The 57,671-nt window shown below is 43.7% G+C and carries 38 protein-coding genes, 2 tRNA genes and 1 other RNA gene (1 of these 41 running past the window's edge); 4 read left to right on the forward strand and 37 right to left on the reverse strand.

The annotated features are described in order from the left end of the window. From HXT44_RS05545 to HXT44_RS05585, 9 genes are all read right to left on the reverse strand, one after another. Positions 1 to 1,301, reverse strand: partial view of a PIF1 family DEAD/DEAH box helicase gene (locus HXT44_RS05545; RefSeq protein ID WP_064621396.1) — the 5' portion only. It extends 157 nt beyond the left edge of the window; the window shows 1,301 of its 1,458 coding nt (coding positions 1–1,301); its start codon is at positions 1,299 to 1,301; its stop codon lies off the left edge, out of view. Positions 1,302 to 1,358: 57 nt separating this feature from the next. Further along, positions 1,359 to 2,066 (reverse strand): oligoribonuclease, encoded by a 708-nt coding sequence (orn, locus tag HXT44_RS05550; RefSeq protein WP_004107431.1) that lies wholly within the window; start codon positions 2,064 to 2,066, stop codon positions 1,359 to 1,361. 194 nt (positions 2,067 to 2,260) lie between these two features. Beyond that, positions 2,261 to 3,805, reverse strand: a complete 1,545-nt coding sequence (guaB, locus tag HXT44_RS05555; protein WP_064621403.1) for an IMP dehydrogenase — start codon at positions 3,803 to 3,805, stop codon at positions 2,261 to 2,263. Positions 3,806 to 4,041: 236 nt separating this feature from the next. Next, the gene (locus tag HXT44_RS05560) at positions 4,042 to 5,145 is read right to left on the reverse strand and encodes an MraY family glycosyltransferase (protein WP_004108465.1); all 1,104 of its coding nucleotides are present in this window, start codon (positions 5,143 to 5,145) and stop codon (positions 4,042 to 4,044) included. Positions 5,146 to 5,272: 127 nt separating this feature from the next. After that, complete coding sequence (locus tag HXT44_RS05565) at positions 5,273 to 5,944, reverse strand: L-threonylcarbamoyladenylate synthase (RefSeq protein WP_174182530.1); 672 nt, start codon at positions 5,942 to 5,944, stop codon at positions 5,273 to 5,275. A gap of 80 nt (positions 5,945 to 6,024) precedes the next feature. Continuing rightward, entirely contained in the window at positions 6,025 to 6,939 is a 915-nt protein-coding gene (prmC, locus tag HXT44_RS05570) for a peptide chain release factor N(5)-glutamine methyltransferase (protein WP_102703200.1), read from the reverse strand. A gap of 39 nt (positions 6,940 to 6,978) precedes the next feature. Beyond that, positions 6,979 to 8,076, reverse strand: a complete 1,098-nt coding sequence (gene prfA, locus HXT44_RS05575; protein WP_012914392.1) for a peptide chain release factor 1 — start codon at positions 8,074 to 8,076, stop codon at positions 6,979 to 6,981. A 146-nt stretch (positions 8,077 to 8,222) separates the two neighbouring features. Next, positions 8,223 to 8,435 (reverse strand): 50S ribosomal protein L31, encoded by a 213-nt coding sequence (gene rpmE / locus HXT44_RS05580; RefSeq protein ID WP_004118797.1) that lies wholly within the window; start codon positions 8,433 to 8,435, stop codon positions 8,223 to 8,225. 157 nt (positions 8,436 to 8,592) lie between these two features. Continuing rightward, entirely contained in the window at positions 8,593 to 17,391 is an 8,799-nt protein-coding gene (locus HXT44_RS05585; RefSeq protein WP_421782769.1) for an InlB B-repeat-containing protein, read from the reverse strand. A 384-nt stretch (positions 17,392 to 17,775) separates the two neighbouring features. Between HXT44_RS05585 and ssrA the strand changes: the two genes are divergently transcribed. Further along, positions 17,776 to 18,172, forward strand: a transfer-messenger RNA (tmRNA) gene (gene ssrA, locus HXT44_RS05590). Positions 18,173 to 18,240: 68 nt separating this feature from the next. On the opposite strand, the gene miaA is transcribed toward ssrA, so the two are convergent. Next, positions 18,241 to 19,254 carry a tRNA (adenosine(37)-N6)-dimethylallyltransferase MiaA gene (gene miaA / locus HXT44_RS05595; RefSeq protein ID WP_064621564.1) on the reverse strand — a complete coding sequence of 338 codons (1,014 nt, stop codon included), beginning with the start codon at positions 19,252 to 19,254 and terminating at the stop codon, positions 18,241 to 18,243. Between the two features lie 142 nt (positions 19,255 to 19,396). On the opposite strand from miaA, the gene HXT44_RS05600 reads away from it, so the two are divergent. Both HXT44_RS05600 and HXT44_RS05605 read left to right on the forward strand, forming a co-directional pair. After that, positions 19,397 to 20,206, forward strand: coding sequence for a GTP pyrophosphokinase (locus HXT44_RS05600; protein WP_004108491.1), 810 nt, complete (start codon positions 19,397 to 19,399; stop codon positions 20,204 to 20,206). Between the two features lie 184 nt (positions 20,207 to 20,390). Further along, a complete protein-coding gene (locus tag HXT44_RS05605; RefSeq protein ID WP_004108493.1) occupies positions 20,391 to 21,137 on the forward strand; it encodes a Bax inhibitor-1/YccA family protein in 747 nt (248 codons plus the stop codon). Between the two features lie 713 nt (positions 21,138 to 21,850). Here the strand turns inward: HXT44_RS05605 and tuf are convergent. The 23 genes from tuf to HXT44_RS05720 all read right to left on the reverse strand — a co-directional run bounded on the left by tuf (position 21,851) and on the right by HXT44_RS05720 (position 51,960). Continuing rightward, positions 21,851 to 23,050, reverse strand: coding sequence for an elongation factor Tu (gene tuf, locus HXT44_RS05610; protein ID WP_004118785.1), 1,200 nt, complete (start codon positions 23,048 to 23,050; stop codon positions 21,851 to 21,853). Positions 23,051 to 23,218: 168 nt separating this feature from the next. Beyond that, positions 23,219 to 25,348 carry an elongation factor G gene (gene fusA / locus HXT44_RS05615; RefSeq protein WP_004107409.1) on the reverse strand — a complete coding sequence of 710 codons (2,130 nt, stop codon included), beginning with the start codon at positions 25,346 to 25,348 and terminating at the stop codon, positions 23,219 to 23,221. 42 nt (positions 25,349 to 25,390) lie between these two features. Further along, on the reverse strand, positions 25,391 to 25,861 hold the full coding sequence (gene rpsG, locus HXT44_RS05620; protein WP_012914396.1) for a 30S ribosomal protein S7: 471 nt from the start codon (positions 25,859 to 25,861) through the stop codon (positions 25,391 to 25,393). Between the two features lie 3 nt (positions 25,862 to 25,864). Then, positions 25,865 to 26,236, reverse strand: a complete 372-nt coding sequence (gene rpsL, locus HXT44_RS05625) for a 30S ribosomal protein S12 (protein ID WP_003813881.1) — start codon at positions 26,234 to 26,236, stop codon at positions 25,865 to 25,867. 267 nt (positions 26,237 to 26,503) lie between these two features. Further along, the gene (locus HXT44_RS05630) at positions 26,504 to 27,742 is read right to left on the reverse strand and encodes a cell division protein FtsQ/DivIB (RefSeq protein ID WP_076003022.1); all 1,239 of its coding nucleotides are present in this window, start codon (positions 27,740 to 27,742) and stop codon (positions 26,504 to 26,506) included. Positions 27,743 to 27,794: 52 nt separating this feature from the next. Then, positions 27,795 to 29,357: a UDP-N-acetylmuramate--L-alanine ligase gene (murC, locus tag HXT44_RS05635; protein ID WP_288231239.1), complete on the reverse strand. Its 1,563-nt coding sequence runs from the start codon at positions 29,355 to 29,357 to the stop codon at positions 27,795 to 27,797. Then, entirely contained in the window at positions 29,357 to 30,556 is a 1,200-nt protein-coding gene (locus HXT44_RS05640) for a UDP-N-acetylglucosamine--N-acetylmuramyl-(pentapeptide) pyrophosphoryl-undecaprenol N-acetylglucosamine transferase (protein WP_288231240.1), read from the reverse strand. Before HXT44_RS05640 ends, murC begins: the two co-directional genes overlap by 1 nt. A 50-nt stretch (positions 30,557 to 30,606) precedes the next feature. After that, complete coding sequence (locus HXT44_RS05645) at positions 30,607 to 31,818, reverse strand: peptidoglycan glycosyltransferase FtsW (RefSeq protein WP_421783219.1); 1,212 nt, start codon at positions 31,816 to 31,818, stop codon at positions 30,607 to 30,609. A gap of 469 nt (positions 31,819 to 32,287) precedes the next feature. After that, the gene (gene murD, locus HXT44_RS05650) at positions 32,288 to 33,889 is read right to left on the reverse strand and encodes a UDP-N-acetylmuramoyl-L-alanine--D-glutamate ligase (protein WP_288231243.1); all 1,602 of its coding nucleotides are present in this window, start codon (positions 33,887 to 33,889) and stop codon (positions 32,288 to 32,290) included. A 24-nt stretch (positions 33,890 to 33,913) separates the two neighbouring features. Further along, complete coding sequence (gene mraY, locus HXT44_RS05655) at positions 33,914 to 35,017, reverse strand: phospho-N-acetylmuramoyl-pentapeptide-transferase (protein ID WP_004108513.1); 1,104 nt, start codon at positions 35,015 to 35,017, stop codon at positions 33,914 to 33,916. 78 nt (positions 35,018 to 35,095) lie between these two features. Further along, on the reverse strand, positions 35,096 to 36,685 hold the full coding sequence (locus HXT44_RS05660; protein WP_033888465.1) for a UDP-N-acetylmuramoyl-tripeptide--D-alanyl-D-alanine ligase: 1,590 nt from the start codon (positions 36,683 to 36,685) through the stop codon (positions 35,096 to 35,098). 91 nt (positions 36,686 to 36,776) lie between these two features. Continuing rightward, a complete protein-coding gene (locus HXT44_RS05665) occupies positions 36,777 to 37,802 on the reverse strand; it encodes a hypothetical protein (RefSeq protein ID WP_004108517.1) in 1,026 nt (341 codons plus the stop codon). A gap of 42 nt (positions 37,803 to 37,844) precedes the next feature. Next, positions 37,845 to 39,686 carry a peptidoglycan D,D-transpeptidase FtsI family protein gene (locus tag HXT44_RS05670; RefSeq protein WP_004108519.1) on the reverse strand — a complete coding sequence of 614 codons (1,842 nt, stop codon included), beginning with the start codon at positions 39,684 to 39,686 and terminating at the stop codon, positions 37,845 to 37,847. After that, complete coding sequence (locus tag HXT44_RS05675; RefSeq protein ID WP_004108521.1) at positions 39,686 to 40,327, reverse strand: hypothetical protein; 642 nt, start codon at positions 40,325 to 40,327, stop codon at positions 39,686 to 39,688. The genes HXT44_RS05670 and HXT44_RS05675 overlap by 1 nt, the downstream gene beginning before the upstream one ends. Position 40,328: 1 nt before the next feature. Further along, complete coding sequence (rsmH, locus tag HXT44_RS05680; protein ID WP_033888517.1) at positions 40,329 to 41,354, reverse strand: 16S rRNA (cytosine(1402)-N(4))-methyltransferase RsmH; 1,026 nt, start codon at positions 41,352 to 41,354, stop codon at positions 40,329 to 40,331. A gap of 11 nt (positions 41,355 to 41,365) precedes the next feature. Continuing rightward, positions 41,366 to 42,178, reverse strand: a complete 813-nt coding sequence (gene mraZ / locus HXT44_RS05685) for a division/cell wall cluster transcriptional repressor MraZ (protein ID WP_004108525.1) — start codon at positions 42,176 to 42,178, stop codon at positions 41,366 to 41,368. A 546-nt stretch (positions 42,179 to 42,724) separates the two neighbouring features. Next, a complete protein-coding gene (glnA, locus tag HXT44_RS05690) occupies positions 42,725 to 44,062 on the reverse strand; it encodes a type I glutamate--ammonia ligase (RefSeq protein WP_004107357.1) in 1,338 nt (445 codons plus the stop codon). A 198-nt stretch (positions 44,063 to 44,260) separates the two neighbouring features. Further along, positions 44,261 to 44,983, reverse strand: coding sequence for a hypothetical protein (locus HXT44_RS05695; RefSeq protein WP_004108527.1), 723 nt, complete (start codon positions 44,981 to 44,983; stop codon positions 44,261 to 44,263). Positions 44,984 to 45,065: 82 nt separating this feature from the next. Further along, entirely contained in the window at positions 45,066 to 48,632 is a 3,567-nt protein-coding gene (gene dnaE / locus HXT44_RS05700) for a DNA polymerase III subunit alpha (protein WP_012914404.1), read from the reverse strand. 46 nt (positions 48,633 to 48,678) lie between these two features. Beyond that, positions 48,679 to 49,617, reverse strand: coding sequence for an RluA family pseudouridine synthase (locus HXT44_RS05705; RefSeq protein WP_410309292.1), 939 nt, complete (start codon positions 49,615 to 49,617; stop codon positions 48,679 to 48,681). Next, a complete protein-coding gene (locus HXT44_RS05710; RefSeq protein ID WP_033888518.1) occupies positions 49,610 to 50,104 on the reverse strand; it encodes a signal peptidase II in 495 nt (164 codons plus the stop codon). Before HXT44_RS05710 ends, HXT44_RS05705 begins: the two co-directional genes overlap by 8 nt. A 96-nt stretch (positions 50,105 to 50,200) precedes the next feature. After that, complete coding sequence (locus HXT44_RS05715) at positions 50,201 to 51,529, reverse strand: DivIVA domain-containing protein (RefSeq protein ID WP_012914407.1); 1,329 nt, start codon at positions 51,527 to 51,529, stop codon at positions 50,201 to 50,203. Between the two features lie 152 nt (positions 51,530 to 51,681). Then, complete coding sequence (locus tag HXT44_RS05720) at positions 51,682 to 51,960, reverse strand: YggT family protein (protein WP_012914408.1); 279 nt, start codon at positions 51,958 to 51,960, stop codon at positions 51,682 to 51,684. Between the two features lie 173 nt (positions 51,961 to 52,133). On the opposite strand from HXT44_RS05720, the gene galE reads away from it, so the two are divergent. Further along, on the forward strand, positions 52,134 to 53,144 hold the full coding sequence (gene galE, locus HXT44_RS05725) for a UDP-glucose 4-epimerase GalE (protein ID WP_004108540.1): 1,011 nt from the start codon (positions 52,134 to 52,136) through the stop codon (positions 53,142 to 53,144). A 48-nt stretch (positions 53,145 to 53,192) separates the two neighbouring features. Here galE and HXT44_RS05730 read toward each other — a convergent pair. From HXT44_RS05730 to HXT44_RS05745, 4 genes are all read right to left on the reverse strand, one after another. Then, positions 53,193 to 53,265, reverse strand: a tRNA-Phe gene (locus tag HXT44_RS05730). A gap of 43 nt (positions 53,266 to 53,308) precedes the next feature. Further along, positions 53,309 to 53,382: transfer RNA gene (locus HXT44_RS05735), tRNA-Asp, on the reverse strand. A gap of 102 nt (positions 53,383 to 53,484) precedes the next feature. Then, positions 53,485 to 55,536, reverse strand: coding sequence for an ABC transporter ATP-binding protein (locus tag HXT44_RS05740; protein ID WP_004108541.1), 2,052 nt, complete (start codon positions 55,534 to 55,536; stop codon positions 53,485 to 53,487). 2 nt (positions 55,537 to 55,538) lie between these two features. Beyond that, complete coding sequence (locus HXT44_RS05745) at positions 55,539 to 57,389, reverse strand: ABC transporter ATP-binding protein (protein ID WP_004108543.1); 1,851 nt, start codon at positions 57,387 to 57,389, stop codon at positions 55,539 to 55,541. Positions 57,390 to 57,671: the final 282 nt, after the last annotated feature.

Raw genomic sequence — 57,671 nt, forward strand, 5'->3', positions numbered from 1 at the left:
GCCTCACGCAAAGATCCGTCTAGCAGTACAGCATCCGCCGAAACACTAAACGCGCGATCGTTAATACCTTCCAAATAAAGACCGCCCAGATTTTCCACGCGAGAAAGCGCAACATATCCCATTCCGGGAGCGAAAGTTCTACGCAAATCCATTACCGCACTATCGAGAGTCATACCTTGCGACTTATGAATCGTAATTCCCCACGCGCAACGAAGAGGCACTTGATTTACGCTAGCAAGTACAGTCTCACCGTCCGTCATTTCCCACGCTGCAGGCTTAAGAGTTACAATATTGCCGTTTTCAAACTCAACAATCGGCCATCCGCCCTTAGATTCAGGCGCAAAACGCAACACACGCCCAACAGAGCCGTTTACATACTGCTTTTCCTGATCGTTTCGCAACGCCATCACAGCAGCCCCAGCCTTTAAAACTAAACGCTCCGGAGCAAGCATATTCTTTTTTAAGCGATCAACAAGATTTTTAGGCCCGGCTTCTGTTGCAACGAATTCGTGAGGCTCAGAATCAATTTCCGCAAGCTGCATATTATTTAAGCCATCTGCTTGCGAGTTCGTTGGGAAAAGATGTACTGCAACTTCGTCATCTTGCGGATACTCACCAAGGCGGCTAGCAAGCACTTGCTTATCGTCGTCACTCACGAGACCGCTACGAATATCCGTCAAAACTTCTAGCAACTTGCCGTCATCCTGACGATGTTGCTCAGTTAAATAGCACACAACAGGTTTCAAAGCGTCCCATGCAAACGATTCCGTAATATAGCCTTCCGGATTTTTTCCAGCTGCAGTATACTTTTCGCGCGACGAAATAAACTCCGAGCTCGGCTCGAACACGTCACGATTTCGCATAGAAGTGCTAACAGGCGGCAATTGGAAGAAGTCGCCCGAAATAACTACTTGAAGCCCGCCGAAAGGAGCGGGATTTTTGCGCACCTTCCGGCAAACTTCATCAACCATGTCAAAAAGCCACGCGTGAATCATGGAAACTTCGTCCAACACGAGCACGTCCGTGGCTTTTATGCGCTTTCCTCGCCTAGCTCTAATTGTTTTAAGAAGCGTATCCGTAAGCGCGTTTGAAACTCCAACTCCACTCCACGAGTGAATGGTTTGACCGTTTAAGTGCGTTGCCGCAATACCGGTAGAGGCAGTTACAGCAACGCTTAAACCGTTCTTTCGCATTGCGCGAATAGCTTCGTTTAATACGTAGGTTTTACCTGCACCCGGAGCGCCGGTAATGAACGCGCTCGCGCCAGCGTTGATTATGGTTAAGGCTTCGGATTGCTTCATTGGCAGTACCTTTTATTGCGTTTAGTAGTCGCGCTTTATTTAATAGTAGCGTTGTGTTTAGTAGTCGCGCTTTTCTGCGGAATTTACGTCTTCTAGCGCCTCTCCGCGACGCTCATAGTCACGAAGCAAGCTCGTGCTTTCAATGTGTTGCGCACCGGCTTTTGCTTGAGACTCGCTTGGGCCTGGAGCTGGAACGAACATCATATCGCGGTAGTAACGAAGCTCATCAATCGACTCAATAATATCCGCGAGCGCGCGGTGACCGCCGTGTTTTGCCGGCTTATTGCGGTAAACGTCCGGGTAAAGCCTGCGCGAAATTTCCTTCAACGTACTTACGTCGATTACACGATAGTGCAGATTTGCCATTAAATCTGGCATGTAACGGTCGAGGAACTTTTTGTCGGAACCAACGGAGTTTCCAGCAAGATGAGCTTTTCCGCGAGCCGGCAGGAAGCGCTTTACGTATTCAACTACCTGCTTTTGCGCTTCTTCCAAAGGCAAACCGTTTTTATTCCACTCGTCAACAAGTCCAGAAGAAGTGTGCATATTGCGCACAAAATCGTTCATATGAGCCACAGCGGCGTCGCTTGGCTTAATCACTAAATCAATTCCGTCGTCCAAAACTTTCAGATTAAAATCAGTTGGAACTACAGATACTTCGCATAATTCGTCATGGAAAATATCGAGTCCAGTCATCTCGCAATCAATCCAAATTAAGCGCGACTCTTCCGGCGTAAACGTAAGATCTTCCTTAGCTTCAGCCATTTTCGTTCCTTTCCTAATATTTTTTCGAACCCATCAGCCTACATCTTCGTACCGACGAGACGCGTATTAAAAACGACGAAAAGCAGGCAAGTTGTAGATAACTTGCTTAACTTTTCGTCGTTTAATGCAAAATTACTTGCGATTTATACGCGACTTATACGCGATTTAATCGCGCAACTTACGCACCACGCGACTTAGTTGTGGAAACCGCTGTAGTTTGGTGCTTCTGCAGTCATCACAATATCGTGAGGATGAGATTCGCGAAGGCCAGCATCAGTAATGCGAATAAAGCGGCCGCGCTCTTGCATTTCCTTAATATTGTGCGCACCAACGTAGAACATTGACTGGTGTAAGCCGCCGAGAAGCTGGTAAAGCACAGCGTTAAGCGGACCGCGATATGGAACTTCGCCTTCAACGCCTTCTGGAACCACCTTGTCGGAGCTGGTAACGTCTGCCTGGAAGTAACGATCCTTCGAATAAGACTTCTTACCGCGAGGAGCCATTGCACCAAGCGAGCCCATGCCGCGGTAAAGTTTGTACTGCTTGCCGTGAAGAAGAACCTTCTCGCCTGGAGCTTCCTCACATCCAGCCAAAGTGCCGCCGAGCATAACAGTGTCCGCGCCTGCAACCAAAGCCTTAGCAATATCGCCGGAATAGTGAATACCACCGTCTGCAATGCATGGAATTCCAGCAGCCTTGCAAGCCTGAGCCGCATCGTAAACTGCGGTAAGCTGAGGCACGCCAACGCCTGCAACAACACGCGTAGTGCAAATAGAGCCTGGACCAACGCCAACCTTTACAGCGTCAACGCCAGCGTCAATCATAGCCTGTGCGCCTTGGCGAGTTGCAATATTTCCGCCAATAATTTGCACGCCGTCGAAAGCCTTATCTGCCTTAATGCGACGAATCATGTCGAGAGCCAAGCGAGCCTCGCCGTTTGCGGTATCGACCACAAGCACGTCAACTCCAGCTTCCATAAGAGCGCACGCACGCTGCCAAGCATCACCCAAGAAGCCAATGCCAGCAGCAACGCGCAAGCGACCCTGATCATCCTTAGTAGCATCCGGATACTGTTCAGTCTTCACAAAGTCCTTAACAGTAATCAAGCCTGTAAGCTTACCTTCAGCATCAACCAAAGGCAACTTTTCAATCTTGTTATCCGCAAGCAAGCGGTGAGCATCTTCCTTAGAAATATTTGAAGGACCGGTGACGAGATTTTCGCGCGTCATCACGTCCTTAACTTTCAAGCAATCGTAGTCTTCGGAAGCAATGAAACGCATATCGCGGTTGGTAATAATACCAACTAAACGATTTTCGCTATCCACTACCGGAAGACCAGAAATATGGAAACGCCCGCACAATTTATCTAAATCGGCGAGCGTAGCATCTGGGTGAACAGTAAGCGGGTCGGTAATCATACCGGATTCACTGCGTTTAACAATATCAACCTGCGCAGCTTGATCATCAATAGAAAGATTGCGGTGAAGTACTCCAATGCCACCGTTACGCGCCATGGCAATAGCCATATCGGACTCGGTAACAGTATCCATAGCTGCCGAAATAGTCGGCACTTTCATGGTAATTTCGCGAGTCAGACGAGTGGAAGTATCCACTTCGGACGGAATAACATCAGTTTCGTTTGGAAGCAAAAGGACATCGTCATAAGCGAGACCGAGCTTCTCGAAAATTGGTGGAACAGGAGCATACACGGATTCCGTGTTCATATCAGTTGTAGCCATAGGGTTACTATACGTTTTTGCTATGACGTTTGCCGAAACGCACCCTCCAAACGCGGGCGCGACGACATGCTTGAGCGCAGCACAGCGCGCGCGAAAGCAATTCGGAGCGGAAACTCGCTCAAGTTGGAAGTCCAGTGGACTTCCAACGCGAGTTTCGTAGCGAGCGCTTATAGCGCGAGCGTACTCGCACGTTTTGAGCGCCACGCCACATTAAGAAAAACAAAATTAAGCAGTTGTTACGAATTGCGAAGTTCGGGCAGGCGACAACGCAAGTACGGCATCATTGTGAGCACAGTAAGTAGCGCAGCAGCAAGAATCATTCCAACAAGCACATACACAGCTTTAAAGAACAAAATCATAATAGAGCCAAACGCAATTAGTGCAGCCCATCCCCACAAAATCAGCACAGCACCCTGCACAGAATGCCCAATGCGCAGCATGCGATGATGCAAGTGCATGCGATCCGGATGCATTGGCGACTGCCCTTTAGCAACACGCCTAAAAATAGCCAAGCACATGTCAAGAACCGGCAAAAACAGCACAAGAATCGGCAACAAAATCGGCATAAATACAGGCAAATAAATACTCGTATGAACGGCGGAAGGATCCAAATGGCCGGTCATAATAATCGACGCGCAAGTAATTAAGTAGCCGATTAACATGGAGCCTGAGTCACCCATAAAAAGTTTTGCTGGATGCCAATTGTGCATAATAAATCCAACGCACATACCTACCATTGCAACGTCAATAAGAGTTGCCATTGAAGCGTAGGATGGCGACGTGCGCGCAAGCATGTACGAGTATGTTGCGAAGGCAATGCCGCCGATTGCAACGATTCCAGAAGCCAGTCCGTCCAGCCCATCTACAAAATTTACTGCATTAATTGAAGCAACGATTAGTATTGCAGTTATTGCGATTGACACGCTTGGAGATGCCGTTACGAGCGATCCTAGTGGCAAAGTTACGATTTGCAACCCTCCCCACGCTACAAAAACAGCTATAAGCAGCTGACCGGCAAGCTTTAGCATCCAATCTAGATCCCAAATGTCGTCGCATACCCCAAGCAGGCATATCATAACGGCTCCGGCAAGCACCACCCACGGCTGGTGAGTTCCAGCAAAAAGCCCGGAAATAAAGGGCATTGAGCTTGCGAAAGCCATGGCAACCGCGAAACCAAAAAGCATACCTACACCACCCATACGTGGCGTTGGAATAGTATGCACATCGCGCGCGCGAACTTTGCCAACAGCACCCATACGGATTGCAAGGTGACGAACAAGCGGCATAATAAGCCACGTAGCACCGCCTGCAATTGCTGCAATAAACAGGTATACCCTCATGAATGCGTCCTTTGCTATGCGATTACTTCGTTGGTTTTAGCAGCGTTTGCTAAATTTTCGCTTGCTTATTTTGATTGTAGCGATTTGTTAGTACCAGAAATTTAGTACCAGAAATAAGTTAATAAACTTACTCACTTAACGCATTACGAATTTCACTCTCCGAAATCACGCCTTCGCGCAAAATCACAATACCGTCTTTATCGCTTGAATCCGCGCCAACTACCGTGCTTGCCACGTGCGAGCGAGTCGGGCCTGCGTTCAAATACAGCGGAATTTCGTTGCCGAAAGCTGCAAATGCTTCTTCTACACTGTCTGCACTTTCGTTACCGCTGCGATTCGCGCTAGAAGCAGCCAGTGGACCGGTGACTCGCAAAATTTGCATTAATTCAGGGCAATCCGGCACGCGCACGCCTTGAGTTGCTTGAGTTTTCGCATCGTTTTGAGCATCAGTTTCATTCGTTTTGCACAGCGTTGCAAGATTTGAAGCAACTGAATCCTTCTTCGCACGCGCAATCGGAGAATATCCGCCCGGAAGGAACTTTTTGCCTAGAATATCCAGCGGAGAAGGCAAATAAAGCCCAAGTTTTTCTAAATCTCCCACTCCACTCATTAAAATTTGCAGCGCCTTTGTGCGCGGTCTGCGCTTAAGCTCGTAAATTTTTGCAACAGCAGCTTCATTGAATGGATCGCAAGCAACGCCGTACACGGTGTCAGTCGGCACTACAATCACGCCGCCTTCGTTAATAATTTGCGCTGCCGTTTGCAGGGATTCTTCGTTGATATTGCAAATTTTGCTCATTTTTGCCTCTTTTATTGCTTATTTTGCTTATTTTGCTTATTTTATTCTGTTTGAGTCAAGTTTTATTTTTGATTAAAATTTTACTTTTCCGCAAAAGTGTACCGCGGTCTGCCAGTTAAGTCGTTTCCAACGCGCGCACGCGAAAAACCTACGCTTTCCGCATACTTTTTAAGCGCATCCCCTTGCGAAATATCGTGCTCCATAACCATCGCTCCCCCAGACTTAAGCAGCGCAAAAGCCGCACGCATAATCTGCTCCGGAATAAGCAAGCCGTCCGCAGAACCGCCATAAAGCGCAAGCGGAGGATCATACTCTCGCACTTCAACCTGTTCTGGCACTTGACTTTCCGGCACGTAAGGCGGATTCGTTATTACTAAATCTACTTTGCCACAAATTGCGTGAAGTTCCGGCGTGCAATCCGAAATATGCGATTTGGTTGCGTCTGCAAGCACGGCATGATAGCGACTGAAAATCTGAATATTTTCCCACTTTTTTGCAGCTTCTTCGAAATTTTTTTGCAAATATTGGAAAGCTTCAGGAGATTTTTCTACAGCCCATACTTGCGCGTCTGCAACTTCCGCCGCAATCGACAATCCAATTGCGCCCGATCCGGCGCATAAATCGACTACCGTCGGCTTGCTAATACCAGACTCTCTAAGCCAATCCAATCCAGCTTCAACAACAATTTCCGTTTCCGGCCGCGGCACAAAAACGCCCTTACCAACTTGCAAATCCAAGTAGCGAAAAGGCGCGCGACCAACAATATGCTGCAACGGCTCACGAGAAGCACGCCTAGATACAAAATCGCTATATTTACTAGCATAATCTTGCGAAAAATCGGTTAAATCGCCAAGTATTAGCGCCTTGTTCAGCTCAGCTAAGCTTACGCCGCAAGCATGAGCCAGCAGCAAGCGTGCATCATATTCTGCTGACTCCACGCCTGCAGAATCAAGCTTTTTAACAGCATCGCGCAAAACTCGCAAAAGTTCTTGCATTTTAAGAATTGCTTGGTTATTTCAGTAATTTTACTTGACTTACTTGGCTTGCGCTAAGCGGTCAGCTTCATCCGCCTGAATATCACTGTCGATAACAGGCTGCAAATCGCCGTCAAGAACCTGATCAAGATTGTAAGCCTTGTAATTCGTGCGATGATCCACAATACGATTTTCTGGGAAATTGTACGTGCGGATTCGCTCAGAGCGGTCGAGCGAACGCACCTGTGAGTGGCGCATATCCGCCGCTTCTGCTGCCTCCTGCTCGTGCTTCATAGCGAGCAAACGAGACTTTAACACGCGAAGGGCTGCCGCACGGTTTTGAATCTGCGACTTTTCGTCTTGCATGCTAACAACAATTCCGGTTGGAATATGTGTCATGCGAACCGCAGAATAAGTAGTGTTCACGGACTGCCCACCAGGGCCGGAGCTCATGAAAATGTCGATCTTCAAATCTTTTGGATCGATTTCGATTTCGTCGTCATCTTCGTCTGCTTCTGGGAACACGATTACGCCAGCTGCGGAAGTTTGAATACGTCCCTGCGATTCCGTAACTGGGATTCGCTGCACGCGATGCACTCCGCCCTCATACTTCATGCTTGCCCACACGCCATCTTCTGGAGCAGGCGTACCTTTTGCTCGAATCGCAAGCTGCACGTCTTTTACGCCGCCAAGTTCCGTTGAATTTTCGCTTTGGATTACGGTAGTCCATCCGCGCTTTTCCGCGTAACGCATGTACATACGCAATAAATCGCCAGCAAACAAAGCCGCTTCTTCGCCGCCTGTGCCAGCTTTAATTTCCATAATCATATCGCGCGCATCATCCGGATCCCTAGGAATTAATGCAGTGCGAAGCTTTTCTTTTGCTGCTGGAATCTGCTCTTCTAAGCGCTTAGCTTCTTCAGCAAAATCTGGGTCGTCGCTTGCCATTTCGTTTGCGGCTTCAAAGTCGTCGCAAAGCTGTTTGTAATTTAGGTAAGCGTTTACGATTGATCCAAGTTCTGCGTGCCTACGACCGAGCTTACGAATAGCATCCGGATTTGACGCAACTTCCGGGCTTCCCATACGACTTTCAATATCGCGATACTCTTCTAACGCGGTAACTGCTGCCGGGAATTGTTCCTCTACTGACTCAGCCATCATATTCCTTTGTAGTCACGCTTAACGCGGATTGTAAATCAAAAATTTAAATGTCAAATGTAGAACACTAAACACACATGTTTAGCACATAAAACGCCAGCCCCGATTCCGCGAGTTACACGAAAGCAGGGCTGGCGTCACAAAAGCTACTTAGTCTTCTTACCGTAGCGCTTCTCGAAGCGAGCCACGCGACCGCCGGTGTCGAGAATCTTCTGCTTGCCGGTATAGAATGGGTGGCACTTTGAGCACACGTCAACCGTCATGTGATCGCCATCAGCGGTAGAACGAGTTACGAAAGTGCTTCCGCAAGAGCAGGTAACCTGCACTGCGTGATAGTCGGGATGAATACCCTGCTTCATAATGTCTCCTATGGAATTCGGGCGACCCGGGTCGCAAAGCCCCAATAGCTAAGCGTGAACCGGAACCTTCGTAATTCTAGTCACCACCCTCGACGCGCTTATAATCCGCATAAAAATGGAGCGCATGAAAAATTCAAACGCTCCAAATTTAAATAAATTATTTATTATTGCGACGCTTGCGATGGTGTTTGCCAGTCTTTACAACCGCGAGACCAATTGCTGCGATTGCTGCCGACAAAATACCAGCGGATGCAGAAGAAACCGTATTGCTACCAGTTTTAGCTAATTCCGGCCTTGCTTCAGCAGTTTCTTTTACATCCTTTTCTTGCTTCTTTTCATTCTCAATAGTTACGTCATATGAAGTATAAGAATCAAGAGAAGGAATAGCTTGTTCAGGCGTTGGAGCAGGTTTGCTCTCAGAAATCACATCAATTTCAACAGTAATTTCCGCTTCGCGACCATACTTGTCGGTAGTAGTAAACGTTAGCTCAACTTTCGGCTTGCCGTCAACAATCTTAGGCGTGCCAGAAATCTTGCATTCAGTACCAGCGCAATTTGCGTTAATGCCGTTTACAGAAGTTAAGCCTTGAGCAACTAACTCGTTAATAGTTACTTTCTTGCCGTCTACTGTAACCGTTGTGTTATTAACATCTCCTTCAGTCATGTTTTGCAATCTGAAGTTCGTTAAAACACCCTCGCGAGCAGAACCACTAAACTTAAACTTCATAGGAGCCATCTTCTCGAAGTTTGCAGTAATAATGGTTTCGCTTTCTGGGAATACCATTGCAATATCGGCGTCAGTAATACCAGAGTGCACAAGTAAATTCTTCAAAGCTTCAATAGTTGAGTGTTGTGAATTACGAATTATTTTTGCCGTATATGACTTTCCTAATGTTTCAGCAACAATAGCCAATCTATTACGACTTGCTTCATAACTCATATTCTCGTTATTTATAGCTTCAGCAAGAATATTCTTTATAGCCGCAAATGTAGAATTCTTAGATTTGCGGATTACATTAGCTGTAAACGACATGCCATAGCGTTCAGCAATCTTAGCTAATGTTTCACGCTCAATATCAGTTGATTTGTGGTTATCAGCACTGTTATAGATGGTATCAATATGTTTAGAGTAAGATACTTCATCCCAATTCTTGAATATGTAACCTTTGTTAGCAAGAACGTCTGGAATATAATTCTTTATTTCAGACATTCTATCTTTACGCACCCAGTATGTATGCATTGGTGACTGCATAGTTCCGCCATTGCCAGCTACATACGTTACCTTTGTGTAGTTTTCTAAAATGAACTTTCCTGCTTGACTGCCAGCTGAAGGCAAATCTCGCTCTGCAATCACATTCGGAAGCACTTGAATAGGTACATTTTCATAACGTACTATCTTTGCACCCTTCTTATTTGGATCAGATGTTTCAACCTTCACTCTAACGGTAGTAATTCCAGGCTTCGCAATTCGAACAGAATTTGCACCGGAAGAATAAACTACACCAGCACCGTGCATGCCCGCAATCTCTAGGTTATTAGGATCAACACCAGACACAAGCTCATCAGGAGCAGGAACTTCATCTCCAACACTCTTAACAAACTGAGATACATTCACAGGCATATCAGCAATCTGATTTGCAACATATACGCGAATTTGTCTATTCTTATTTGTGTCAGTTGACGGAACAGGCTTGTTGCCTGCATCATAAACTTCCCACTTGCTAAAGCCCTTAAGCTGTTGCTTTAACTCATTAGTTTTATTATTAACGTCATTTTCATATGTAGTACTATCGGACTTAAAGTAGATAACTTTCGGTTTGTATGAGCCATCATCCCACTTCCTTCCGAAAGCTGGTAAGAACACATACGGCACGTAGTTATCTGGAATTTTCTCATTACTCTTCGCGTCGATGATGTTCATCACCTTTTCATACACTGCTTGGTATGTAGTATTTTCAGAGTACTTTAATTTACGAATCTCATCATTCGATAACAACTTTTCATCATTCGCGTTTTGCACATCAACGCTAGTTGCAGATGCTGGTTCACTTACCATCAAAGTAGTGACAGGAATTTCAGGTTGATTTGCTAATCCTCTTCTTGCACTCGAACGAGCATTAGAATTATCATTATCAACAAAATTCTCAAGCTTCCTCCAGCCTTTGAACACGTAATGGTATCCACCAGCGTCATAATTCTTGCCAACAGCTTGCGGAGCTTTTACGCCCGTAACATCGTCTTTAAGAACGTAGTACAGCTTAGTAGTATCTTTATCAAGGCTGCCCTGATCTTTATGATCAACTTGATTGGCATTTATAAAGTTGACCTTAACATACTTATCCTTATTGAGAACAAGATCACGCTCTGCAGCAACACCAGTAAGAGGATTAGTATCGCCAGGCTGATGTGAAGGCTGAGTACTATCTGGTTTCGGTAGGCTCTTATCGTACATCAACTGATAAAGCACCTTTAAGCGTCCTACAAGTCTATAAGTCTTGTAATCTGCTGCATCCTTATACTTAACTGTAACTTTCAAAGGAACAGTGTACAAAGCAGGCTTCTTAAGCATCTTCTGCTTTAACTTATTTTGTTCAGCTTCAGTTGGCAAATCATATTCGACTTTTATGTCTTCTATGCCATTATTCACAGCAGCATCTGCTTTGAGCTGAGACATATTAGTTATAAAATCGGTTAACTTTGGAAGCGTGTCAGGCTTATCTTGCACAGCGACCAAGTAATCAGTCTGCACTGTTGGCTCTGTCCAAGGGGTTTGATCTGCCACGAACTCTTGGAATGGTTTATCAACTTTCCAATTCGAAACATCATCTATAGGCGTTACTTCTTCTTTGCCATTAATCATGCTGCTTCGATTCCAAGTTCCCTTAGCATTGGTTAGGTTCTCTTGAAGCCTTGTCAACGCACTAGTCTGGTCGCTAGCACTGTAAGGAATTTGCGAAAGATCAGTACCCTTCTTTACGTAGAACACCTTAGGGCCGTCTGTGCCGTCCTTCCACTTTCGTCCTGGAGCAGGCTTGAAGATTGCAACTACAGAATCTTCTGGAACTGTTCCATTGTCGGACGAGCTGGAGAAGTAGTCGATTCGCTTGTAAATAGCGTGGTAAGTTACGCCGTCTTGCAAATTTACTTTCTTGTAGCGGTCGCTTGAATTTATGTCAAACGTCTGCTCTTGTTTTGGATTTTCAGCAGTCGGCTTTACAACATTAGTCGCCCAACCCTTAAACACGTAGTGGTAATGCTGGTTGCTGTCATCATTGCCGAAAGCTTGCGGCACGCGGATTCTAACTTCCTTACCCTTATAAACGTACGCAGTAAGCGTAGTTTTTTCACCAGCAGGATGATTGGCATTATCTCCATCGTGACCAATAATAGTGCCTTCATCATTCTTGCCGGTGAAAGTAATCGGCGCATACTCGTCAATATGCGCTTTGCCGTAGTCAGTAGCTTTAAACTTATCCCACTCGCTTGCGTACACCAAATCCGGCAGCACGCGGTACAGCACTTCAGCTTCAGCAATGTTATTGCCAAGATGCACTTGCACTTTAATCTTGTGTAATCCTGGAGTGTTGTCAAACTTTTCGCCAGGCGCAAAGCTGAACGTAGCACCATCTGGATAATCACTAGCATTCGTTATAAGCTTCTTAGCATCATCACTACTTCCAGTACTAATATTCTTAAGTGGCGTAAGCACTTGCGGAGCTGCGGCAATAGGAGCCTTTAGCTTGAAGTGAGCAGTGTAAATTACCTCAGGATTGTTCTGCTCTTCGGAACGAATCGGCAAGCGATTCACACCATCGGAATACTGAAGCGTATGCGAGCCAACTTCAGACGAACCGACTTTTGAAGTCCAACCAACAAACTCAAATCCAGGCTTTGCTTTCACTGTTGGAAGTGGCATTTGATAAGCTTTTGTGCCCTTAATTGCGTCGTACACAAGAACAGAGCCGTCAGCTACATTGTTGTTCTGCCAGTCAACAACGCTGCCCATAGAGTCTTGACCATCAGCCACTTTGAACACGTAGCGCGTGTAGTGATCTGGGCGAGCTTGCTTATCGTCATTGCGTTTAAGCACGCGAACGTCTTTATATTTGAAGATGAATGTATCTTCTCTAGTCTGCTTACCTTCGCTATCAGTAGTATAAGTAATATTCTGCTGTGTACTTTCCGGCATAAAGCCTTCAATCGGCTTGTAGAATACTACGTCGTACTTTCTGTTTACAGAGCTGACTTCGCTTTCTGGAAGAAGCTCCTTACCGTTTTGATCAATATACTTTACCTTATACTTGCGCGTATTGTACGTTTGGTAAATAAACTCGCCAGTATTCTGCTTCTCATCACTCGAGGCTTCAAAGCTCGTGAACTGCTTATCTGGGAAGTGCGTTTCGTCGCTGTAGACTGCTTCCGCATTGTAGCGCAAATGCTCGCGCAAGCCGGAAACCGTTTGAGTAGAAACGTGATCCACCATCGCGGCTTTTTCTGCGTCTGAAAGACCCTCTGTCTTATAGTCAGCAAACGTTACGCCTGGCTTTAAGAATATGTGCTTAAAAGTACCGTTGTAGCGAGTATCCTTAACCCACACTGCATCAAGCTTTATATCTTCTACTACTTTATTGCCAAAAGCGTACGGCAAAGTCGTGCCGTTCTTTTTAATCTCCCAGCCGTAGAAGTCGTAGCCTTTGCGCGTTGGGGTGCTTATCTTCTTTTCGTCAATAACATGGTAGCGAGGGAACTTCTTTTCCGTAACTACGTCGGAGCCACTTATTTCATTGCCGTTGTCGTCGGTTTTCGGCATATGGTAGTCAAACGTTACAGTGTGCTGAATATCAGTTGGAAGACCCCACGCAGCGTAAAGCTTAATGCCGTTGACTGGCATTGTAATATCTTTGTTTTCGCCATTTATAAACTGAGTACCAGCCTGATCAACAGCCCAGCCTTTAAACACATAGTCTTCTGGCAAATCAGCAGGGCGAACGATGGAGTAAGTCTTGTTATTAAGCGTGAAAGTGTACTTGCCGTCGAACTGCTTAGACGTATTACCGGCATCGTCTTTAGTTACAGAAGCATCATAAGATGTATCGTTTCCGTATAGCTCTTTGTCTTCGCCCGTCAAATCTTTTTTGCCGCGCTTAGTCAAACTATACTCGAACGGCAGGCTCTCTTTAGCAGAGCCATTGCCGTCCTTTATAGCCTTGCCATCCGCATTATAAAACTGCACATCGTACGACTTGCGGTTGTACCTAAATTCAAGTAGTTTGTTAGTTTCAAATTCAGTTGCATCACCAGAATAATCTTCTTGTTCATCTACTGGAACGCCCCTATACTTTCGAAATGCTAAATGATACTTTTTAGCAAAAGCATTCTTCTCATCATCACTTAAATCATCCCAATTCCCATGACCATGAGATTCGTTATACCACTCTTCCCGATTATCTTCAAAGTCGAATGGATCTAACGAATCACCAACATTTTTCTTATCATAACCATCAGCAGGATTAAAACCTGCAATAGATGGAGCTGTATATAAATAACCCGAATTGTCAGTATCATCTTTGCTATATGAATCAGTTGAAAGCTCATAATCATTGTCGCCTATATCATCGCCACCGTTTTTAGCAGACGCAATACTTTGCTTCCTAATAATCACCTGTATAGGCGCACTTTTACTACTGATATCAGCAGTAAGCAGACGCTGATTATCTTTTAGCTCGTATTGCTGTGCACTAGGATTCGAAGGGTCATCACTAATTTTAGGCGCTTGATTATTACCTTGTACACGGAATTTAGGATCAGCAAATTCTTTTATAGTAAAACGATACGGAGGAGTGTCACGATAATTCACTTCACCTGCATATCCAAGCTGCCATCCTAAAGAGCCTATATTTTCTTCATTAAAATCTAATTCATTTATATCAGGCCAAATATCAGTAAGCTTTTGACCGTAACGAACTTTTACGCGGTAGCCCTTATGGTCAATTTTGTTGCCATCGTTATCTTCATTTTCGCTATCATACTTCGTTGAGCAATTGCCACCATCAGCATAGCAATAAATAGTTGTTTTGCCGCTTTCGTCTTTTCTTTTTATAGCAGCATTGTTACCCCTATCTACGCCAGTAGGCTTAGCAAAAATAAGCTCGTAAGTCTTGCGGTCGTAAACTAAGTTAAGAGTGTTGTTTAAGTCGTTCGCGCAAAGCTGCGATTTACTACGTTTGCCTAAATCTGGGTGACCCGGCACAAAATCATGTTGCTCAGTGTTAAGCTTTTTAGTAAGCTCCTTATTCACATGGAAGTAGCGTGTGAATATATCCTTGCCTTTGTTTGAAGCGTCACCAGGATTCGCGGTATCATACCCGTCTAAGCTTGTTACAGGCGTATCGTTCATCCAGTTGAACTTTGAAATTAAGCCGTCTTTGTAACTCTTATCCTTCGTGCCCTGCAACTCTTCTTTCGTTAAGCCAAGCTCTGGGTTTTCTACATAATTATCTTCGTTTTTACCATTAAGCTTACTAGTATCATTAGCAACGCCGGCATCATTCATCTTATTAAGCGCAACGTCACTCTCTGTCTTCACGTTCTTGCGCTCAACAAGACCAACAAAGTCGTAGTTTGCAAGCGAATCCGGATGCTCTTTGTCAACCAAATCCGCTTTTTGCACCCACACGTTCACGCGGTAGCTAGTAGTATTGTTCGCTTCCCAATTAGCGCGGAATTGCACATTGTGATCCGGCATCTTGTAGTCATCAAGAGAAACAATAGTATTCTCAGCATAAAGCGGATCACTCTCTTTGCTAGGATCTACTAAAGACCATCCTTTAAAAGTGTAACCTCGCCTAGTTGGTTTCGTAACTTGTGGCACATCTTGCTGGTAATACACTTTTTGAGCAGTAACATCCGTGCCGCCAGCAGAATCGTAAGTAACTTCATACGCCTTACGGTAGTAGCGAAGGTTCAAAACTAGCTTATCTTTTTCATCTTCAGAATCCGAAAGCGGCGAGCTAATAAGATTATGCTCCGGCTCGTAGCCTGGAATGTACAGAGCTACAGCACTCACATCTGAACCAACAGTGCCAGTAACTTCAGTGACGTGGATACGTTCTTTTTTGCCATCTTTGTAAGTTACTTCAATAGTCTTGCCAACGCCAAGATTTGGAGCATCGTGAAACTCATCCTTATGATCGAGATCCTGCACCAAGTGACGCACATAGTACTTAGCTGTTTTAGGAGCGTAGTTGATATTCAACTCGCCGTAGTACTGAATACCGTCGTCCGAACCTGACTGCGTAGACGATGGATTCTGCGAAGATTGAGCACTGTTGTTGCTTTCAACAGCCTGCCTTTTCTTTACAGCGTAATCAGTAATCAGCTTCTTGCTTAAACGCAAGTAACGCTTAGCATCCGCATCCGTACCGTCGTCAATAACAAACTTGTCTTCGCTGTTTTTAATGTAGTACTGGTAATCACCGGAGTGGTATACGGACGGACGGTATCCAGCAGCCTTTGGAAGCTCAATGTATTCCCACTTGCCATCTTTGCCTAGATTATCGAAGTCTTCTTGATCAATTGTAAGCTCATACGGCTGCACAAGCTGCTTATTCGCAGCACCACCAATCGTATAGCGAATTTTCAAATTGTAAGTGGCTTTTGGCTTTTTGTCGGTTTGTACCTGTTCGTTGGCTTGCTCTGTGTTTTCAGCAGTTGGATGCTGCTCATTCGGCTTAATTACCTGGCTGTTTGGATCAGTTGCTGCGTTATTAGTTGTTGTGCCAGCGTTCGATGTAGAAGCAGGTGAAGGATGCTCATTGTTCGAAGCAGGCGTAGTGCTTTTCTCTTCGCCTGAGACGTTTGCATTTGCACCTTGTGCAGTTGTATTTTCTGTACTTGGGTTCGCTGTAGTTCCAGCACCAGCGTTAGACGCTGTACCTGTTGAAGGTGCAGGAGCAGACGGTGCAGTCGTATTATCTACAGTGTTCGCAGTCGGAGCTGCAGACGCATTATTTGCAGACGGTGCAGTCGAGGTTGCAGGCGCACTTGTTGTAGTAGTTACACTATTCCCGTCGGAAGCACCATCGCCGCTCTCAACAGACCTACGAACACGCCCCTTTGGCGCATTTGCATTACTTAATGCAGGAGCATTTTCTGCGTGAGTGCTTGAAGATTGTGCGCTTGTATTCTGCTCGTTTGCAGGCTTTGCGCTTTCAGTATTTACAGGCTGCGTATTTGCTGGTTGTGCAGGCTGCTTATTTTCACCTGGCTTAACCTCAGCAGGCTTAACGTCACCAGCATTTTCTTCCGGTTGCTTTGCTTCCGGTTGCTTTGTTTCTGCAGGTTGCTTTGCATCTTGTTTTGCAGTTGACGTTGATTCTGGCTTTGCAGTCGGCTTCAAAGTTGGAGTCGACTCTGGCTTTACTGCTGGATGAACTGGCTGCACTGGCGCAGGCGCACTTACTGCATAAGAATGTCCGAAATTAACCTGTTCTGAAGAACTACCTAACTGCGAGTCAATTCCATCACGCTGTTGCACTTCGTGTTGTTGCGATTCGCGCTGCTTTGCTTCACTCTTATTTATTTCACGCTGCTCAATCTCACGCTGTTGTGCTTCACGCAACTTTTGCATTTGTGCATCATGGCGCGCAAGCTCTACAAACTTTTGAATTTGTGCACCCTTATTGAGTACGCCAGCACCCCACCGCTGCATATTCAATTCATCTACATCAGGCTTACCTTTGCCCATTTTTTGCGTCGTATTAGACGCATCGATAATATCTTTTTGAGTAGGCTGAAGCGCGGAAGCCACAACAGATGGAAGCATCATTGCCAAAGTTGAAGCAACAGCAACTCCAGCAACTCCCTTACGCAAAGCACGAGAACGCTTCACTGCATGAGCCTTACGAAGTGTTCTTCTTGGTGCCATATCACCATATAAATCTTTACGCTCTGCCATTATTTCTCCTCACTCCAACCATTTTCAAGTAAATCGCGCATACTTATAAATCTTCATATATATTATATATGAATACAGTATACGGGCATAAAATAAACATTTGTTATAATCTTTTATTCGTTACAAATCAACTACAACTCATATTTACACTTGGCAAATAAAATCACCTAACTAATAATATACTAATCAATACCCCCCCCCAAAAAAAAAATCATCCGAACGACTATGCCGTTAGGAATAAGCTCAGTGAGGGCGCCCATATCATCATGCGTTAGGCGAACTGCTATTCCGTGAGAAATAAGCACTCAAGCAATTCGTCGCATTAAAATATGATACAATATAAAAACGTGTGCTCTAGTGCAACGATTGTTTGAAAAATCAAAAGGGGTCGATCGGTTTCGACGGCGATCTGTTCGCCGCGGGGAAGCGTGCCGAGAATGCGGAAGTCCACTCGTAAACGTCCTTTCGCAAAAGAATAAGTGCTAAATCTAATCGCACTGAGTTCGCTCTCGCTGCCTGAGCTTCGCGCCAGGATTAACCAGTGAGCAGCTGCTCCGTTCACCCACTCACGTCTTCGGAGTGGTGCTGAACGTCATGAGAAGACTTGCTTGAATTGCCGAGCTGCAGGGCAATTCAGGGACTTTGACTGTAGATATGCTCGCCATGAATTGTCTGCTATAACATGGGGGCAGAAAAACTGCCGTGCGGCCAGCAGACTACGCACGTAGAAGACCGAGGGTACGGTCACCGGACCGGGGTTCAATTCCCCGCGACTCCACAAACGCAATAACGCCACTGCTTAAACAGTGGCGTTATTTGTAGTAAACCCCAATGTTTCCAAGATTTAAGTTAAGCTTCGAAAGCATCTCCGAGATGGTGCTGAGTAGCGTGCTCAGTAGCATCAGAACTATTGCAATCAAACTCCCCCGCATCCGCAGCAGCAACAATCGCGAGCGCAGCTTCCGCAAGATCCGGTCGCAACGCGTCCAACCAGTGGATGCGAGCATCCCTACCAAACCAACCCATTTGTTTGCGTGCAAGTCGTCGAGTTTTTTGTGCAATATCCGCAAAAGCCTCATCCTCGCTCCACACGCCATCCAAATAATCCATAATCTGCTGGTAGCCAAGAGCACGAGCTGCAGTCACACCCAATCGCTCTCGAATCGCGCGCACCTCATCCACAAAACCCTGCTCACGCATAATTTGCGTACGTAAATCCACGCGCTTATCTAAATCTTCACGACGCAAATCTAAGCCAATTTGCACGCAATCAATCACATACTTATACTTCGGAAGCGTTGCGGAATAAGGCTTTCCCGTAAGCTCAATCACTTCAAGCGCGCGAATTGTACGTCGCGGATTGCGCGCATCCATATGAGCCGCAGCAACCGGATCCTTTTGTTGCAACTCATCAAACAGCGCACTCGCTCCCTCTTTGCGCTCGCGCTCCTCCAAAGCTGCACGAATAGACTCATCCGTGCCTGGAAATGTAATATCATCCACAGCAGCACGAGCATACAATCCCGATCCTCCAACTAAAATCGGCCTCACACCACGCGATTGCAACTCACTAATACACTGCCTGGCTAAAACTTGAAATCGCGCAACCGTCATCGTTTCTTCAGGATCAATTATGTCAAGCAAATGGTGTGGTACTTCCGCCTGCTCCTGCGCACTCGCCTTAGCCGTGCCAATATCCATGTAACGATACATTTGATACGCGTCTGCGTTGATGATTTCCGCACGAATCCCACGCTCAGCTAATTTTTTCGCAAGCGCAATACCAAGACTAGTTTTGCCTGAAGCCGTAGGACCAACTATTGAAATTACTTTAGGAATATTATCCTGCTTATTTTCAGACAAAATACACTCCTCGTCAAAATACTTTGCTAGATTTTGCTTGCGCTCAATTACCTAAGATATTTATATCACGCTTTGCAAAGAATATTACATTTACATACGCACTCCCAGACGTTTAGCAGTTTTTATAGTATTATTAAAAGACGTGATACTTGATCGTCATAACCGCGTAAACGCAGCAGAACTCTATGCGCGTCTTCATAGCAACGAAGCAGCTAATGAAAGCAGCAACGTTAGCAGCAATGTTGACAATACAAAAAACCAACAAAATTGCTCCCAATGCGGCAAAACTAATTCGCTTATGCTTCCTGAAGACCAAATCGACGAATTTGTAAACATGATGCAAATTTACGAAGGAGCAATGTACGAAATAAGTACGAAGCTCGAGATTCTAGATAGCGAATTTCAGGTGCGGTTCTCTCACGACCCAATTCATCACATGGAGCGTCGTCTTAAATCAGTGCACTCAATTTTTGAGAAACTGCAAAGGCGTCATCTAGATATTTCCACACGCTCTATACGCGATAATCTTTTCGACGTAGCTGGAATTCGCGTAATTTGCAACTACTGCGACGATGTGTATTCTGTAGCGCAATATCTTTCTAAACAAACAGACATTCAAGTATTGCAAGTTAAGGATTATATTAAGAATCCAAAACCTAATGGATACCGCAGTTTGCACGTAATTTATGCAGTTCCTGTGTTCTTGTCTTCTGGAGCACACTACACGCCAGTTGAAGTGCAATTCCGAACTATTGCTATGGATTATTGGGCTAGCTTGGAGCACGCTTTAAGATACAAAGCCGGTTTGCCGGATGCAAAGTTGGCTGAGCACTCTCAAACTTTGCTCGATTGCGCGCATAGCTTGCAAAATATTGAAACACAAATGCAAGGTATTCACCGCGATATTAATGGTGCTCCTCAAGTTGAAGAAGCACCTAATAGTAAGGCATAATATCAATACGAAGCGCAAGCTTATGCCATATTAGGCGTAATCTTATGCAAGACTAAAACCAGCTTATTGTACGAACGTATAAATTATGCTGTATTTTTTTAGCATTTTCCCAGATGCTTTAATTATAATTATGTGAGAACGTTGTCTTGACAGCGTTTTATTTCATAGCTGTTAAGGAGAAATAATGACAAACTTTACTCAAGATTATTACAGAAGCGGTGCTCCTGAAGTTATTGACACTCAGGCAACATATGCTTTTGAAGAAGCAAAAAGAGTTTCAGTAGGACGCACTTATGGCGAAATGACGCTTGGATTGATTGTTACAACTCTTGTGGCACTGTTCACTCAGAGCGGTAATTTCTGGCTTAGATTTATGTTTGCAACCCGCGGATGGGGTTGGATAATGTTGGCAATTGCTCAGGTTGTGATAGCAGTTGTTCTTGGAACACGCTTAATGAAAATGAGTGAGACAACAGTACGAGTTTTGTTCTATGCTTATGCTGCTTTAACAGGATTTACTTTAAGCTCAGTCTTTCAAGTATTTAGCCTTGGATCTGTGGCATTAGTATTTGCTTTAACTGCAGGATTCTTCCTGTGCTTGACAATGCTTGCACTTACTACAAAAAAGGATTTGCTTAAAGCTGGTCCAATTTTAATGGTTGCATTACTTGTATTCGTTGTTGCGCAAATTATTATTTCGTTTATTGGGCAAGATACTGGAACAATGCGTCTTATGGCTGGAATTGGCATCGTTATTTTTGCAGGTTTAACAGCTTACGATGCTCAGCAAACTCGCGCATTACTTGCACAATATGAAAATCAGCCTGAAATGGTTAAGAAAGTATCTATTTTCTGCGCATTCCAACTGTTCTTGGACTTCATTAACATGTTCATCTACTTGCTAGAGTTGCTTGGAGATAATAGAGATTAGCAATACTAAAACTAACATACGTGTGTTAGTTGCTTAGCTATTTAACCCTGCCAGATTAGTATTTGGCAGGGTTTTATTATGCTCTCTGTACTCCAAACGCGAACGCGTTAACAGTGCCGAGCGTTACTAACACCCATCTCTCACACACTTCTCAAATCACCTACCAGAGACAGACACTAACACAGTACGCAATCTGCACCAGTGTCCCAAAACAAGCAAAATGAGACACTAACACAGAACACAAACTGCACCAGTAACGAAAAAACAGTGGCGCTCACGTGGGTAACGCGCTCGCTTACGAAACTCGCGTTGGAAGTCCCCCGGACTTCCAACCTAAGCGAGTTTCCGCTCCGAGTTGCTTTCTCGCGCTAAATCGCAGCGCTCAAGCAGGTCGTCGCGCCAACGTGAGCATCAAATCCCGCGATTGGAGCTCCAAACCCACCAAAACACTCAAAACAAGAGAACACTACCCCACTAATCTGCCCTGCCTTCGTCTTTTTATTGACGAAGGCAGACCTCGCTTGCGTTGAAAGCACACTGTGCTTTCAACCCTGAGCAAGCTCGGCGCTCCGAGTTGCTTTCGCGCGCTAAATCGCAGCGCTCAAGCAGGTCGTCACGCTGATAAAACAAGCACATACAACAAAAGACCCCACGAGAGTTTCCTCGCGGGGTCTTTATTAAGCCTTAGCTAATATTTTTCAGTTAGAAAAATACTAGGCAAGAATCTTGGTCACACGACCGGAACCAACGGTACGGCCACCTTCACGAACTGCGAAGGTCAAGCCCTCTTCCATTGCGATTGCCTGGATCAACTCAACAGTGAAGGTTGCGTGATCGCCTGGCTGAACCATCTCAACGCCGTCTGGCAAGGTGATAACGCCGGTGACGTCGGTGGTGCGGAAGTAGAACTGTGGACGGTAGTTGGAGAAGAACGGCGAGTGACGGCCACCTTCGTCCTTGGTCAAGACGTAAACTTCGCCTTCGAACTTGGTGTGTGGGGTCACAGAACCTGGAGCAGCCACAACCTGACCACGCTCAACATCAGTACGGTTGATACCACGGAGAAGAAGACCAGTGTTATCGCCAGCCTCGGCCTCATCCATCTGCTTGTGGAAGGTTTCGATGGAGGTAACGGTGGTGGTCTGAGTTGGACGCAAACCAACGATCTCAACTGGGGTGTTGATTGGGAGCTTACCACGCTCAACACGACCGGTGACAACGGTACCACGACCGGAGATGGTGAACACATCTTCGATTGGCATCAAGAATGGCTTGTCAAGATCGTGAGTTGGGGTTGGGATGTACTCGTCAACAGCCTTCATGAGCTCCTTGACGGTCTCTACCCACTTCTCATGATCTGGAGCGTCATCGTGCAAAGCACCGTAAGCAGAGGTGCGGATGACTGGGCAGTCGCGATCGAAGCCGTTTTCTTCGAGGAGGTCACGAACCTCTTCTTCGACGAGGTCGATAAGTTCTGGATCATCAACCATATCGCACTTGTTCAAAGCAACGAGGATCTTCGGGACACCGACCTGCTTAGCGAGCAAAACGTGCTCACGGGTCTGAGCCATAGGACCATCGGTAGCAGCAACCACGAGGATTGCGCCATCCATCTGAGCAGCACCGGTGATCATGTTCTTCACGTAATCAGCGTGGCCTGGAGCGTCCACGTGAGCGTAGTGACGCTCAGCGGTCTGATACTCGATGTGTGCGATGTTAATGGTAATGCCGCGTTCCTTCTCTTCTGGAGCGGCATCAATCTGATCGAAGTCATACTGAGGGTTCAGATCTGGATACTCGCCATGCAGCACCTTAGAAATAGCCGCGGTCAAGGTAGTCTTACCGTGATCAACGTGACCAATGGTACCAATGTTAACATGCGGCTTAGTACGCTCGTACTTTTCCTTTGCCATGTGTTTGTCCTCCTGGACGTCTCGTAGTTTGCCTCACACATTTGTGAGAGGTCTTTCGCTACATATTACTGGGTTTCTGGGTTAGGTGCCACTTCGGTGCCAGAACCCAGTCAACGTAGGAAATTCTAGCGTTGACCGGGGACAGAAAACACCGAAGTAGCGTGCGCTTTATTCGCCGCGCTGAGCCTTAATAATCTCGTCCGAAACGGCCTTCGGAACCTCCGCGTAAGAGTCCATCTGCATGGTGAACATTGCGCGGCCCTGAGTCTTGGAACGAAGATCGCCAATGTAGCCGAACATTTCGCTCAGCGGCACCTTGGCGTCGATAACTTTCACGCCAGTGGCATCAGTCATAGACTGGATGTTACCGCGACGAGAGTTCAAATCGCCCATGACGTCGCCCATGTACTCTTCTGGAGTACGGACTTCGACAGCCATAATTGGTTCGAGAATTACCGGATTAGCCTTAGGAGCAGCTTCCTTGAAGCACATGGAACCTGCGATCTTGAAGGCCATTTCCGAAGAATCGACATCGTGAGTCTGACCGTCGGTGACGGTTGCCTTTACACCCACAACTGGGAAGCCAGCCAAAACGCCGGATTCCATAGCTTCCTGCACGCCTGCATCGATTGAAGGAATGAATTCCTTGGTGATGTGACCGCCGGTAACTTCGTTGACAAACTGGTAGGTTTCGCCAGATTCTGTGTCGAGAGGTTCGAAGTTCATCAAAACCTTTGCAAACTGACCAGAACCACCGGTCTGCTTCTTGTGAGTGTATTCCTGGTTCATAACAGCCTTACGAATCGTCTCACGGTAAGCAACCTGTGGCTTACCAACATTCGCTTCGACCTTGAACTCACGACGCATACGATCAACGATAATGTCAAGCTGAAGCTCGCCCATACCGGAAATCAAAGTCTGACCAGATTCCTCATCGGTCTTAACCTGGAATGTAGGATCCTCGTCAGAAAGCTTAGCCAAAGCCAAGCTCATCTTTTCCTGATCAGCCTTCGTCTTTGGCTCCACAGCAACCTCAATAACAGGATCTGGGAATGTCATGGATTCCAAAGAAATTGGGTTCTTTTCGTCGCACAAAGTATCACCAGTGCTGACGTTCTTCAAACCAACGAAGGTGTAGATGTTACCAGCTTCAGCTGAATCTACAGGATTTTCCTTATCAGCATGCATCTGGAAAATCTTACCAACGCGTTCCTTCTTGGACTTCGTGGAATCGTACACGGAATCGCCTGGCTTTACTTCGCCAGAGTAAACGCGCACGAACACGAGCTTGCCATAGAATGGATGGGTTGAAATCTTGAATACCAATGCTGCGAATGGATCTGTATTAACTGGCTTACGGTCAATTTCAACAGATTCGTCGCCTGGCTTGAAGCCCTTAATAGATGGAACATCTTCTGGGCTTGGGAGGAAGTCGACAACAGCATCCAGCATTGGCTGAACACCCTTATCCTTGAATGCAGAACCGCAAGTTACTGGGAATGCCTTACGCTCAATGGTAAGCTTACGGATACCAGCGCGCATTTCTTCTTCAGTAAGTTCGCCAGTTTCGAGGTACTTCTCAACCAGCTCATCGTCAGCTTCAGCAACCTGATCCATAAGTTCAGCACGATACTGCTCTGCACGTTCCTGCAAATCTTCAGGAATGTCAACGGTGTCATAGTGAGCACCCATATCGTCCTTAACGTCATTCCAGACGTAAGCCTTCATACGAATCAAGTCAACAACGCCAACGAAGTCGTTTTCAGCACCGATTGGAAGCTGAATAACGAGTGGAGTTGCACCGAGCTTCTCCTTGATGGTCTTGACGGAATAGTAGAAATCAGCGCCAAGCTTATCCATCTTATTGATGAAGCAGATACGTGGGACGCTATACTTATCAGCCTGACGCCACACGGTTTCAGACTGAGGTTCCACACCTTCCTTACCATCGAAGACTGCTACAGCACCATCGAGCACGCGAAGGGAACGTTCCACCTCAGCGGTGAAGTCCACGTGACCTGGGGTATCGATGATGTTGATCTGATAGCGGTCATCAACGTCATGAGTTTGACGCTTCCAGAAGCAGGTAGTTGCAGCAGACTGAATAGTAATACCGCGCTCCTGCTCCTGAGCCATGAAGTCCATGGTAGAAGCACCATCATGAGTTTCACCGATTTTGTAGTTCTTACCAGTGTAGTAAAGAATACGTTCGGTGGTAGTAGTCTTACCAGCATCAATGTGCGCCATGATGCCGATATTACGAACCATATTCAGGTCGTTAAGCACATCTTGTGCCATATTCTTATCCTTAGCTCTTTAAGATACCGATTATCTTGTGGATTACCAGCGATAGTGAGCAAAAGCCTTGTTTGCTTCTGCCATCTTGTGGGTATCCTCGCGGCGCTTCACGGAAGCACCCAAGCCATTGGAGGCATCGAGAATTTCGTTGGCCAAGCGCTCAGCCATAGTCTTTTCACGACGAGCGCGTGAGAAGTCAGTAAGCCAGCGGAGGGAAAGAGTGTTTGCGCGAGCAGGCTTAACTTCGACTGGAACCTGATAAGTTGCACCACCAACGCGGCGAGAACGAACCTCAAGATTTGGACGAATGTTATCAAGAGCGCGCTTCAATACAGAAACTGGCTCCTGCTCGGTCTTTGCCTTCACCTGCTCAAGAGCGGTGTAGACGATGTTTTCTGCGATGGACTTCTTACCATCGAGAAGGATTTTGTTAATCAACTGAGCCACGACGGTCGAGCCGTAGATTGGATCAGGAAGCAGTTGATGCTTTTTTGCAGGTCCTTTACGTGACATGTTTTACTTCGCCTTCTTTGCTCCATACAGGGAACGACCCTGCTTGCGGTCCTTGACACCCTGGGTATCTAATGCGCCACGCACGATGTGGTAACGCACACCTGGGAGATCCTTCACACGGCCACCACGCACGAGCACGATGGAGTGCTCCTGCAAGTTGTGACCTTCGCCTGGAATATAGGCGGTTACTTCAATACCAGAGCTGAGGCGCACACGAGCAACCTTACGAAGCGCGGAATTTGGCTTCTTAGGAGTGGTGGTATACACACGGGTGCATACGCCACGACGCAGCGGGCTACCCTTCAAGGCCAAAGTCTTTGACTTTTTCGGCTTGGCCTGACGTCCTTTACGGACAAGTTGTTCAATCGTAGGCAACTTAAGTTCTCCGATTCATTGTTATCTTCTATTTGGTGAAAACCGCCACACTGCAGCACACCATAACCAAAGAATCGGTTAAAGAGTAAAAGCCACAGTCCACCGGCCCGATGGCCCTCGCGCCTCCAGCCACACATTACTGCGCGCTATCTTTGGCACTTGGGATATCCCAACCAACACGCCTATAACATAAGGCACGTTGTTGGCACACACGAATTGCTATTATACACCTAATCTTGACAATGCGATTAATAAAGTTTTAAAACCCTATTTAAGAATTGGACGCACAGGAGCAGACACATCTAAGCTGCGTTTATTACCAATTTTACTAGGATCATCAATAATCTTGGCAACAATAGCTTTCTTTAACTCAATCTGAGACGAATTGCCCCATATGATAGTTTTTTTAACATCCCCTAATTCTGTTTCGACAGAATCTTGAGTTTTTGCACTAACTTTCGTAACTCTAGCTCGCAAAGATTCCGAAAGTGAACTAACAATTTTTACAGCTTCAAGTACCGCTCTATTATTCAAACTTCTTTGCACATTTGAAACTTCGATAACAGGTATTCCTTGCGTTGGAACTTGAGCTACGGCATTTAACACGCGACCTTTAGCGTCAACAGCAGTTAATTTATTGCTATCTCGAGTTTTGAGCATTGCTGCAGGACGTTGCGCATGTACAGAAACATGCAAACCATTAGGGAAATTCTTAGAAACTTTTGCTTCAGTTACACCAGGAATATCGTTAAGTTGGTTAATTACTTCTTGAGAAGAAACTAAAAATAGCGATTTACCAACCTGAGTTGAAGCAATTGAAGCAATTTTTTGCTCACTCACCCACTCGTTAGAGCCAGAAATACTTATATCGTTAGACTTAAGAAGAAAAACTGGCGAGAAGAATAAAAACCAAACAATCGCTGAAACAGAAGCAATCACTGCAAGAATTGCAAGAATTCGTTTAACAGTAAATTGCAAATAAGCAGATTTACGTTCTTTCAAACGCTCTCGAAAATTAATTATTCTAGGACGAGTAATCATTCCAAGAGAACCAGAAGTTTGACTTAAAGTTTTTCTTACAAAATCAAGCTTCGGCAAAAGTCTAGCGTCAACAAACTTACCTTGATGATTTTTTTCATTGATATCAGCTACTCGTATTTGCGATGTGTTTTGGCTGATTATATGCCTTTGAAAACGCTGGTCTTTGCGCAACGACGAAGCAGATCTAGGTTTAGAAATATGAATTTTTTCATCACGCGTTTTTTTGATACTAGATTTTTTTATATTAGATTTTCCGATATTAGATTTCGCACCACGAGCTACACCACTACGCAATTCATTATTAAGCAATTCAGCACTACGAGACGCACTGCTACGAGACGCAATGCTGCTGGATTTATTACTACGAGACTCTTCAGTACGCGCAATATTAAGACTTGAAACGGTACGACGATGCGAATTATTTGCACCAGCATCGTACGATTTGCTTGACCTCACGCGACCCATAATTACCTCTCGTAATAATCTATTTATATTTTAATCGCTTAATTTCAAAGCACTACAATGCTTCTAGCATAACAGACGTCATAGCAGTAATACTTCCTGCACCAACTGTAAGCAGCACATCACCAGATTTTGCACGCGAAGCCAGTTTCAACGCAGCTTCGCGCATATCGTCAACCGCTTCAATTTTTACATCAAGATTCTGCAATTTTGCAGCTTTAACAATAGTTTCAGCATTAATATTTGGAAAATCTTCCTGCTTTTCGCGAGCTGGGAAAATTCCTGTAACAATTACGTCGTCTGCAAGAGCCAAAGATTTTGCAAACTCATTAGCAAAAGCCTGCGTTCTGGAGAACAAATGAGGCTGAAACAGCACGCGAAGGGTAGAAGAAGTGTACTTCCTTCGCGCAGCACGCAATAATGCAGCTATTTCAGTTGGATGGTGAGCATAATCGTCCACAACTGTCACGCCATCAACACATCCACGAATATCAAAACGACGAGACGCACCTCGGAAGCTTTCTGCACCACGAGCCGCATCTTCTGGATTCATACCGAGCAATACTGCAGCAACAATAGCTGCAGAAGCATTAAGCGCATTATGCAAACCTGGTATTAACAAGCTAACTTGCACCTTGTTCGAACATTTAGCATGTTCATCCAAAATTTTTTCTGGCAATACAAGCGTAAACATTTCGCGACCACTTACAGCTTGCTCATTTTCATGCTCAATACTTGCGAACATAGCTAATTTTTGTACGCGCGAGCTGAGTTTTAGGCTCCAAGTATCCAAATTACCGTAAGCAATTGTTTTGTTTAAAATATTATCCGGCATAGCTTCAAGTACTTTTCTAGCACCTTCGTCTTCTGCACAAATTATTACGTTATTAACAGCGTGACTTACGTGCTCAACAAATGCTTCTCTGTATCGTCCACTAGAGCCGTAATGATCCAAGTGATCTGCTTCAGCATTTGTTACGATTGCAATACTTGGGCTGTATTTTTCAAAACTTCCGTCAGATTCGTCAGCTTCAGCAACCATAACAATTCCATTGCCAGCATGACCGCCGTCTAAAACTGTTCCGTCTGCGGCTTGAATAGATCCGCCGATTGCGTAGCTTGGATCAGCCAAATCGCCTACTGCAGCCACAGTTAATATATGAGAAAGAAGTGAGCTAGTAGTTGTTTTACCATGCGCTCCAGCAACAGTCACACCAGTTTTTGCAGATAATAATAACGCAAGAATATCGCTGCGATGAACAAGTTTTATGCCGCGCTCATGTGCTGCCATAATCTCCGGATTGCTCGGTTTAATAGCACTTGAATACACGAGTACATCTGCATGCTCAACATGTGAAGCACTTTGTCCAATTTCTACTTCAATACCTAATTCTTCCAAGCGTTGAGTGTGATCATTTGCTTCACGATCGCAACCGCTTACGCTTACTCCCTCTTCATGCAACATTTCTGCCAGAACACTCATTCCAGCTCCGCCAATGCCAATAAAATGCGCTCGCCCTAGTTTTGAAATAGTTTGCGAATCATCAAACGCTGATTTTACTGGGTTTAAATCAATGTTGTTATGAGATGAAGTTGTATTGCTATTAAGATTAGTCATTACTTTCTGCCTTCTTTTGCGATTTCAAGAATACGCTTCGCCATAACGTCTGCAGCATCACGAATACCATAATTCCAAGATTTAGTGCGCATAGCTTGTAATTGCTTTTTGTTTTGCAATAAAGCTAATCCTTCATCTATAAACCACTTCGCATTGAAATCAGCATCATTTACCATTAATGCTCCCCCTGCATTTACTACAGGCTCAGCATTGAAACGCTGCTCGCCGTTGCCAATAGGCAATGGCACGTATACAGCAGGTAAGCCAAGTGCAGAAATTTCTGCAACCGTTCCAGCTCCTGCACGACATATAACTAAATCTGCACAAGCAAAAGCCCAATCAATACGCTCTAAATATTCTGCAATATGATAATCGCCACAACCAGCATGCTCTGGTTTAATATCATTTATTTGCGATTCGCCTACTTGCTTTGCAACTATATTTCGTACTTCTTCCGCTTTTGCGCGACCAGTTAAGTGAATTACTTGCGCATGTTTTAAAATATCTCCTGCTGCTGCAGCAACAGCTTGATTTATGCTTTTTGCACCCAAAGATCCGCCGGTAACAAGAATAATTGGACGTTTAGGGTCAACGCCAAGTTTTTGCGCACCTTCAACGCGAGCGGAATCATAATCTTTTTCTAATCTTTCACACAATTGAGAAATAGCAGGCCTAAGAGGTAAACCAACTCTTTCAACTTTGACACCTTTTCGTGTGCGCAAATCAGTATTCCCATAAACTGTTCCAACAGCATCAGCCCAACTTGCACCCAAGCGATTTGCCATTCCAGATTTAGCATTCTGCTCGTGAATCACAATAGGAATATGCTGCGCATGAGCTTGAGAATATACTGGAGCAGAAGCATAGCCACCGAAGCCCACTACTATATCTGCTTTTCTAGCGGCTAGTATATTTCGCACTTTGCGTTTTTCGCGCATCCATCGAATTGGAAACTTAATTGCATCTAGATTTGGCTTACGCGGGAACGGCACTTTTTCTATAGCGTCAAGTTCGTACCCTGCATTCGGAACAAGACTTTTTTCCAAACCAACTTCTGTGCCAATTACACTAATTAACGCTTCAGGATTGAGCTTTTTAATAGCGTTTGCAACAGAAAGCAAAGGATTGACATGACCTGCAGTGCCCCCGCCTGCAAGAACAATATGCACTTCATGCTCAATAGCATTATCAAATTTCATTTCACTACCCTTGTTATAACTTTCATATTATAAAAAGTTGTAAATACTTACTACTTCGATATAGTAAGTTGCGGATTGGAACGCATAAGACCATCAGCTACGCCAATTGCGACCAAACACATAACAAGCGAAGAACCACCTGCGGACACAAACGGCATAGGCACTCCCATAACCGGAAGTATTTGCACAACAACAAGAATATTAACTAATCCTTGGCCTACAATCCACGTTGCAATACACATTAATGTGATTGAAATAAATTGCGATTTCGCTTTTAATGCTGAAGATAGTATGCACCAACCAATAATTACGTATAGCAAAATCACTGCTGCTGCAACCAAAAAGCCCATCTCTTCGCCAATAATAGCGAAAATAAAGTCATTGTGAGCGTAAGGCAAATAATTCCATTTTTCACGAGAGTTTCCGATGCCAACGCCTAATAGTCCACCAGAAGCCATTGCATATTGAGCGTGAATTGCTTGGAAACAAACGCCTTTAGCTGATTTTGCATCACATCCGTGCAAAGTAGCAAGAATACGTCGCATACGATTTTGGCTTGTTAAAACCAAAAGAGCAACCATTATGCAAGCAATAAATATGCTTCCAACAAGCCATTTTGTTGGGAATCCACCTAAGTAGAAAGCTATAAGTGCAATAAGAATAATAATTAAAGCAGTACCAAGATCCTTACCTGCAATAACAAGCAACAACGATACGCCGAGTCCTGCTGCTACAGGAATATACGCGCGCATTTGCACACGCTCATATGCTTGTTTTGCAGCAATCAAAGCTACTGGAAGCCAAATACATAATGCAAGTTTTGTAATTTCTGCAGGCTGCAAAGTAATAGGGCCGAAAGCAATCCAACCAGCATTACCATTAACTTCACGTCGTAAACCTGGAACAAATGTTAAGAACTGTGCAATAACAGAAATAATGTAAATAACAGCAACGTATCGTCTATAAACTGTAACTGGAAGTCGAGAAGCGAAAATATAGCCAATTAAGCCTAAAACGCAATACATTGTTTGGTTTACGCCTTGACCCCAAGGTGCAATTCCGTAGGTGATCATAGTTACTGAAGAACTAGAAAACACCATAAATAAGCCGAAAATCGACAGTATAACCACTGATACTCTCATGCCGTATAAGCACCACAGTGGGTTAGTTAAACTGCGCAAGCCAACGTATTTCTTTAATTCTGAATCTTGAGTTTTGCGCTCTAACGAGTTTTTTGAGTAGTCTTTTTTCGAGGAAAATATTCCAGATACAGTATGCGCTAATTTTGCGTATTTGATTGACTTTGCCGGCTTTGCTGTATTTGCCGGCTTTGCTGTATTTGCTGGCTTTACTGTATTTGTTGGTTTCGCTAGCTTTGCTGGTTTCGCTGGTTTCGCAGCTTTCGACTTCTTTACATCTTTTACAAATTTTACAGATTCATTTAAAGAAGAACCTACAGATTTGCCAACTTTAGTAACAGAACTACTTACGGACTTACTTACAGACTTTCCTACAGATTTGCCTAATTCCTTACCCGCTTTGCTTGCATACGCTCCTGCTTTGCTTACGGACTCGCCTACTTTACTTGCTGAAGTTCTAATAGATTTTTTAAAAGATTCAAATTTTTGCTTTTGGGAAGAATGAGAAGAATCTGAATCTGTTTCAATATGATCTTCCATAATAACTTCTGAGACTTTGCACGCTAATGAACGCAAAAACTTTTTAGGCTTATTACTGTTGAATACCATGATTATGCACCCATCGTTGAGATTCTTTAGCAAAACGATTGCCGCGATCGGCGTACGAAACAAATTGATCCATAGAGGCACAAGCAGGAGCAAGCAGAACAACATCACCAGGCTTAGCATAACGCCCAGCAGCTTCTACAGTTTGACGCATAACAGCCTCACCGAATGAAGAATCAGGATTTACAAGCGAAGTATTCTCAATATACTCACAAACTAAGTCATCAACGCAATCATATGATTTAGCGCAAGAACCATCCTGTGAAACAATAGTTACTGGAATGTGAGGAGCTGAACTGTGAAGAGCTTCAACAATTGGACGTTGATCTATTCCAATAACAACAACTGCTTTAATCACATGAAGTTGGTTTGCAATTAAATCTTCAAAATGACCACCTTTAGCTAAACCGCCAGCAATCCAAACAACCGAATTATTAGCAAAACTAGCTAAAGATGCACAAGCAGCATGAGCATTAGTTGCTTTAGAATCATCTACAAATCTAATACAATGCGAAGGATTTTCATCTTCAGACATCAAAATCGCAACTGTTTGAATGCGATGACCTCCAGGAGCAAACTCGCGTAAAGCATGAACTGAAGAATCTACATCACCAGTTAAACCTAAAGCTAACGCTAACGCAGTAAGAGCATCAGCTAATAAATGCGGATACACACTGCCATCAGGCTCGCACAGATGTTTTAGCTCACGCAATTCGACAATAGGTTTTAGAGTGCCTTTAGTTCCTCCAGCAACACCGCTGTTATCGACAATCCAACCATCTTTTACGCCAATTTCACCATCTTTAGGCTCTTCTAACGTAAAACCAATCTTTTTACAGCCATCAGCAACTTGTGCACAATCTGCCAATTTGCTTACACGCTCATCTTGAGCATTGTAAACCAAAGCTTTTTGCACATTATTAAATACTTTTGACTTGTCACGAGCGTACGCTTCCATGCCACCATGCCAATCTAAATGATCAGCAGCAATATTAGTAATAGCAGCACAATCAAGAGCTAAAGAATCAGTGAAATGCAATTGGAAAGAGCTTAATTCAACACATAAGGCATCATGCTCACATTCCAAAGCAGCATGTGACACAGACTTTCCAATATTTCCCACGGCTGGAGCATTTAATCCGCAAGCGGTTAGCATTGCAGAAGTCATTTCTGTAGTAGAAGTCTTACCATTTGTGCCAGTAACGCCAATCCAATAAGCAGGTTTATTCGTGCGCTGAGAAGGTACGCGCAAGCGCCATGCTAATTCAACTTCGCTCATTATTGGAATATTGCGCGATGCAGCTTCTTGCAAAAATGGCGTGCGAGGGTTAAATACTGGAGATGTAACAACAGCATCGATTTTAGACCAGTCTATTGCTGAAAAATCATGTATATCGGCATCAGGCTTATTTTCGTCTGCAGTCACAGGCTCAGATCCAACAGCGCACAAAACCTCAGCTGCGCCACGACCAGAAACTCCAAGACCTGCAACTAATACACGCTTAAAAGCAAATGCTTTATCGCTTGTGCACGACTTACAAGTAGATTCAGACGAAACAGATACTTCATTGCCATCGACAATATTCATATTGAAGCCTTCCAATTTTTGAAATTAAATAAGCAAGCCAGAATGCCCTGCCCAATCGGCGTAGAACATCATAAGTGCAGAAAGCACAAACATAAGCTCAATCATCCAGAATCGCACAACAACCTTAGTTTCCGTCCAGCCGAGCAATTCAAAATGATGATGAATAGGAGCCATTTTGAACACACGCTTATGCGTAGCTTTAAAGAATCCAACTTGAATAACGTCACTTGCAGCTTCCATTACAAATAATCCACCCAAAATCACAGCCAAAAACTCTGTGTGAGTTGCAATAGAAAGAGCTGCAAATAATCCGCCTAAAGCCAACGAACCAGTATCTCCCATAAATACTTGAGCAGGATTCGAATTAAACCACAAGAATCCAAAGCAAGCAACAGCAGCACAAACAGCAATAATAGTTAAATCGAGAGGATCAGAAACAGCGTAAGAGAATCCGAAATGACCGCCTCCGCGCACATGGTAGCTTTCCCAGAAAGCAATCAAAGCGTAACCAGCAAAAGCAATCATAGAAGATCCAGAAGCTAAACCATCAAGTCCATCAGTCAAGTTTACAGCGTTAGACCAAGCAGCAATAAGGAAATTAACCCAAACAATAAATACTACAATTCCTACACCGTTGCCGAGTATAGAAAAATCAAAAAATGGTTTTTCAATAAAACTCATTCCAGGTTGAGCGCTAGCAATACCAGATTGAGTTGGCAATAGCAATGACAAAAGCGCGTAAATACTTGCAAAAATAATTTGACCAGTAAACTTCGCATGTACAGAAAGACCAAGATTCTGCTTTTTACGAACCTTAGCAAAATCATCAATAAAGCCAAGCAAACCCATTGAAAGCATTGCAAACAGCACCAAAACAGCAGACCATGAAGGCGAGCGACCAACAGAAACATATCTATAAAGAGCAGAAGCAGCCCAACCTGCTACTACAGCAAAGTTAATAACAACACCGCCCATAGTTGGCGTGCCGCGCTTTACTAAATGAGATTGTGGTCCATCTTGGCGAATGTACTGACCGTAGTGCAAACGATGCACTAAACGAATAAGCAAAGGCGTGCCAACAATCGTAACTACGAGCGACACCACAATTCCTACAATAAGCGCAATCACCGCTTAACCTCCGTTTACTGTTCCGTTTGCTATAATACTTAATTTATTAATTTCACACTTATATTGAGCATCGAGCAGTTAAATATTTGCCCAATGTTCAGCAAGCACACTCAAGCCTGAAGCATGAGAGCCTTTCAATAACACAACACTACTCGGATGCTCGGCCACAATTTTCCAAACAATATCATCAGCCTCATCCGCACTGTGCACAAAGTAGACTGCATCGTGAGAAGAAAGTAGTTTATTATTCCAAGAAGAACGTGCACCTTGAGCAATACAGTGAGCTAATTTATCTAAGTCAGAGTCCGTTTTTGAACCAACAGCAACAACTGCATCGACACTCGAATTTGCCACATATTCTCCAATATTTGTGTGCAATTCATCTTCGTTGCTGCCAAGCTCCAACATAGAACCAAGAACCGCTATACGGAAAGGTTTCGAAGATGCACTACAAGAATCATTTTCATAGGCGCACAAACCATCGATTCCTGCTTTCATAGAATCAGGATTTGCATTAAAGGAATCATCAATAAGTGTAAATTTCTCGTCATTCTTAGAAACTGTACTCAATTGCATGCGATGCGGGCTAATATGCGAAACTTTAGACAGCACAGAAGCAATATCATCTAAAGTCATTCCCAAATATCTAGCAACATTTGCTGCTGCAAGCGCATTCATAACATTATGCTCGCCTTGTATAGCAAGATGCACTTCAATATGATTCATTAGATCAGAAGAATTACTACGTTCAGTGGTAGTAAAAACTGCTTTACCAAAAGAATCTAACTTTATATTACTAGCTGAAAGTTGGTAGTCATCTTTACTAGCTGATTCCAGCAATCCGTTTTTAACATTTCTACCGAACCAGCGCACATGCTTATTTTCTACAAGACAAGACATTGCAGAAACTCGCTTATCGTCGGAATTTAATACTGCTATGCCATGTGGCAAAAGCCCACGCACAATCTCACTTTTTGCTTGCGCAATGCGCTCAACTGAGCCAAATTCACCTAAATGAGCCACACCAACTTTAAGCACTATTGCGAGATCCGGAGGAGCAATATGAGTTAAATTGGCAATTTCGCCAACATGATTAGCTCCCATTTCTGCTATTAAAAATCGAGTATTACTGCCAACTTGCAAAGCAGTAAGAGGCAAACCAATATTATTATTAAAAGATCCAACAGGAGCAACTGTTTCGCCTAGCGTGCTCAACAAAGCCTTCAACATATCTTTCGTTGTTGTTTTGCCAACGGAACCAGTAATACCAATAATAGTGAAAGGTTTGTTAAGATTGCGGCGAAGTTCCAAATTATGTTTAGCTAGCAAGCCCAGCGCTTCTATAGAATTATTCACAACTATTTGATTGAGATTAGTGCCTTCGACAACATGTTCAACAATAGCTACAACAGCTCCAGATTTTTCAGCATTCTTTACATAATCATGACCGTCAACATGTTCACCAACTATAGCTACGAACACAGAACCGTTACGGATTTGACGAGAATCACTAAAAACGGAATTTGCAACTAAATCTGTGTCACAACTATTAAACTCGTGTATTTCCCCATGAACAGCTTTAGCAATTTCGCTTATGCTCATAGGCATCATATCGGCATGATCTAAACTCTCAGCATTGCTGGCACACGAAGTTTCAACACAACTCATAACATCCTCCAAATTAGCCACATAATTAAAAGCTCTTAAACAAAACTCACGCAATTAATTTATTTGAAAACTCGAATGAAATCAGCATAATTCAGTGCAGTTCATGCGAAACTCGCAGCGCACTTTTAATAGTCCCACGACGAACACCAGCAGCTAACACCATTGCAATAGATAATGAAAGATGCCGCTGCACATCATTGCCACCAATTTGATCCGCTAATTCAGCTAATTCGTCAGACTCAGCCGATCTAGTAACACAATAAGCGTGCTCTCTTCCAGAAAAACCATAACGTTGACGCAACGCATAAAAACTCATGCCGGTTGCATATGCCGGGTAAAGCGGTGAAGAAGATGCCTTTGCACTAACTTTCACATTTGAGGCTGCATCTTTAGATTCAGAATTAGTATCAGAACTATCTTTAGACTTAGCATCAGATTGAGAATCAGACCCTGCGCCAGAATTGCTTTCATTCTGAGTTTGCTCAACGCCAAGAACATCAATACTGACGGATTGTAACGCGTTCTTAGCTAAAGTTGCAGAATTAAGTGCAATAACAACAGCTGCAGCACCATCTTCTGCACACACAGATAAAGCATGCTGTACATCTGCAATATTTAAAGGATATTGCAAAGACAATTCGCGCTGCAATGAAGTAGATCCAGCATCACTAATAACACCAACAGGATTACCTAACATATGCAAAAAATCAGCTAATCGCAAAACATTAGCATGGATCTCATCATCATCGTCACCAGCAATCGCAAATATTGCAACGCATGAAGAAGGATCTGCATTAATATCACAAGCAAGCTTGCCCAAAGCAACTGGATTAGCAGAAGAAACAAGCAAAGGCAGACCTAAATCTGCAGCCTCACCACGAAATTCTGGTGAAACTAATGCAGCATATGCCCCAGCATCACGTGCAGCTTCAAGCTGACGACGATCGATATGACCAATTGGCACAAATAATCCACCAGGACGCACATGACGCACATCATGAGCAATAGAAGTAATAGTTACCTCTGAAGCAAACGCAGGAACAACTTCAAAACCATAATTTTTTGCAGCAAAACCTAGCGTCACTCTAATTCTAGAGTATTCATCAACCGCACTCATTGCACACCCTACTTTATAGATAACAACATTGTAATGCGTACACTACCAATTCACAGGAACAGGATTTGTGCGTGGAGAAGAAGCTGGAATATCATACTTTTGCATTAAGAATTCTCCAATAGTTTTGAACAGTGGACCTGCAGTCATACCACCATAAATACCTTGTGGATCACGCAAAACAACTGTTATGACGAAGCGAGGATTATCCGCTGGTATAGCACCCGACCAGTCGCTGATTGTAGAGCTAAGTTTACCATCAGCGCCAGCAACTTCAGCTGTACCACTCTTTGCAGCAACACGATAACCATCGACACCAGCAAATCTGTGATAATGCTCACCAGAATTTTCCAAAGCATTCATCATTTGTGCAGCAACATTTTCATCCAAAACGCGCGTTCCTGCAGGACGAGGAGACTTCGTAACTCTACCATTAGAATCTATAACGGATTTAACTATTGACTGACGCAACCTAACGCCTTTATTTGCAATAGTTGCAATCGCATTAGTAAGCTGCAAAGCATTCACAGCATAACCCTGACCAAACAGAACGGTATCTTTCTTACGACCATCCCAAGCTTGAACGCTAGGAAGCAAGCCACAAGATTCTCCTTGCAAATTCAATCCCGAGTACTGACCAAGACCAAATTTATAAAGATACTCATAGCGTTTATCTATCGGATATTTTTCACCAGCCATAACCATACCGACGTTAGAAGATTCCGAAAGAATACCAGCTAATGTCCAACGCTCAACACCATGGCTAACAGCATCATGGAATGCTTGACCGTTCTTATTAAGAGTATTAGGAACAGCAAATTTATCAGTAAGCTTATGCGCACCAGTTTGTAACATTCCAGACATTGAGAAAGCTTTACCAATAGAACCAGGCTCAAAGGTTTGGCTTACAGCTCTAGAAACATTCACCTTAGCTTGCGTTGTTCCAGCTTTAATCTCATCAGTATCTTCCAAAGCAAGTATTTCGCCAGTACGAACATCTTGCACTATTGCAATACCCCAAGTTGCATGATATTTTTTCTTGCCATCAAGCAAAACTTTTTTAACATACCAATCGACATCGCTATCGATTGTGAGCTTAACATCACTTCCGTTGATTGCAGGCTTAGATTCAGTTACAGTACCAGGAATTTTTTCATTTCCTGCATTATTACCTTGATAACGCTGATATCCGTCCACGCCATTCAAAGTTGCATCTTTAGTAAATTCAAGACCTGTAACACCAACCTCGCCTTTACGATCTTTGACATCTTTACGATTAACTTCATCGGCATTAGCAACAGCACCAATAACAGATCCAAGAATAGGACCGCTTGAATATACTCGTTCACTACTGTTCTCTGCATAAATGCACCCCGAAAGATTCAAATCGTCAATAGCGCGTTTCATTGCAGGAGTCACGTTACGTTTTAATAAAACGTAACGACCAACGCCAGCCAGTTTTCCACCAAGTTCTACAGAACTCATGTGCAAAATCGGAGCAAGCAAACGGGCGACCGCCACAGCGCCCGTGCCTTCTACAGGCTTGCCATTAAGCATATGACAGTTATGCTCGGTTTGTTTTGTGCAAGGAGTCGGAACAAAAGCCTGAGCATTAAGTGGATCTCCAATAATATTAAATCGCTCAACACTTTGAGCCAACACAGCACCATTAGCATCAAGTATGCGCCCACGACGTGCAAGAATTGGTCGCACACGACTACGCTCAGCCTGAGCTGCTTGTGCAGTTGAGCGAGCATTAATAATCTGTATAAAACTTAGCTTTACTATTGCACCAACACCAATTAACGCAAAAACAATTGCAATTACGGTGCACTTACGCGCAAATATCTGCTGAGGAGCGAAACGTTGTTTGATTAAGTGGCGCATCAATGTTTCTCCTGTTTTGCTTTCTGTTGATATTGACGATTTTGTTGGTCTTGTTTTTGAGTTTTATTTGAGTTATTTGTTTGTTTTGAGTTATTTGTTTGTTTTGAGTTATCGGCTTGTTTTGAGTTATCGGCTTGTTTTTCGTGCTTAGTTTTCTCAGAATGACTATGTTTTCGTTTTGCTGCATAATCACTCAAGTCAATAGAAATAGAACCTTGTTGCGGAACCATTCCCATTCGTTGCGCTCTTGCAGGAAGTTCAGATTCCAAAGTATCTAATTTCGCTTGACGAGCTTCCACATCCTGATGCAAACGAGAAATACGCATCTGTACTGCAGTTTGGTCGAAGGAAATCTCTGCCATTTGCGTACGCAAAAGAAGCGAAGTCAACAACGTAACAACCATAAAAATCACAATAATCATGCAATTCACAAGAGGTACTTTGCGCGTATTGCTCCATGTCATAACCTTGCTGAATCGTTCAAGCACAGCAGAAGATTTACGTTGAGATGGGTTAAACACCGAAGGAGCAGAATTATGTACGTATTCTTTACGAGTCGAATTATCTTTAGTACGACCAGCTGGAGCTGAAGCAGAAGACGCAGAAGAGCGCAAAACACGATTTTGCATGTTCAATACCATGTCAGCGACCTCCTTTTATAGCTTTACGACCAGCCGCCTCATCTTCAAGCCTTGGAATCCAACGCTCCGGGATAGGGCGGCATAATTCGACAGCGCGCAAACGAACTGAAGAAGATCTAGTGTTATGAACAATTTCTTCTTTAGAAGCTTTCATAGCTCCGCGAGTAAGAGCTTTAAAGAACGGCTGAGCATCATCAGGAATAACAGGCATGTTTGCAGGAACATCAACTGTTAATCCTTGATTCATAAAACGTTTTACAGCTGTATCTTCCAACGAATGATAAGATTCAACAACTAAGCGACCATGCTCACGAAGATGTAAAGCAATTTTAGGAAGAGTACGGCTCAATTTATCTAATTCACCGTTCACTTCAATACGCAAAGCTTGGAACACTCGTTTTGCTGGATTTCCAGTAGCGCGATGAGCTTTCGGAATTACAGAGTCAACTAAGCTAACCAACTGACCCGAAGTAGCAATAGGCTCCGTAGCACGAACTTCAACAATACGACGAGCAATAGGAGAAGCAAAACGTTCTTCACCATACTCTCGGAAAATTCTAGTTAATTCTCGAGAATCATAAGTAGCTAAAATCGTTGCGGCAGTAGTTGCTTGCGTCGTATCCATACGCATGTCAAGTGCTGTATCGTGAGAATAAGAAAAACCGCGATCAGTTTCGTCAATTTGCAAACTTGAAAGACCCAAATCCATAAAAGCAGCATCAATACGGTCAATGCTGTTTTCTTGTAGCACTTCATCAATCTCATCGAATGCTGCATGTGCAGGAATAAAACGATTCTCGAGACCTTCGCTGCGCATTCTTTGCGTTGCTAACGAAAGTGCTTCAGAATCACGATCAATACCAATAAGTGTTGCAAAAGGCGCAGCTTTAAGAAAAGCAGTCGCATGACCAGCAAGGCCTAAAGTGCAATCTACTACTATTGCGCCTTTGTGTTGCAAAGAAGGAGTAACTAAATCAACACAATCCTGCAATAATACCGGTGCGTGAATAGCTGTAATATCTTTCATAGCATCAGTCATCACATCACCGCCGGAAGTACATCGTCAGCAATATCTGCATAACCTTGCTCACGATCGGCAAGATATTCTTCCCAAGCAGACTTATTCCAAATCTCTGCACGCGTACCAACACCAATAACAACAATTTGATCGCCCAAATTGGCGTAATCTCTTAACATTGGCGGCACAACAATGCGTCCCTGCTTATCTGGCTCTTCATCAACAGCACCAGAAAGGAACACACGAAGATAATCGCGAGCTGACTTATTGCTCATAGATGTGCGCTGAATTTGCGTTGCCATACGCTGGAACTCAACCATAGGTAGCACGTAAACACAATGCTCCTGACCGCGAGCCATAACAAAACCAGTTCCGAGCTGAGAACGGAATTTTGCAGGAAGTGCAACACGACCTTTATCGTCAATTTTTGGAGTATAAGTGCCTAACAAAATAGGTGTTGCTGGATGAGTTGACACAGCTTCTTGATATTGAGAAGCATAAAAAGGTGCAACTGGCATAGCTGCAGCTTGTGCAGACGAATCAGCAGCGCCGGACGGAGTGGAGGTGAAAACCGGTGCTGGCATATATTGCTGCATTGCTGGCATAACAGTTGAAGGCATACCATAATAACCCTGAATTGACTGCTTAGACTGTACAGGTTGAACAGGCTGAACGTATTGCTGCTGAGACACTTGTGAATCTTGCATTTGCAGTGGCATCTGCGATTGCTGAGAAACATTTGAATCAGCAGCTTGTTGAGCCTGATTTATGGAATGCGAAGAGGAAGAATTGGCGTTATTGCGCGGTTGCTTATCAGCAGCACGACGTGCCATACTCCACCTCCTTAACTCAACATGTACTATGCCATTTACACGTTGTTCACCATTTTACCCCATTCCTCCCCAAAAATCCCCACTTTTTTACAAAATTTTTGATTTTTTTGAAGCAAACCACCAATAGAAAACAAAAGACCCTCACGCAGCGCGACGACCTGCCTGAGCGCTGCGATTTAGCGCGCGAAGGCAACTCGGAGCGCCGAGCTTGCTCAGAGTTGAAAGCACAGTGTGCTTTCACCGCAAGCGAGGTCTGCCTTCGTCTCGATTGACGAAGGCAGGGCAGAGTTGCGTGGTTGCGCTTTAAAAACTAGGTTGTGGTTAGTGCGCGCTGACGACCTGCCTGAGCGCTGCGATTTAGCGCGCGAAGGCAACTCGGAGCGGAAACTCGCGTTGGAAGTCCAGTGGACTTCCAACGCGAGTTTCGTAAGCGAGCGCGTAATCCGCGCGAGCGCAATCTGCAGCAGTGTCCCAAAACATCAAACAAAAGGCCCTAACGCAGTACAGTTTCTGCGTTAGGGCCTCTAAAGTACAAAGTCGCTCGCGCTACAAACGCGGCAAATACTTCTCAAGCTCAAAAGGCGTAACCTGACGACGGTACTCTTCCCACTCTTGATGCTTATTGCGCAAGAAGTACTCAAAAGCGTGTTCACCTAATACGCTTGCAACGAAGTCCGAGCGCTCCATAATCTTTAGTGCTTCATCCAAGGATTCCGGCAATGGCTGAATACCCATTGCTTGACGCTCAGCATCAGTAAGCTCCCACACATCGTCGCTAGTTGGATCGCACAAAGTCATTTGCTTTTCAATACCATCCAAACCAGCAGCAAGAAGCACAGAGTAAGCAAGATACGGATTCGCCACAGGATCTAGCGCACGGAATTCCATTCGGCAAGAATTGCCTTTACCAGGCTTGTATTGCGGCACACGCAGAAGTGCAGAACGGTTGCTATGACCCCAGCAAACGTAGCTAGGAGCTTCCGCACCACCCCACAAACGCTTGTAAGAGTTCACGTATTGATCAGTTACAGCACAAATTTCTGAAGCATGATGCAAAATACCAGCCGCAAATTGACGCGCAATAAGAGACATATTAAATTCTTGACCTGCCTCATAAAAAGCGTTCGTGTCACCTTCGAACAAACTCAAATGCGTATGCATACCCGATCCAGGCTGATCAGTTAGCGGCTTTGGCATAAAGCTTGCATACATTCCGCGCTCAAGAGAAATTTCCTTAACTACAGTGCGGAAAGTCATAATATTGTCCGCGGTAGTAAGAGCATCTGCATAACGCAAGTCAATTTCGTTTTGACCAGGACCGCCCTCGTGATGCGAGTATTCTACAGAAATACCCATTTGCTCAAGCATACTAACTGCACTACGACGGAAATCCATAGCCGAACTTCTAGGAACGTGGTCAAAATAGCCACCCTCATCAATCGGCACAGGAGCTTTGGACCAATCATCTTGAGCTTCAAACAAATAAAACTCAATTTCCGGATGAACGTAGAAAGTAAATCCTTTTTCTTTCGCTTTTGCGAGCGCAGTCTTCAAAACGTGACGAGGGTCTCCCAGTGAAGGCTCTCCGTCTGGAGTTAGCACATCGCAGAACATGCGCGCTGTGCCTTCCGGACCTCCATGCCATGGAAGAATTTGGAACGTCGACGGATCCGGCTTCACAATCATATCGTCTTCTAGGACGCGAGTCATGCCTTCTATTGCTGAGCCGTCGAACCCTATTCCCTCTTCAAAAGCTGCTTCTAATTCAGCAGGGGCAATAGCAACGGATTTAAGCGTGCCTAAGACGTCCGTAAACCAGAGTCGAATAAAACGCACGTCTCGCTCTTCAACAGTACGTAGAGCAAACTCTTGTTGTCGATCCATAATAAACCCCTTGGGTATCATCCGGTTGTACGCATAGCCACGCACATATGCATATTCACGTGCAATTGTAGTGTATTATTTCGTATTGCGCTTCATATGTTGAGCTTATCTGCAATGAATTTACGTAATTGTAATGAAATTTCTACTTTCTAACGCAACTTCTTCAATTTAATATGCCAATTAATTGCTTAATTATTTTTACTTTCTTTTGCCATATTTTTGGAATAGCTCGTACGCGTTCGCATCGCTCAAATCGTCACTATTGAACATTTCTATATTTTGTTTCGAAATAGTTTCAACTGTTTCCATGCCAATAGCTAAATCTTCTACTGTACGCGACCACACAGCTAATGCCATAGGCGCAACTATTTCTTGCGGTTCGCAATTATATTCGTAAACTTTTGCAGTTAATTTATCAGCTCTATTTGTAATGAGCATAACATCCATTCCACGGAAGAAATCAACAAATTTTTGCACTGCTTCTTCCGGCTCATTGCCGTCCAAATTTTTTAATACTGCAACAGCACCTTGCTCTTCATCGAAGCATCGTGCTGAAACACTAGCCATTTTGCAAAAAGCAGCTAGTAACTGAGCAGGCTGCACATACGTAATCATTAACGCAACTTTTGCTTTATTTCCAAGCAAACCTTGCAAATCTTCTTCAAAATTAGCTTCTTCAATATTGCGCATAGCTTGATCAAGAAAATCATTTTCTTGATTATCGTCGCTTTTTTGGTTATTTTCTAAATTTTCGCTATTTAAATTTTCCTGCGACTCTTCTTTAAATTCACGTTCAAATCCAGCGAGCGCATTATCTAATTCCGCATCAGTAAAAGAAGTGCGCACAGAATCGTCATTGTTACGCTCACCATCATTTTTACGCTTATCGTCACTGTTACGCTCGTCACCGTTGTTTAACATATTCGTTATTTCCTCCTCTTTCAATGTAATTTCTTAAAGCATACCTAGTTTTATATTTTATCAAATCAGTAGTGCATATTTTCTACGCACTAGGCAAACAACTAGATCCAAAAACGATTTTCATTTCAGCAAACAAAGAAGTATCTCGCTTTACACGGAAACGATCTCCAAAAGTAAGAACTTGTGCCTTGCCTGTATCGTCGACAAGAGCCAAGCGCACTTCACAGCAGCCTGGATGTCGGCTCAAAATATTACTTAATTGCGCAACACGACCTTTATCTAGAACTTTACGAGGAATAACAACTGTTAAAGGTCTCTCATCCACTGATTCAAGAGTTGGTATTTCAAACTCTGTAGCACGCATGGAAACAGTTTCATCACGCACTTCAACTTGTCCACGAATACGCACAACTTGATCAATTGCAAGTTCTTGCGCTGAAGCTTCGTACACTTTGCCAAAGAACATGCATTGTATTGAACTTTCCATGTCTTCAACTGTGACAATCGCCCAAGCATTACCTTTTCGAGACACTCGCCTATCTACGCTCGTAACTAGGCCTGCAATAGTTACTTGCTGACCGTCGCTCATAGTTCTTGCTCTGTCGATCAGTTGAGCGATTGACATCTCACGTAAATCTGCCAAAACTGCAGACAATCCGCTTAGTGGATGATCAGAAACGTACAATCCAAGCATTTCTCGCTCAAAATTAAGCTTTGTCTTTTTATCCCACTCTTCAACATCAGGTACAGTAATTTGCATATCTCCCATACCGTTGTCGTCATCCGAGTCAGAAGACGAATCAAGATCAGCAAATAAATCAAACTGACCCTCTGCCTGCTTGCGCTTAAGCGCAATCACAGAATCAATTGCAGGATCACAAATTTGAAACAGCGCACGACGATTTGAATCAATAGAATCAAAAGCTCCAGCTTTAATAAGCGACTCTACTAAACGTCGATTAAGTGCACTAATAGGAACACGTTGTACAAAATCCATAAAGTTTACGAAACGTCCGCGCTCACCTTCACGCTCAGTAATAATATCGTTTACTGCTTTGTCTCCAACGTTACGAATAGCACCCAAACCAAAGCGCACAACATCTCCAACTGCAGAATACTCAAGAACAGACTCGTTTACATCAGGTTGCAAAACTTGAATACCCATGCGCCTTGCCTCGCCCAAGTACAGTGCAGTTTTGTCTTTATTCGTACGTTCGTTTTGAAGCAAAGCTGCCATAAATTCCACAGGATAATGCGTTTTTAGGTATGCAGTCCAGTAAGAAATCAAGCCATAAGCTGCAGAGTGAGCTTTATTAAACGCGTAACCAGAGAACGGAACCAAAACATCCCACACAGCTTGTGCAGCTTCTTCAGAATATCCGTGAGCTTTCATACCTTCAAAGAATGGCACCTGCTCTTTTGCCAGCACTTCCGGCTTTTTCTTGCCCATTGCTCGACGTAACACATCTGCTTTACCAAGACTGTATCCTGCTAAAATACGCGCTGCAGACTGCACCTGCTCCTGGTAAACAATCAAACCGTAAGTTTCGTCCAGAACTTCCTTTAACGGCTCAGCAACTTCTGGATGAATAGGGATAATATCTTGCAAACCATTCTTGCGCTTAGCATAATTCGTATGCGAATCCATATCCATAGGACCAGGCCTGTAAAGTGCAATCAAAGCCGAAATATCATTGAAATTATCCGGTTTCAAAGTACGTAGAAGCGCACGCATACCGTCGGAATCAAGCTGAAAAACGCCTAAAGTATCACCCCTAGAAAGCAGTTGATAAGTAGCTTTATCGTCTAACGGAATCTTAGTATAATCAATCGGATCCTTCCCATTATTTTCGATATTTCGCAAAGTATCGCGAATAACTGTCAAGTTGGAAAGACCCAAAAAGTCCATTTTTACAAGACCGAGCGTTTCACAAGTGTGATACTCAAAAGTTGTAGTAATAGTACCGTCAGTGCGCTCTAAAAGTGGCGAAGTGTTTGTGATTGGCTCCGAGCCCATGATTGTTGCACAAGCATGCACACCTGTTTGACGAATCAAACCTTCAATGCCCTTAGCTTCTTCCGTAATGCGATGAGTATCTGGATCCGTGTCGTACATTTCGCGAAACTCGCGCGCTTCAGCGTAACGCTTTGATTTTTCGTCGAAAATATCGTGCAAGCTCATATCTTTGCCGTTTTTAGCAGGAGGAAGAACTTTCGTAATTTTTTCGCCTACTGAAAACTCGTAGCCCATAATACGCGCAGAATCTTTAAGAGCTTGCTTCGTTTTAATAGTTCCGTAAATAACGCACTGAGCAACTTTATCTCTACCGTATTTTTCGCCCACGTATTCAAGAACTTTGGCCCTGCCATCCGGGTCAAAATCAACATCAATATCAGGCAAGGATACGCGCTCCGGGTTTAAGAAGCGTTCAAAAATCAGACCATGCTTCATAGGATCAAGCTCTGTGATGCCCATTGCGTACGCAACCATAGCGCCTGCAGCAGAACCACGACCAGGACCTACCATTACACCATGCGCTTTAGCCCAATTAATATAATCTGCAACAACTAAAAAGTATCCGCAGAATTGCATTTGGCAAATCACACCGCACTCGTAATCAGCCTGCTTTAAAACTTCCATTGGAATGTTGTTATTGTAACGACGCTCCAAACCTTCCTCGACTTTTTTAAGGAATAGCGAAGTCTCATCCCAACCTTCCGGGCAGTCAAATTGCGGCATAAAAGCGCCATCTTCGCCGTCGTCGAACATAACATTGCATCGACGAGCAATCTCAAGCGTGTTATCGCAAGCTTCTGGAAATTCTTTAAAAAGCTCACGCATTTGCTCAGCGGACTTCAAATAGTATCCTGAACCGTCAAACTTAAAACGGTCAGGATCGTCCAAGCGCGAACCGGAATTAATGCAAAGCATAGCATCTTGCGCTTCACGATCTTCTTCATGAACGTAATGCAAATCGTTTGTCGCAAGAAGAGGTGCGTTAAGTTTTTTTGCAATTTCAAGCAAGTCTTTAGTTACGCGCGTTTCAATAGAAAGCCCGTGATTCATAAGCTCAATAAAGAAATTGTCACGCCCGAAAATATCTTGAAACTCACCAGCTGCTCGTAAAGCCTCTTTGAACTGACCTAAGCGAAGACGCGTCTGGATAATTCCAGAAGGGCATCCTGAAGACGCAATTACACCTTTTGAGTAGGTTGAAAGCACGTCTTTATCCATACGTGGGTAGCGCATAACTCTACCCTCAAGATTCGCCACAGACGAAGCTTTAAGAAGATTTGTTAAGCCAGTATCGTTTTCCGCCCACAAAGTCATATGCGTAATTAAACCGCCGCCAGAAACGTCATCTGCACGCTGATCTTCCGTGCCCCAATGCACGCGACTTTTGTCTTGTCTTGCTGTTTCAGGAGTAACATACGCTTCTATGCCAATAATTGGCTTAATCCCAGCTTTTACAGCCGTACTCCACATTTCGTACGCGCCGTGCATGTTGCCATGATCCGTAATAGCTACAGCCGGCATACCTAATTCTTTAGCGCGCGCTACTAAATCAGGTATTTTTGACGCACCATCTAGAAGTGAATAATGCGTGTGATTGTGCAAATGTACGAAGTTGGTTTCCGGCTGAGTCATAAAAGATATTCTATAAGCGAAAGTTGACTGAAAAAATGCAAAAACGTTACTTTAATAATGCTCGCATAGCTTCTAACGCGTGTTGCAAATCAAGAGGATAATGCGACTTAACCGTCACTGATTTACCCGTGCGAGGATGTGTAAAAGTAAGTTCCATAGAATGCAACCATTGACGTTGCAACCCAAGTTTTTGAGCCAAAACTGGGTTCGCTCCATACATTGAATCCCCAACCAAAGGGTGACCTATAGACGAAAAATGGACGCGTATTTGATGTGTACGACCAGTTTCCAAATTAACGCTTACTAACGTTGCTTGACTAAAACGCTCAAGCACATCCCAGTGCGTAACAGCAGGCTTGCCGTCAGAAGTAATAGTAAAACGAAAATCAGATACTTTTGCGCGACCTATAGGAGCATCAATAGTAGCTTTATCTTGCGCTAAATCTCCTTGAACAAGCGCATGATACGTTTTTTTAACGATATGCTTTGCAAACTGATTTTTCATTACTTCATAAGCAAAATCTGTTTTACAAACTAGCATTAATCCGCTTGTTCCAACGTCTAATCTGCTTACGATTCCTTTGCGCGATTCGTCGCACAGCGTTGTTTTTATATCTATTCCAACAGCTTCTAGGCATTCTGGAACTGTCGGCCCACTCCATCCCTTTGCTGCGTGAGAGGCAACTCCAACAGGCTTATCTATTACAACAACATCGTCGTCGTTGTAAATAATTGGAATATTACATACAGAAGATTCATTATTTTGCTCTTCTTTTTGTTCTGCACTTTCTTTTTGATCGACAACAATCGTATCGCCATCTTGCAAAATGGAGGATTTTTGCGATTTTCTACCTAAGATTTTCGCTTGGTTACGCTCAATAAGAGATATCGCACTTGCACGCGAAACTCCCATTAGTTTTGATAAGCAAACATCAAATCTGCAGTCGGAAAATTGGCTTGTAACTTTAAAGCAAATATCACTCATCGGCATGCCCGAAAAGAGGAATCCCAATCAAAATAAGGCATACAACTGCGATTCCTGCAAACATAAGCTCAATATCTGCAACGTTCCCAACAGACCAACCGTAGTTTATAAAATCTACGACTTTGCCATTCAAAAAACCTTGAGCATATTGCGCTCTATCAATGAGGTTTCCGAAAGCTCCAGCAAACGCTAGAGCAAACGCAATAGTCCAATACAAAGATTTTGTGTGCTTAATAGCCGCTATCATGGCACCACAAGCAGCACAAGCTAATACGCTAATAACCCATGTAAAAGAAGAACCTAAGCCAAATGATGCTCCAGGATTTCGTACAAGAGTTAAAGAAAGCAAGTGCGGCACAAGCTCAATGTTTTTCCCGTCACTAAGCGTCGCCAAAGCCCAAAGTTTTGTTATGCGATCTAGCACAACACCAATAAAAACAATTAGTGCAAAAACGGCTACGCGAGTACGTAGCCGTTTCACACGCACATCTCTATGCGTCAATATTTATCCGATCTTTAGTAATTCAAATAGTATCGGTGCAGTGCGCAACATTTTAAAATATCAGTCACGCACTGCTAAAAACTACTCTTGCTTACCAGATTCTTCACCCTGCTTGTTGCCTAATGCAGCATAGGTATTTTCATCAGAAACTTGAGCAACCAACTGACCAAGGAAATCAGTCAAGCGAGTACGATATTCAGTCTCAAATTGCTTGAGGCTCTGAATATTTCCTTCAATAACTTGAGTTTGCTTCTCAAGATTCTCACGTACCTGACGAGCATATGCATCAGCAGCTGTACGAGTTGTAGAATCATAGTCTGCAGCACGATGCTGTACTTCAGCTTCATACTGGTCAGCTTGATCATGCGTCTGCTTAGAGTAATCATCAGCAGCTTGACGAACCTTACCAGAGTAAGCATCAGCCTCATTGTGAGCACGAGCAGCATAAGAATCAGCATCGCCGCGAGTACGAGTAGAGTAATCGTCAGCATCAGCATGAGTCTGCTTGCTGTATTCTTCAGCTTCAGAACGAGTGCGTGCAGAATATTCATCTGCCTTAGCAACAGTTTCGTTATAACGAGCTTGGCTTTCTTCAACAATTTGTTGAGCCTTAGCCTTGCCTTTATCTACATATTGATCATGCAATTGCATAGCAAGAGTCAACATTGCAGTTGCACGCTCTGGCTCAGAACCTTGTGCTTCTGCACCAGCACCAGCAATCTTTTGCAAGCTACCAGTTTCAGTATTTGGTTCCATCTTAGCAACCTGCTTTCGAAGCTGCTCTTCACGCTGACGAGACTCTTCCAACTGCTTGGAAAGTTCCTCAATCTTAGTGTTTTCTTGCTGAGTGACAACAAGCTGCTGGCGAACAGTTTCAAGCTCGCGACCCAAGTTTTCGCTGCTTGCACGGAAGTCGTCACGCTCGCGAGTAACAGTTTCAAGCTCTTTTTGAACCTGCTTAGCATTGTCTGCTTGAGCAGTTTGAGCAGTTAACTGATCTACCTGCGCACCCAAACCATCTAACTGTTCCTTCAACTGCTGGTTTTGAGCAGTCAAAGCACGATTACTTTCTTCAGCTTCACGCAACTTAGTTGCAGTAGCTTCAAGTTGAGAAGCAGCTTCATTTGATTCACCCTGCTTCTTAGAAGCATCACGCAATGCCTCATTTTCTTTAGTTAAGGATTCTACCTTAGAAGTTAACTCAGCAATCTTCGTATTCAAACCCGCAACATCACGGCCAAGAGATTGCGTGGAAGCCCCTAGGCCCTGCACTGCCTGCTGACCGAGTGCTTCTATTGTTTCTGTAACCTGATCGAGAAACTCGTCGACCTCGTCAACGTCATAACCTCCCTTAAAACGTACAATTTGGAAGGTATGCTCTCGAATGTCCTTAGGCGTCAACAGAGTCATATGCTTTACACCTCGCTTTTTGGGCATAGCCCTTTGATATATATCTATTCGATGCTATCACGTCCGCAGAAAATTAGTGCGGTTAATACAAAAATTTATGCAACAAAACGCCGCTTTTATAAAAATTACGCGTTAAAAAACCATAAACTCATCTATAACCAAATTTGAAGAACGTATAGAGCAAAATATAAAAGCATATAACTTACGTCAATACTAATATTTCCACAACGAGTTGGCGGAATAAACTTGCGCAATACGCGTAATGGCGGTTCTGTTATGAAATAAATAATCCGTATTAGAAAATTAAAAGCACCTCTAGGACGCATACGAGGAACAAGCACAAATAACCAATCTGCAACCATTCGAATAATCATTATTATCAAATAAGCGCGTATAATCACACGTAATATAGATAACGCAACAAATATCATTCGAACATCACCTTACAAAATAATACAACTAACACATTCAAGTTAAGCATACGCTGCAGAATCAAAATGCGAGAATAACAGATGTTATGCAACAGATGCATATCATTAAACTTCAGTTTTACGAGATATAATCTCACTGATTGTATTGATATTATTCAAAAGGAAGGTCGACAATGACTGTTCTTGTTACAGGTGGATGCGGATACATTGGAGCACATGTAGTTCACGCTTTACATGAAACAAAGCAAAATGTCGTCGTCGTTGACGATTTAAGCTACGGAAAGCCTACAAGAATTGAAGGCGCACGTCTTTATGGTATGGATATCTCTTCTCCTGATGCAGGAAAGCGACTTGCGCAAATTATGAAAGATGAGCACGTCGATGCTGTAATTCACTTTGCTGCTAGAAAGCAAGTTGGAGAGTCCGTAGAAAAGCCACTTTGGTATTATCAACAGAATATTAACGGCATGCTTAATGTGCTTGAAGGCATGAAAGATAGCGGAGTTAAGAAGCTCGTATTTTCTTCTTCTGCAGCAACTTATGGAGTACCTCCTGTTGAAGTTGTACCAGAAGATGTTGTGCCAATGTTGCCAATTAACCCTTATGGTCAAACCAAGCTTTTTGGCGAGTGGATGGCACGTGCTTGCGAGCACACATACGGAATTCGCTTCTGCGCACTGCGTTACTTCAACGTAGCTGGATGCGGTCCGGTGGAATTGGAAGATCCTGCGATTTTGAACTTAATTCCTATGCTTCTTGACAGACTACAGCGAGGAAAAGCACCTGCTATTTTTGGCGACGACTATCCTACTGCTGATGGCACTTGCATTCGCGACTATATTCACGTTTCTGATTTAGCAGACGCGCATATTGCGGCACTCACGTATTTGGATCGCGACGAGCGCAAGTACGATGCTTTTAACGTAGGAACTGGTAAGGGCACGTCTGTGCGCGAAATTGTTGACGAAGTGCGCAGAGTTACCGGTTTACCATTTAAAGAAACTGTTCTTGATCGCAGAGCTGGAGATCCTCCACAGCTTATTGGCAGCACGAAGCGAATTAACGAAGAAATGGGATGGCATGCTCGCTACGACGTTAAGGATATCGTAGAATCTGCTTGGGCAGCTTGGCAGGCAAATCCTGAGCATCATATTGATGTTGATTCGTGGAAGCAGCTTGACTAGCGAATAAAACAAAACGCGCGGCACAAATCGTGTCGCGCGTTTTTGTTGTGGCTCCGAGCGGGATCGATCCGCTGACCTAACGATTTTCAGTCGTTCGCTCTACCAACTGAGCTACAGAGCCATGACGAATAAAAAACCCGGCGAACCGGGTATTCTATTAATCGCGACCCCGGCCGGACTTGAACCGGTGACCTCCGCCGTGACAGGGCGGCGCTCTAACCAACTGAGCTACGGGGCCGTGGCTTTGTTCTCTCGAACAGCCGAGTCACTATCTTACAGAATCCTTAGCAAAATGCAAGTGCCGCGCGTGTTCGGCGTGTTGCCGCACAAAATCAAGCTATTATTCAAGCTCAACAGCTCCAGTGCAAAGCTGATAATACTCCCCACGTTTTGCCAATAATTCCTCATGTGAACCGCGCTCAATAATGCGACCGTGATCCAGCACCATAATCACATCAGCATTGCGCACTGTAGACAGTCTGTGAGCGATTACAAACACAGTACGCCTTTCCATCAAAGAATCCATTCCATGCTGAACTAACTCTTCAGTATGCGTGTCAATCGATGAAGTTGCTTCATCGAGAATCAACACAGGCGGATTTTCTACTGCAGCACGAGCAATAGAAATAAGCTGCTTCTGACCTTGAGAAAGCCCTTCACCACCATTGTTAAGCTGCGTATTGTATCCGTCAGGAAGATGAGAAATAAACGCGTCAGCATGAGCTAATTTTGCAGCTTGAATACAATCTTCGTCGCTAGCATCAAGATTTCCATAACGAATATTGTCCATTATTGTGCCTGTAAATAAATTCACATCTTGCAAAACAGTGCCAATAGCGTGGCGCAAATCCGTTTTGCAAATATCGCGCACGTCAATGCCATCATACAAAATTTGCCCATCATCGATGTCGTAAAAACGCGTAAGAAGGTTAGCAATAGTAGTTTTTCCAGCACCTGTAGCTCCAACAAGAGCAACTTTTTGACCAGGTTTTGCAAACCACGTAATATCGTGTAAAACAGGATGATTTTCTTTGTAACCAAACACAACATCCGTAAAACGCACGTCGCCTCGAAGCAAAGTATAGCGGCCATCCTTAGAAGTGCGAGCATCTCGCTTTGCATGGCACACAATCTCTTGAGCCATTTCACTTAAGTTTTGAGCGCGCTTTTTAGCTTTAGTACCATTATCTTGCTTTGATCTTTTCCAAGCCCAATAAATATTGCTTCCTTCAGATTGTTCATCTACTTCTTCAAGCACATCAAATGCTGATTTTTCTCCAAGATCTTCATCAGACTGAAGTACACGCACTTTAACTAATTGCACACTGCCAGAATCAAGTTCTGGCTTTTCATCAAGTAACTCAAAAATACGAGAAGCTCCTGCAAGAGCCATCATAAGTGCGTTAGCTTGCATTGTAATTTCGCCAATAGGGTTAATAAATGCGCGCGAAAGTGCCAGCAAAGATATAAGTGTACCCAATGTAAGAGTACTAGATCCAGCTAATCCCAGCGTTGGCAGACCTGCTGAAGCAGCCCACGCACCGAGTAAAGCAATTAATACATAAAGCAAATAGCTTGCATTACTAATAACAGGCATTACATTATTTGCATAAGAATTTGCACTTGCAGAAATTTTTTGCACTTTTTCTATGCAATTATCTAATTTTTCAATAGAATCTGCCTCATGATTAAAAATTTTAATCACTTTGCTGCCTGTTGCAGATTCTTCAACAAACTCATTTAGCTCACCTAATGCATGCTGGAATTGCTCAAATAGACTGCCAGATTTCTTTAGCATAAAACGCACTAAATAAAGCAATATTGCAGTAAATATAACTACAAAAACTGCAACCGGAAGCGATAGACACATAATAGATATAAACGCTGCCAAAATCGACATTAGCGCAGAAAAAGAGTCCGGAAATGCCCACGAAATTGCCTCACGAAGAACCTCAGTATCGTTTGTGTAACGGCTCATAATATCGCCGTAACCTTGAGAATCTAAGTAACGCAATGAAAGCTTCTGCTGATGCTTAAACATAGAATCTCGCAAATCACGCATAACACTTTCAGATATATTCGCAACAAGTCTGCTCCAAAGCCAAGAACAAAACACACCAACAGCGTAAACACTTGCCATCAGAATAATCATGCGAACAAGAGGCGTCCAATCCTGATTATGCTTACCGACAAGCGGAAGAATATACGAGTCCACAAGAGATTGCAAAAACACTGCACTTGCAGCTTGCACAATTGCGCTAACTATTATTGATGCAATAATTACGTAAATTTTAACTCGATACACCAGCACATAAGAGGCAAGTCTGCTAAGAGTTTCCCAACTAATAGCTGAATCATTTTTAGAAGAGTGAGCCGTTTTATTCTTAGCCATTGTTATTTAGCTCCTTCTTCTTTAGTTGCGCCAGTTATGCTACTTTTTTCTTGAGAAATCGCCATATTTCTGTAAAATTCACAAGACTTAAATAATTCATCATGCGAACCGTTAGCAACAACACGACCATCTTTAAGAACAACAATAATATCTGCATGTTCGATTGAAGATATGCGCTGAGCAACGATAATTTGCGTAGAATCAGGCATAAACTTTTTCAAGCCATCGCGAATTTTACTATCAGTTTTCATATCAACTGCACTCATCGAGTCGTCAAGGATTAAAATTTTCGGCTTCCTCAAAAGTGCGCGCGCAATGCACAAACGCTGTCGCTGACCACCGGAAACATTCTTACCGCCCTGATCAATATGCGTATTGTAGCCATCTGGTAAATCTTTAATAAACTCATCAGCACAAGCAATTTCGCAAGCTTGACGCAAATCATCATCGCTTGCTTCCGCTCTACCCCAGCGAAGATTTTCTGCAATTGTGCCACTAAACAAAATATTTTTTTGTAGAACAACGCCAACTTCTCCACGCAAACTAGAAGAATCATAATCGCGAATATCTTTTCCACCTACAAAAAGAGTGCCAGAAGTTACGTCATAAAGTCTTGCAATTAATTGCACTAAACTTGATTTTCCAGATCCCGTTGCACCAACAACACCAACAGTTGCTCCAGAAGGAATAGATATATTTATATCATGTAAAATTTCCTGTTCTGCTGGGGCAGATTCATCTGTATTATCTGATTGAGGATAGCGTAACGAAACATTTTCAAAACGCACAGAAGCGTCAGAAAGCTTTGTCAGCGGATGCTTGGAAACAACTTCAGTATTTCGAGATTGCAAAACATGTGAAATACGATGCATCGAAGCTCGAGCTGTTAACGACATTACAAAAACTGCAACTAAATTCGCTAAAGCAAACAAAATTTGCAAAGCATACACTACTAATGCAGCAAGATTTCCTGTTGTTAAACCAAAAGCAGGATTATTTCCCGAAGCCACAATTTCGTGCGAAGCCAACCACGCAATAAGTAGCATGCCAGAATAAAAACATAAGTTAAACAAAGGAATACTACAATTTAACACATACTCAGCTTTAATAAAATAATCATAGATTTTATGTGAAATACGCGTAAAACGACTTATTTCATAATCAGAACGCACATAAGACTTTACGACGCGAATATTATGCAAATTCTCGCCAACTCTATTATTCATCTCGTCAATCATTCGATAAATTCGAGAAAATGCTGGAGCAACTATACTAGCTCCAACAGCGCCAATTGCACCAATAATAGGCACGAATGAAAGAAAAACCCACGAGATAGCAGGGCTAATTGAAAAAGTAAACCACCAAGCAGTGATGATAATCATAACGCTGCGAACACCAGAGCGAATAATCATTTGGTAAGCAAATTGCACATTTGACACATCGCTAGTCATACGCGTAACAACAGTGCCGCTAGAAAACTTATCTAAATCAGAAAAACTTAAACTTTGTAAGCGTGAAAACATGTTGTGACGTAAATTTTTACCGAAACCAGCACTAGAATGCGCACAACAAATACCAGAAATAACGCCTGCAATCATTGCAATTGCAGCAAAAATAAGCAATTGCAAACCATAATATTGCACAGCTTCTTGAGAACGTGACATAATGCCAAAATCAATAAGATTTGACATTACTGTAGGAATCTCAATTTGCATAGCAGCTTCAACGAGAATAGTAACAACTGTTAAAACGCCAAGAAAACGGTACTTTTTTAAAGATAACAGAATCGTACGCAATGCGCGAGGAGAATTATTGCTAATTTTTCGTGAATTGTTCTTCGGCTTTTCTGCCATTGCATCCCTTCCCCTACATAACGTCATGTGTAGGTTTAATAATATCACTTCTTCAAATACATATTTGAATTATTGCGCATGGCGCATTTCCGTATTGAGTTACTTCATTACCAAATGCATAAATAGATGAATCTTTGACATAGTAGTATACAGACAAATCACATACGAAAAAGTGCTTCTACACATTCAAATTATAAACAACGATTGATTTCATCTTATAAAAAATTATATAATGAAAAGTGTATATTCGCATGTATAAAGAGGTACTGTCATGAATATAAA

The sequence above is a fragment of the Gardnerella sp. DNF01198P genome (assembly GCF_049244165.1).
In the GTDB taxonomy this organism is placed as follows: domain Bacteria; phylum Actinomycetota; class Actinomycetes; order Actinomycetales; family Bifidobacteriaceae; genus Bifidobacterium; species Bifidobacterium swidsinskii.

Bases quoted from the DNA above. Each gene is read 5' to 3' on its own strand.
- orn (WP_004107431.1), bottom strand. From the start codon at position 2,066: ATGGCTGAAGCTAAGGAAGATCTTACGTTTACGCCGGAAGAGTCGCGC.
- guaB (WP_064621403.1), bottom strand. From the start codon at position 3,805: ATGGCTACAACTGATATGAACACGGAATCCGTGTATGCTCCTGTTCCA.
- HXT44_RS05560 (WP_004108465.1), bottom strand. From the start codon at position 5,145: ATGAGGGTATACCTGTTTATTGCAGCAATTGCAGGCGGTGCTACGTGG.
- HXT44_RS05565 (WP_174182530.1), bottom strand. From the start codon at position 5,944: ATGAGCAAAATTTGCAATATCAACGAAGAATCCCTGCAAACGGCAGCG.
- prmC (WP_102703200.1), bottom strand. From the start codon at position 6,939: ATGCAAGAACTTTTGCGAGTTTTGCGCGATGCTGTTAAAAAGCTTGAT.
- prfA (WP_012914392.1), bottom strand. From the start codon at position 8,076: ATGGCTGAGTCAGTAGAGGAACAATTCCCGGCAGCAGTTACCGCGTTA.
- rpmE (WP_004118797.1), bottom strand. From the start codon at position 8,435: ATGAAGCAGGGTATTCATCCCGACTATCACGCAGTGCAGGTTACCTGC.
- HXT44_RS05585 (WP_421782769.1), bottom strand. From the start codon at position 17,391: ATGGCAGAGCGTAAAGATTTATATGGTGATATGGCACCAAGAAGAACA.
- HXT44_RS05605 (WP_004108493.1), top strand. From the start codon at position 20,391: ATGACAAACTTTACTCAAGATTATTACAGAAGCGGTGCTCCTGAAGTT.
- tuf (WP_004118785.1), bottom strand. From the start codon at position 23,050: ATGGCAAAGGAAAAGTACGAGCGTACTAAGCCGCATGTTAACATTGGT.
- fusA (WP_004107409.1), bottom strand. From the start codon at position 25,348: ATGGCACAAGATGTGCTTAACGACCTGAATATGGTTCGTAATATCGGC.
- rpsG (WP_012914396.1), bottom strand. From the start codon at position 25,861: ATGTCACGTAAAGGACCTGCAAAAAAGCATCAACTGCTTCCTGATCCA.
- HXT44_RS05630 (WP_076003022.1), bottom strand. From the start codon at position 27,742: ATGGGTCGCGTGAGGTCAAGCAAATCGTACGATGCTGGTGCAAATAAT.
- murC (WP_288231239.1), bottom strand. From the start codon at position 29,357: ATGACTAATCTTAATAGCAATACAACTTCATCTCATAACAACATTGAT.
- HXT44_RS05640 (WP_288231240.1), bottom strand. From the start codon at position 30,556: ATGAAATTTGATAATGCTATTGAGCATGAAGTGCATATTGTTCTTGCA.
- murD (WP_288231243.1), bottom strand. From the start codon at position 33,889: ATGAATATTGTCGATGGCAATGAAGTATCTGTTTCGTCTGAATCTACT.
- HXT44_RS05660 (WP_033888465.1), bottom strand. From the start codon at position 36,685: ATGAGTTGTGTTGAAACTTCGTGTGCCAGCAATGCTGAGAGTTTAGAT.
- HXT44_RS05665 (WP_004108517.1), bottom strand. From the start codon at position 37,802: ATGAGTGCGGTTGATGAATACTCTAGAATTAGAGTGACGCTAGGTTTT.
- HXT44_RS05670 (WP_004108519.1), bottom strand. From the start codon at position 39,686: ATGCGCCACTTAATCAAACAACGTTTCGCTCCTCAGCAGATATTTGCG.
- HXT44_RS05675 (WP_004108521.1), bottom strand. From the start codon at position 40,327: ATGGTATTGAACATGCAAAATCGTGTTTTGCGCTCTTCTGCGTCTTCT.
- rsmH (WP_033888517.1), bottom strand. From the start codon at position 41,354: ATGAAAGATATTACAGCTATTCACGCACCGGTATTATTGCAGGATTGT.
- mraZ (WP_004108525.1), bottom strand. From the start codon at position 42,178: ATGGCACGTCGTGCTGCTGATAAGCAACCGCGCAATAACGCCAATTCT.
- glnA (WP_004107357.1), bottom strand. From the start codon at position 44,062: ATGGATCGACAACAAGAGTTTGCTCTACGTACTGTTGAAGAGCGAGAC.
- HXT44_RS05695 (WP_004108527.1), bottom strand. From the start codon at position 44,983: ATGTTAAACAACGGTGACGAGCGTAACAGTGACGATAAGCGTAAAAAT.
- dnaE (WP_012914404.1), bottom strand. From the start codon at position 48,632: ATGACTCAGCCGGAAACCAACTTCGTACATTTGCACAATCACACGCAT.
- HXT44_RS05705 (WP_410309292.1), bottom strand. From the start codon at position 49,617: ATGAGTGATATTTGCTTTAAAGTTACAAGCCAATTTTCCGACTGCAGA.
- HXT44_RS05715 (WP_012914407.1), bottom strand. From the start codon at position 51,529: ATGACTCTGTTGACGCCTAAGGACATTCGAGAGCATACCTTCCAAATT.
- HXT44_RS05720 (WP_012914408.1), bottom strand. From the start codon at position 51,960: ATGATATTTGTTGCGTTATCTATATTACGTGTGATTATACGCGCTTAT.
- galE (WP_004108540.1), top strand. From the start codon at position 52,134: ATGACTGTTCTTGTTACAGGTGGATGCGGATACATTGGAGCACATGTA.
- HXT44_RS05740 (WP_004108541.1), bottom strand. From the start codon at position 55,536: ATGGCTAAGAATAAAACGGCTCACTCTTCTAAAAATGATTCAGCTATT.
- HXT44_RS05745 (WP_004108543.1), bottom strand. From the start codon at position 57,389: ATGGCAGAAAAGCCGAAGAACAATTCACGAAAAATTAGCAATAATTCT.